43 protein-coding genes and 1 pseudogene (1 of these 44 only partly in view) are annotated in these 57,671 nt (G+C 74.9%); 28 read left to right on the top strand and 16 right to left on the bottom strand.

Going from position 1 to position 57,671, the window contains the following annotated elements; all coding sequences use genetic code 11:
* The 7 genes from J2S46_RS35320 to J2S46_RS35290 all read left to right on the top strand — a co-directional run.
* Nucleotides 1-1,064, top strand: the 3' end of a protein-coding gene (locus tag J2S46_RS35320; protein WP_229913405.1) for a bifunctional polysaccharide deacetylase/glycosyltransferase family 2 protein. 1,231 nt of this gene lie to the left of the window's left edge; only the last 1,064 of its 2,295 coding nucleotides appear in the window; its start codon lies off the left edge, out of view; it ends in the stop codon at nt 1,062-1,064.
* A 186-nt stretch (nt 1,065-1,250) separates the two neighbouring features.
* Nucleotides 1,251-2,576 (top strand): PP2C family protein-serine/threonine phosphatase, encoded by a 1,326-nt coding sequence (locus J2S46_RS35315; RefSeq protein ID WP_191294554.1) that lies wholly within the window; start codon nt 1,251-1,253, stop codon nt 2,574-2,576.
* Nucleotides 2,577-3,126: 550 nt separating this feature from the next.
* Nucleotides 3,127-4,263, top strand: coding sequence for an LLM class flavin-dependent oxidoreductase (locus tag J2S46_RS35310; protein WP_229913406.1), 1,137 nt, complete (start codon nt 3,127-3,129; stop codon nt 4,261-4,263).
* Entirely contained in the window at nt 4,260-5,771 is a 1,512-nt protein-coding gene (locus tag J2S46_RS35305; RefSeq protein ID WP_191294555.1) for an MFS transporter, read from the top strand. The genes J2S46_RS35310 and J2S46_RS35305 overlap by 4 nt, the downstream gene beginning before the upstream one ends.
* Nucleotides 5,761-7,254: a pyridoxal phosphate-dependent decarboxylase family protein gene (locus J2S46_RS35300; protein WP_191294556.1), complete on the top strand. Its 1,494-nt coding sequence runs from the start codon at nt 5,761-5,763 to the stop codon at nt 7,252-7,254. The genes J2S46_RS35305 and J2S46_RS35300 overlap by 11 nt, the downstream gene beginning before the upstream one ends.
* A 368-nt stretch (nt 7,255-7,622) precedes the next feature.
* Complete coding sequence (locus J2S46_RS35295) at nt 7,623-9,953, top strand: glycoside hydrolase family 20 protein (RefSeq protein WP_229913407.1); 2,331 nt, start codon at nt 7,623-7,625, stop codon at nt 9,951-9,953.
* 862 nt (nt 9,954-10,815) lie between these two features.
* Nucleotides 10,816-12,552 (top strand): alpha-galactosidase, encoded by a 1,737-nt coding sequence (locus J2S46_RS35290; RefSeq protein ID WP_229913408.1) that lies wholly within the window; start codon nt 10,816-10,818, stop codon nt 12,550-12,552.
* A 72-nt stretch (nt 12,553-12,624) separates the two neighbouring features.
* Here J2S46_RS35290 and J2S46_RS35285 read toward each other — a convergent pair whose 3' ends face one another.
* On the bottom strand, nt 12,625-15,867 hold the full coding sequence (locus tag J2S46_RS35285; protein WP_191294557.1) for a penicillin acylase family protein: 3,243 nt from the start codon (nt 15,865-15,867) through the stop codon (nt 12,625-12,627).
* Between the two features lie 261 nt (nt 15,868-16,128).
* On the opposite strand from J2S46_RS35285, the gene J2S46_RS35280 reads away from it, so the two are divergent.
* Nucleotides 16,129-16,257 carry a hypothetical protein gene (locus J2S46_RS35280; protein WP_268255748.1) on the top strand — a complete coding sequence of 43 codons (129 nt, stop codon included), beginning with the start codon at nt 16,129-16,131 and terminating at the stop codon, nt 16,255-16,257.
* Between the two features lie 336 nt (nt 16,258-16,593).
* On the opposite strand, the gene J2S46_RS35275 is transcribed toward J2S46_RS35280, so the two are convergent.
* A complete protein-coding gene (locus J2S46_RS35275; protein WP_073923446.1) occupies nt 16,594-16,815 on the bottom strand; it encodes a hypothetical protein in 222 nt (73 codons plus the stop codon).
* Nucleotides 16,816-17,250: 435 nt separating this feature from the next.
* On the opposite strand from J2S46_RS35275, the gene J2S46_RS35270 reads away from it, so the two are divergent.
* The 6 genes from J2S46_RS35270 to J2S46_RS35245 all read left to right on the top strand — a co-directional run bounded on the left by J2S46_RS35270 (nt 17,251) and on the right by J2S46_RS35245 (nt 27,313).
* Entirely contained in the window at nt 17,251-17,454 is a 204-nt protein-coding gene (locus J2S46_RS35270) for a cold-shock protein (protein WP_030918248.1), read from the top strand.
* A 368-nt stretch (nt 17,455-17,822) separates the two neighbouring features.
* The gene (locus J2S46_RS35265; protein WP_191293656.1) at nt 17,823-19,376 is read left to right on the top strand and encodes a DEAD/DEAH box helicase; all 1,554 of its coding nucleotides are present in this window, start codon (nt 17,823-17,825) and stop codon (nt 19,374-19,376) included.
* Nucleotides 19,377-19,577: 201 nt separating this feature from the next.
* Entirely contained in the window at nt 19,578-19,958 is a 381-nt protein-coding gene (locus J2S46_RS35260; RefSeq protein WP_191293655.1) for a CBS domain-containing protein, read from the top strand.
* A gap of 139 nt (nt 19,959-20,097) precedes the next feature.
* A complete protein-coding gene (locus tag J2S46_RS35255; protein ID WP_191293654.1) occupies nt 20,098-22,986 on the top strand; it encodes an ATP-binding protein in 2,889 nt (962 codons plus the stop codon).
* Nucleotides 22,987-23,085: 99 nt separating this feature from the next.
* The gene (locus J2S46_RS35250; RefSeq protein WP_191293653.1) at nt 23,086-25,977 is read left to right on the top strand and encodes an ATP-binding protein; all 2,892 of its coding nucleotides are present in this window, start codon (nt 23,086-23,088) and stop codon (nt 25,975-25,977) included.
* 157 nt (nt 25,978-26,134) lie between these two features.
* Nucleotides 26,135-27,313 carry an acyl-CoA dehydrogenase family protein gene (locus tag J2S46_RS35245; protein WP_229913273.1) on the top strand — a complete coding sequence of 393 codons (1,179 nt, stop codon included), beginning with the start codon at nt 26,135-26,137 and terminating at the stop codon, nt 27,311-27,313.
* A 140-nt stretch (nt 27,314-27,453) separates the two neighbouring features.
* Here J2S46_RS35245 and J2S46_RS35240 read toward each other — a convergent pair whose 3' ends face one another.
* Both J2S46_RS35240 and J2S46_RS35235 read right to left on the bottom strand, forming a co-directional pair.
* Entirely contained in the window at nt 27,454-28,440 is a 987-nt protein-coding gene (locus J2S46_RS35240) for a class I SAM-dependent methyltransferase (RefSeq protein WP_191293652.1), read from the bottom strand.
* A 92-nt stretch (nt 28,441-28,532) separates the two neighbouring features.
* The gene (locus tag J2S46_RS35235) at nt 28,533-29,126 is read right to left on the bottom strand and encodes a helix-turn-helix domain-containing protein (RefSeq protein WP_191293651.1); all 594 of its coding nucleotides are present in this window, start codon (nt 29,124-29,126) and stop codon (nt 28,533-28,535) included.
* A gap of 110 nt (nt 29,127-29,236) precedes the next feature.
* On the opposite strand from J2S46_RS35235, the gene J2S46_RS35230 reads away from it, so the two are divergent.
* Nucleotides 29,237-30,250 (top strand): NAD(P)/FAD-dependent oxidoreductase, encoded by a 1,014-nt coding sequence (locus J2S46_RS35230; protein WP_191293650.1) that lies wholly within the window; start codon nt 29,237-29,239, stop codon nt 30,248-30,250.
* Nucleotides 30,251-30,364: 114 nt separating this feature from the next.
* Nucleotides 30,365-30,643, top strand: a pseudogene (locus tag J2S46_RS35225) (MFS transporter); the annotation flags it as partial.
* A 164-nt stretch (nt 30,644-30,807) separates the two neighbouring features.
* Here J2S46_RS35225 and J2S46_RS35220 read toward each other — a convergent pair.
* Together J2S46_RS35220 and J2S46_RS35215 are read right to left on the bottom strand one after the other, a co-directional pair.
* Nucleotides 30,808-31,815, bottom strand: coding sequence for an Acg family FMN-binding oxidoreductase (locus J2S46_RS35220; RefSeq protein ID WP_191293649.1), 1,008 nt, complete (start codon nt 31,813-31,815; stop codon nt 30,808-30,810).
* A gap of 227 nt (nt 31,816-32,042) precedes the next feature.
* Nucleotides 32,043-32,198, bottom strand: a complete 156-nt coding sequence (locus tag J2S46_RS35215) for a hypothetical protein (protein WP_191293648.1) — start codon at nt 32,196-32,198, stop codon at nt 32,043-32,045.
* A gap of 420 nt (nt 32,199-32,618) precedes the next feature.
* Between J2S46_RS35215 and J2S46_RS35210 the strand changes: the two genes are divergently transcribed.
* Complete coding sequence (locus J2S46_RS35210; protein WP_191293647.1) at nt 32,619-33,044, top strand: BrxA/BrxB family bacilliredoxin; 426 nt, start codon at nt 32,619-32,621, stop codon at nt 33,042-33,044.
* A gap of 341 nt (nt 33,045-33,385) precedes the next feature.
* On the opposite strand, the gene J2S46_RS35205 is transcribed toward J2S46_RS35210, so the two are convergent.
* A complete protein-coding gene (locus J2S46_RS35205) occupies nt 33,386-34,549 on the bottom strand; it encodes a DNA topoisomerase subunit B (RefSeq protein ID WP_229913272.1) in 1,164 nt (387 codons plus the stop codon).
* 524 nt (nt 34,550-35,073) lie between these two features.
* Here J2S46_RS35205 and J2S46_RS35200 point away from each other — a divergent pair.
* The 6 genes from J2S46_RS35200 (at nt 35,074) to lysA (ending at nt 40,318) form a co-directional block, all read left to right on the top strand.
* On the top strand, nt 35,074-36,018 hold the full coding sequence (locus J2S46_RS35200) for a hypothetical protein (RefSeq protein WP_191293646.1): 945 nt from the start codon (nt 35,074-35,076) through the stop codon (nt 36,016-36,018).
* A 535-nt stretch (nt 36,019-36,553) separates the two neighbouring features.
* The gene (locus J2S46_RS35195; RefSeq protein WP_191293645.1) at nt 36,554-36,832 is read left to right on the top strand and encodes a hypothetical protein; all 279 of its coding nucleotides are present in this window, start codon (nt 36,554-36,556) and stop codon (nt 36,830-36,832) included.
* A 286-nt stretch (nt 36,833-37,118) separates the two neighbouring features.
* Nucleotides 37,119-37,910 carry a VOC family protein gene (locus J2S46_RS35190; RefSeq protein ID WP_191293644.1) on the top strand — a complete coding sequence of 264 codons (792 nt, stop codon included), beginning with the start codon at nt 37,119-37,121 and terminating at the stop codon, nt 37,908-37,910.
* 259 nt (nt 37,911-38,169) lie between these two features.
* Nucleotides 38,170-38,535 (top strand): SAV_915 family protein, encoded by a 366-nt coding sequence (locus J2S46_RS35185; RefSeq protein WP_191293643.1) that lies wholly within the window; start codon nt 38,170-38,172, stop codon nt 38,533-38,535.
* A complete protein-coding gene (locus J2S46_RS35180; protein ID WP_191293642.1) occupies nt 38,532-38,987 on the top strand; it encodes a hypothetical protein in 456 nt (151 codons plus the stop codon). Before J2S46_RS35185 ends, J2S46_RS35180 begins: the two co-directional genes overlap by 4 nt.
* Entirely contained in the window at nt 38,984-40,318 is a 1,335-nt protein-coding gene (lysA, locus tag J2S46_RS35175) for a diaminopimelate decarboxylase (RefSeq protein ID WP_191293641.1), read from the top strand. The genes J2S46_RS35180 and lysA overlap by 4 nt, the downstream gene beginning before the upstream one ends.
* Before the next feature lie 649 nt (nt 40,319-40,967).
* Here lysA and J2S46_RS35170 read toward each other — a convergent pair.
* Nucleotides 40,968-41,735, bottom strand: a complete 768-nt coding sequence (locus J2S46_RS35170) for a DUF1775 domain-containing protein (protein WP_229913271.1) — start codon at nt 41,733-41,735, stop codon at nt 40,968-40,970.
* Nucleotides 41,736-41,968: 233 nt separating this feature from the next.
* Here J2S46_RS35170 and J2S46_RS35165 point away from each other — a divergent pair, with 233 nt between their 5' ends.
* Genes J2S46_RS35165 through J2S46_RS35155 form a run of 3 tightly spaced genes read left to right on the top strand, consistent with a single transcriptional unit; the run spans nt 41,969 to nt 44,946 of the window.
* Nucleotides 41,969-43,075, top strand: coding sequence for an ABC transporter substrate-binding protein (locus tag J2S46_RS35165; protein WP_191293639.1), 1,107 nt, complete (start codon nt 41,969-41,971; stop codon nt 43,073-43,075).
* A complete protein-coding gene (locus J2S46_RS35160; protein ID WP_191293638.1) occupies nt 43,076-44,143 on the top strand; it encodes a FecCD family ABC transporter permease in 1,068 nt (355 codons plus the stop codon).
* The gene (locus J2S46_RS35155) at nt 44,140-44,946 is read left to right on the top strand and encodes an ABC transporter ATP-binding protein (RefSeq protein WP_191293637.1); all 807 of its coding nucleotides are present in this window, start codon (nt 44,140-44,142) and stop codon (nt 44,944-44,946) included. The genes J2S46_RS35160 and J2S46_RS35155 overlap by 4 nt, the downstream gene beginning before the upstream one ends.
* Nucleotides 44,947-45,031: 85 nt before the next feature.
* Here the strand turns inward: J2S46_RS35155 and J2S46_RS35150 are convergent, their stop codons facing one another.
* From J2S46_RS35150 to J2S46_RS35115, 8 genes are all read right to left on the bottom strand, one after another.
* A complete protein-coding gene (locus J2S46_RS35150) occupies nt 45,032-45,976 on the bottom strand; it encodes an L-tyrosine/L-tryptophan isonitrile synthase family protein (RefSeq protein WP_229913270.1) in 945 nt (314 codons plus the stop codon).
* 169 nt (nt 45,977-46,145) lie between these two features.
* Nucleotides 46,146-47,432 (bottom strand): cytochrome P450 family protein, encoded by a 1,287-nt coding sequence (locus tag J2S46_RS35145; RefSeq protein ID WP_191293636.1) that lies wholly within the window; start codon nt 47,430-47,432, stop codon nt 46,146-46,148.
* A 30-nt stretch (nt 47,433-47,462) separates the two neighbouring features.
* The gene (gene asnB / locus J2S46_RS35140) at nt 47,463-49,295 is read right to left on the bottom strand and encodes an asparagine synthase (glutamine-hydrolyzing) (protein ID WP_191293635.1); all 1,833 of its coding nucleotides are present in this window, start codon (nt 49,293-49,295) and stop codon (nt 47,463-47,465) included.
* A 188-nt stretch (nt 49,296-49,483) separates the two neighbouring features.
* The gene (locus tag J2S46_RS35135; protein WP_229913269.1) at nt 49,484-50,851 is read right to left on the bottom strand and encodes an MFS transporter; all 1,368 of its coding nucleotides are present in this window, start codon (nt 50,849-50,851) and stop codon (nt 49,484-49,486) included.
* A gap of 200 nt (nt 50,852-51,051) precedes the next feature.
* Entirely contained in the window at nt 51,052-53,310 is a 2,259-nt protein-coding gene (locus J2S46_RS35130; protein ID WP_191293634.1) for a heavy metal translocating P-type ATPase, read from the bottom strand.
* On the bottom strand, nt 53,307-53,543 hold the full coding sequence (locus J2S46_RS35125) for a hypothetical protein (protein ID WP_191293633.1): 237 nt from the start codon (nt 53,541-53,543) through the stop codon (nt 53,307-53,309). Before J2S46_RS35125 ends, J2S46_RS35130 begins: the two co-directional genes overlap by 4 nt.
* A 101-nt stretch (nt 53,544-53,644) precedes the next feature.
* On the bottom strand, nt 53,645-54,343 hold the full coding sequence (locus J2S46_RS35120) for a sigma-70 family RNA polymerase sigma factor (RefSeq protein ID WP_229913268.1): 699 nt from the start codon (nt 54,341-54,343) through the stop codon (nt 53,645-53,647).
* Nucleotides 54,344-54,819: 476 nt separating this feature from the next.
* Entirely contained in the window at nt 54,820-55,611 is a 792-nt protein-coding gene (locus J2S46_RS35115; RefSeq protein ID WP_191293632.1) for a PE-PGRS family protein, read from the bottom strand.
* A gap of 368 nt (nt 55,612-55,979) precedes the next feature.
* Here J2S46_RS35115 and J2S46_RS35110 point away from each other — a divergent pair, with 368 nt between their 5' ends.
* Nucleotides 55,980-56,948, top strand: coding sequence for a DUF8832 domain-containing protein (locus tag J2S46_RS35110; RefSeq protein ID WP_229913267.1), 969 nt, complete (start codon nt 55,980-55,982; stop codon nt 56,946-56,948).
* A gap of 279 nt (nt 56,949-57,227) precedes the next feature.
* Complete coding sequence (locus J2S46_RS35105) at nt 57,228-57,557, top strand: hypothetical protein (protein WP_191293631.1); 330 nt, start codon at nt 57,228-57,230, stop codon at nt 57,555-57,557.
* Nucleotides 57,558-57,671 lie beyond the last annotated feature (114 nt).

The following is a 57,671-nucleotide window of genomic DNA, read 5'->3' as shown; positions in this document are numbered from 1 at the left end:
GGGTCATCCGGCAGCGGAACGCCGGCAAGCCCGCCGCCCTCAACACCGGTATCGCCGCAGCCTCCTACAGCCTGCTCGTCATGGTCGACGGCGACACCGTCTTCGAGCCGGACGCCGTCCGCATGATCGTCCAACCCTTCGCCAACCGTCGGGTCGGCGCCGTCTCCGGCAACGCCAAGGTCGTCAACCGCGGTGGACTGCTGGGCCGTTGGCAGCACATCGAGTACGTCGTCGGATTCAACCTCGACCGCCGGCTCTTCGACCTCGCCGAGTGCATGCCCACTGTCCCGGGCGCGGTGGGTGCGTTCCGGCGGGAGGCCCTGCTGCGCGTCGGCGGAGTCAGCGACACCACCCTCGCCGAGGACACCGACCTGACCATGGCCCTGTGCCGCGACGGCTGGCGCGTGGTCTACGAGGAGCGCGCCAAGGCCTGGACCGAGGCCCCCGCCTCGCTCGGCGCCCTCTGGAAGCAGCGCTACCGCTGGTGCTACGGCACCCTGCAGGCGATGTGGAAGCACCGCGGCGCTCTCACCCAGCGGGGGCAGGCCGGCAAGCTGGGCCGACGCGGGCTGCTCTACCTGCTGATGTTCCAGGTCCTGCTGCCGCTGCTCGCCCCCGTGGTGGACATCTTCGCGGTGTACGGCCTGGTCTTCCTGGACCCGGTGCGCATCCTCGGGCTGTGGGGCGCCTTCCTTCTCCTCCAGGTGCTCATGGGCCTCTACGCCTTCCGGCTGGACAAGGAGCGGGCCGGACCGCTGTGGAGCCTGCCGCTCCAGCAGTTCGTCTACCGCCAGCTGATGTACCTGGTCGTGATCCAGTCGGTGTTCACGGCGATCGCCGGCTCCCGGCTGCGCTGGCAACGGATGGAGCGCTACGGCTCGCTCCGGGTGCCCGCCGGTGCGCCGGCCCTCGGGGGACCGGCCGCCGGGACGGTGCCGCCGGGCCTGGAACTGGCGCAGAGCTGGGTGGAGGCGGCCCACGGCAACGTGCCGGTCCCGCCGCCCTCGGCGTTCCGGTCCGGGTCTCCCGACGCGAGTACCCGGATGCCGGGCCGGAGCACCTGATCACCCGTGACCGGATCCGCACCGTCCGCGCACCGGAACGGACATAAGCGTCCTGCTGAGGACGTGTGCGGGCAATCGACGCGTCCTGCGCCCGGCCGGCCGATAGCCTCGAACGGACGATGCACGCGGGCACGGTGCCACCTGGCCGGGCCGGGCGGCGGTACGGCGGCGGAAAGGCGCGACACGATGGACGAGCGGCCCCGGGGCACGGCACCCCTCCCGTCCCGGCTCCTCACCCTCGACTCCGACCTGAACCGGCTCAGCGAGCAGCTCAAGGAACTCGCCCGTGCCCAGGGGCGGATGGGCGGGCTGCTGGAGGCCGTCCTGGCGATCAGCCGGGAGCTGGAGCTGTCCGTCGTCCTGCGCCGGATCGTCACCACCGCGATGGAGCTGGTCGAGGCCCGGTACGGAGCCCTCGGTGTCCTCAACGAGGACGGCCGGGAGCTGGCCGACTTCATACCCGTCGGCCTCGACAGTCACGAGCTCGCCCAGCTCGGCGGCGTGGAACTACCGCTCGGGCGAGGCCTGCTGGGTCATCTGATCGACCATCCGAAGCCGCTGCGGGTGGACGAGCTCTCCGCCCACCGGGACTCCGCCGGCTTCCCCGCCGGCCACCCCCCGATGCGCACCCTGCTCGGCGTCGCCATCACCGTCCGCGGTCGCGTCTACGGCAACCTGTACCTGACCGACAAGCACGGGGGGAAGCCGTTCGACGCCGACGACGAGGCCGTGGTGACCGCACTGGCCGGCGCGGCCGGGGTGGCGATCGAGAACGCCCGGCTCTACGGCCGGCTCCGGGCGGGGGCGGAGCAGTTCCAGCGGCTGCTGCTCCCCCGGCTGCCCGACCTCGCCCCGCTCTCCGCCTGGGCCGTGTACCAGCCGGCCGCGGAACCCGCCCTGCTCGGGGGTGACTGGTACGACGCGCTGGTCCTCCCCGACGGCGGCCGCGCGATGATCGTCGGCGACGTCGTCGGCCACGACGTGGCGGCCGCTGCCGCCATGTCGCAGGTCCGCAACATGCTGCAGGCGTTGATCTACGACGACGCGGCGCTGCCCAGCGGGGTGCTCGGGCGCCTCGACCGCACGCTGCACGCGCTGCCCGAGGTACCGATGGCCACCGCCTGCCTGGCCCGCTTCGACCGGCAGCAGGACGGCTGGGCGATGCGCTGGAGCAACGCCGGGCACCCGCCGCCCCTGCTGGTCACCCCGGACGGCCGCGCACGGTACCTCGACGAACCGCCCGACGTACCGCTCGGCGTCGACACCGCCGTGCCGCGCTTCGACCACCGGTGCCCGCTGCCCGACGGCGCCACCGTCGTGATGTTCACCGACGGTCTGGTCGAACACCCGCGCGGCGACCTGGACGAGGGCCTGCGGAGCGTCGCCGCGGTCGCGGCCGCCATGGCCGACCGGCCGGTGGAGCAGCTCGGCCGGCGGGTGGCCGAGGCCCGCCCCGGCGACGGGCACGACGACGTCGCGGTGCTCGCCCTGCGCATCCCGTCGGCCCCCTGAGGCCGGTGCGGACACCGGCCCGGCGGGCACCGGCCCGGCAGGCAGGGTGCCACGGCGGGCACGGCGCCACGGCGGGCACGGGTCCCCGACGGGCACGCCTCCGCTCCCCGACGGGCAACGCTCCCGGGCGCCCGCGGCACCTCCGCCGACGCGCTGACAGGCTCCGTCCCCGGCACGACCCGAGGGGCAGGACGCGGTTTCCCGAGGTCGGCTCTTGTGGGCGGGGCGGATGTCGTTCATGATCTGTGCCAGGCCAGGCCCCCACGCACCCGCCGTCCTCCCCGCGCACCGCTCCGGTGACCCGGACGGCTGCCCGGGCGCCTGTCGGCAGCGTTCCTGTCCCACCGCTCGCTGACCTCCCGCCGTCCGGCGCACCGCCTTCGCCACGGACGGCGCGGCGGGCGTTCCGGCCTGGTGGCCGTGCGCCGCGGGCCCCGCACCGGACCGTGCTCCCTGCTCCGCCCTCCCCCCCTGTCCTCCCGCCGGGCCCGCCCGGCCGGGCCCGCGTACCCGGGGGTGCCGCCCGCGCACCGCCCGGTGAGGAGTTCCCGTGCCCGCAGACGTACCGGCCCGCCCGGGGGAGCCGGTGTTCCACTGGTTCCTGCCGACCGGCGGCGACGGCCGCGACCCCGGCGGAGTCACCGCCGTCCAGGGCCGGACGTCCGCCGCGACCCGCCGACGCGCCGACGTCGGCTACCTGACCCAGGTCGCCCGCGCCGCCGAACAGTGCGGCTTCACCGCGTTGCTGGCACCGGTCGGCCTCGGCTGCGTCGACCCGTGGATCATCGCCACCGCCGTCGCCCAGCACACCGAGCGGATCGGCTTCCTGGTCGCCTTCCGTCCCGGGTTCGCCAGCCCCACCCTGCTGGCCCAGCAGGCGGACGCGTTCCGCCGGTTCGCGGGCGGCCGGCTCGCGCTCAACGTGGTGACGGGCGGCGATCCCGTCGAGCAGCGGGCGTACGGCGACCGGCTCGCGCACGACGAGCGCTACGAGCGCACCGACGAGGTGATGGCGGTGCTGCGGGAGCTGCTGGCCGGCCGCAGCGGCGACCTCGCCGGGCGCCACGTCCGGACCGAGGGCGCCACCCTCGTCGACCCGGCCACCGAGCATCCGGTGCCGCTGTACCTCGGGGGCGCCAGCCCGGCCGCCGAGGCGGTGTCGGCCCGCCGTGCCGACGTCCAGCTCTACTGGGGGGAGCCGCCGCGGGAGCTGGCCACCCGGATCGCACGCCTCGACGCCCTGGCCGCGGGGGCCGGCCGGGTGCTGCGGCACGGTCTGCGCATCCATGTGATCGCGCGTGACACGGCGGCCGAGGCCTGGGCGGAGGCCGATCGGATGCTGGCCCGGATGGACCCGGAGGCCGTCCGGGCGACCCAGCGGCGGTTCGCCGCGATGGACTCGACCGGGCAGGCGCGGATGGCGGCCCTGCACGGCGGCCGCGCGGACGCCACCTCGCTGGAGATCGCACCCAACCTGTGGGCCGGGATCGGTCTCGTGCGGGAGGGCGCCGGCACCGCGCTGGTCGGCTCGCACGACGAGGTGGCGCAGCGGCTGGCGGAGTACGCGGCGCTGGGCGTGAGCGAGTTCGTGCTGTCGGGCTACCCGCACCTGGAGGAGGCGTACCGGGTCGGCGAGGAGGTGCTGCCCCGCTTCCGCGCGTCGGCCTCCGTGGGCGGAGCCCGGTGAGCGCCGTCGCGAAGGCCGCGCCGGCGGCCGGCGGCGGAGCCGGCCCGCTGCCCGCCGGGGTCCGGATCGGCTACGGCCTCGGGTCGCTGTGCACCGGCACCTTCGGGACGGTTCCCGGCCTGATCCTGCTGTACTACCTGACCGACGTGCTGGCCGTGCCGGCCGCGGTGGCGGGCGCCGCGGTGTTCCTGCCGAAGGCGTGGGACGTGCTCGTCAACCCGCTGGTCGGCGCCGTCTCGGACCGCAGCACCTGGCGGCAGGGGCCCCGGCGGCCGTTCCTGCTGATCGGTGCCTGCACCCTGCCGCCGCTGTTCGCCCTGCTGTTCGCGGCCCCGCCGGTGCGCGGAGCGGCCGCGGCCGGGTACGTCGCCGTGGTGTTCCTGCTGGCCGCCACGGCCTACGCGGTCTTCCAGGTGCCGTACGTGACGATGCCCGCCGAGATGACCGAGGACGACGCCGAGCGTGGCCGGATGCTGGGCTGGCGCGTCGGGTTCCTCGGGGCCGCGATCCTGTTGTCGGGCGCGGTCGCGCCGGCCCTGGCGCACGCGGGCGGCGACACCCCGGGCGGCTACCGGCTGATGGGCGTCGCGGTGGCCGGGCTGCTGGCCGTGGGCATGTTCGGGGCCTGGCACACGACCCGGCGGGCCCCGGTGGTGGCCCGCAGCCGGGCCGAGCCGTCGCTGCGCGCGCAGCTGGCCGCGGTCCGCGACAACCGCCCGTTCCGGTACCTCGCCGGCATGTGGACGGTGCAGGCGCTGGCGGTCGGCGTCCTGCTCGCGGGGGTGCAGTACTTCGCGACGTACACCCTCGGTTCGCCGGGCGCGGTCACGCCGCTGTTCGCCGCCATGATCGGCCCGCTGGTGCTGGTGATGCCGCTGTGGAACCGGCTCGCCCGGCGCCGGGGCACCGGCTACGCGCAGGGCTGCGCGTCGGTGCTGTTCGTGGCGGGCACGGTGGCGCTGGCCCTGACCGGCGTGGCCGGTCCGTGGCTCGGGTACGCGGCGGCGGCCGTGGTCGGCGTCGCGTACGCGGGCCTGCAACTGCTGCCGCTGACCATGCTGGCGGACACGCTGGCCGCGGACGCCGCGCGCACCGGCAGCCGCCGCGCCGCGACGTTCACCGGGCTCTGGACGGCCGCGGAGACGCTGGCCCTCGCCGTGGGCGCCGGGGTGTTCGCCGCGCTGCTGGCGCTGAGCGGCTTCCACCCGTCGGACGCGGCGCACCGGGGCGTCCAGCCGCAGGCCGCGCTCACCGCCATCACCGCCGGCACCGGTCTGGTCCCCGCCGTGCTGGCGGCGGCGAGCCTGTGGCTGCTGCACCGGTACCGGACGGAGGCCCGGCCCGCCGGTCCGCCGCCGGTACCGGAAGCCTGCGCGGACGCCGCCGGCACCGATCCCGGACCCACGGCGGCCACCACGCCCACGCCCACGCCCGTGACCCTGCCCGCCGCAGCCCCCGCACACACACCCGCACCCGCACCCGAGGACGGAAGCACCCGTGTCACCTGAACCCACCCCGCCCACCGCACTCCCGCCCACCACACTCCCGCCCGGCCGCCCCGCCGAGGACGTCCTGACGGAGCTACGGGCCCTGCGCGGGGGTGACGCGCCGACCCGCGGCGGCCGCACCTTCGCCTACGTGTACGACGCCGGCGTCGACGGCCTGGACGCCCTCGCGGCGCAGGCCTACAGCGCCTACGCGACCGTCAACGGGCTCGACATGACGGTCTTCCCGAGCGTCGCCCGGCTGGAGAACGACATCGTGGCCGCGGTGGCCGCGGTGCTCGGAGCCCCGGGCGTCCAGGGCACCTTCACCAGCGGTGGCACCGAGAGCATCCTGCTGGCCGTCAAGACCGCCCGTGACCACGCCCGGGCGACCCGCGGGGTGACCGAGCCCCGGCTGGTGCTGCCGTCGACCGCGCACGCGGCCTTCCACAAGGCCGCCGCCTACCTGGGCGTCCGGCCGGTCGTGGTACCGGTGGACCCGGTGACCTTCCGGGCCGACGCCGCGGCCGTCGCGGCGGCGATCGACGAGCGGACGGTGCTGGTGGTCGCCTCCGCGCCGTCGTACGCGCACGGCGTCGTCGACCCGGTGGCGGAGATCGCGGCGGCCGCCGCCGAGCGGGGCGTGCTCTGCCACGTCGACGCCTGCATCGGCGGCTGGATCCTGCCGTACCTGCGGCGGACGGGCCGCGAGGTGCCGCCGTTCGACCTGTCGGTGCCGGGCGTCACCTCGCTCTCCGTCGACCTGCACAAGTACGGCTACGCCGACAAGGGCGCCTCCGTGGTGCTGTACCGGGACGCCGAGCTGCGCCGCCACCAGTACTTCGCGCACGCGGGCTGGCCGGGCTACCCCGTCGTCAACCCGACCGTGCAGGGCACCAAGTCCGGCGGGCTGCTCGCCCAGGCCTGGGCCGTGCTGCGACACGTCGGCGAGGACGGCTACACCGCGCTGGCGGGCCGGGTCGCCGACGCGTCCGACCGGCTGCTCGCGGGGCTGCGGGCCACCCCGGGGGTGCGGGTGCTCGGTGACCCCGCGGCGGGCCTGGTCGCGTTCACACTGGACGGCGCGGACGGCGCCCCCGACCTGAGCCTGCTGCTGCACCTCGCCGACGAGATGCGCGAGCGCGGCTGGTACCTCCAGCCGCAGCTGTCGTTCGACGGGTTGCCGCCCAATCTGCACCTGACGCTGACCCCGGCGACGGCCGGCCAGGTGGACGCGCTGCTGGCCGACCTGGCGGACGCGCTCAAGGCCGCCCGGGTCCTGCCGCCGGTCGCGGTGGACCCGGCGCTGGCGGAGCTGGCGGCCGGGCTGGACCCGGCGGCACTCGGCCCGGAGGAGATCGCGGGCGTGCTCGCCTTCGCCGGGCTCGACCCGCAGGGCGGGCTGCCGACCCGGACGGCTCCCGTCCTGGTGCTGCTCGACGCCCTGCCCGGCCCGTTGAAGGAGCGGCTGCTGGCCGAGTTCGTGGGGTCGATCTTCCGGATCTGACCCCTCGGCAGGCTCCGGACCGGGACCCGCACGCCGGCGAGCGAGCGCCGGCCCGGCCCCGGGGACAGCGCCGACAGGAAACCGCCCGTCCGGGTCTCCGGGCGGGCGGTGTCGTGTGCGGGCCGCGGAGAAGCCCGGTCGAGCGCGGCCCGCCCGTGGGCCCGGCCATCAGCTTGGCTCAGACCAAGTGCAGAAAGAGTCCGGAAAGCGGTACCACACGCCCCTTTCACCCCGTATTTCTGCGCACTCTTGACAGCTTGGGCGCCTTTCAGTCTACTTTCGAGCACTGGTATAGACCCAATCTCTTCATAGGTCTATACCAATATCAGCCGACTTCACCAGCATCACTCGCCCTCAAGGAGTCAGCAGTGAAGAAGTCGCACCACCGCCTCGCCGGGCTGCTCGCGATCCTCGGATTAGCCGTGACCGGGCTGGCCGGCACCACCGCACCGCAGGCCCACGCGGCAGCGTCGCCGCCCCGGACGATTCCCGCCCTCCAGCAATGGACGCCGGGCACCGGCACCTCGTACACCTTCGGCCCGGCCTCCCACATCGTCGTGGACAGTGCCTACGCCGCCCAACTCGCCGGCGAGGCTGCGACCTTCGCCCAGGACGTCAAGCAACTGACCGGCGTCAACGCGCCGACGACGACGGGTGCGGCCGGATCCGTCACGGCCGGAGACATCTTCCTGACCCTCGGATCGACGGACACCGCTCTCGGCACCGAGGGCTACTCGCTGTCCGTGGGCACCTCGGTCAAGGTCCAGGCCGCCACCGGAGCCGGGGCCTTCTACGGCACCCGGACGGTCCTGCAACTGCTCAAGCAGTCCGCCACCATCCCGGCCGGCACGGCCCGCGACTGGTCCTCCTACACCGAACGCGGCCTGATGGTCGATGCCGGCCGCAAGTACTTCTCGGTGTCCTGGCTGCAGAACCAGGTCAGGGACATGGCCTACCTGAAGCTCAACTACCTGCACCTCCACCTGTCCGACAACCTCGGCTTTCGGCTGGAGAGTTCGACCCACCCGGAGATCGTCTCCGCCCAGCACTACAGCAAGCGGGAGATCGCCGACCTGATCGCGTTCGCCGCCGGGTACCACGTCACCGTCGTCCCGGAGCTGGACATGCCCGGGCACATGGACACGATCCTGGCGGCCCACCCCGAGCTCAAGCTCAGGACCGCCGACGGCAGCACCCCGGACGGCGGGAACATCGACCTGTCCAACCCGGCTTCGTACGTGCTGATGAAGGACCTCATCACCGAGTACCTGCCGCTCTTCCCGGCCAAGTACTGGCACCTGGGCGCCGACGAGTACGGCGTCGACTACGCCCGCTACCCGCAACTGGCCGCCTACGCCAAGCAGCAGTACGGGGCCTCCGCCAAGCCCAAGGACGTGTTCTACGGGTTCATCCGCTGGGCCGACGCCATCGTGCGCGGCGCCAACCGGACCATGCGGACCTGGAACGACGGCATCGCCTCCGGCGACGGGACCATTCCGGTGGCCGCCGACATCACGGTCGACTACTGGTACACCTACGGCCTGAGCCCCCAGCAGCTCGTGAGCGCCGGCCACCTCGTCCAGAACGGCTCCTGGACGCCCACCTACTACGTGCTCGGCGGGGCGAAGCCGGACACGGCCTACATGTACCAGCAGTGGAATCCCGGCATCTTCCAGGGCGGCGCCACCCTGACCGACCCGTCCAAGAACCTGGGGTCGACGCTGCACGTCTGGTGCGACAACCCCAACGCCGAGACCGAGAGCCAGATCGCGGGCGGCATCATGGAGCCACTGCGCGCGCTGGCCCAGCAGACCTGGGGATCCCCCAAGCAGGTCTCCACGTTCAGCGCCTTCCAGCCGGTGATCGCCGCGATCGGCCACGCCCCCGGCTGGCCCACCGACGTGGCCGCCGGTGACCTGGCCCTGAACAGGCCGACCACCGCGTCCTCGACGGAGACCGCCGACTTCCCCGCCGGCGGCGCCACCGACGGCAGCTACGGCAGGCGCTGGGCCAGCCAGTACTCCGACCCGCAGTGGCTGCAGGTCGACCTCGGTACCACGTCGGCCATCGGAGAGGTGAAGCTGACCTGGGAGAACGCCTACGCCAAGGCCTACCAGATCCAGGTCTCCAACGACGGGACCACCTGGACCACCCTCTACTCCACCACGGCCGGCTCCGGCGGCGTCAACGACCTCACCGGGCTCAACGGCTCGGGCCGGTACATCCGGATGTACGGAACCCAGCGCGGCACCACCTACGGCTACTCCCTGTGGGAGTTCGAGGTCTACGGCCCCTCGCACCCGAATCCGAACCTGGCACTGGGACGGCCGGCCACCACGTCCAGCATCGAGTCGAACATCGCCACGCTGGGCCCGTCCGCCGCCGTGGACGGCAGCAACACCACCCGTTGGGCCAGCAACTACACCGATCCCCAGTGGCTCCAGGTCGACCTCGGTACCACGTCGGCCATCGGAGAGGTGAAGCTGACCTGGGAGAACGCCTACGCCAAGGCCTACCAGATCCAGGTCTCCAACGACGGGACCACCTGGACCACCCTCTACTCCACCACGGCCGGCTCCGGCGGCGTCAACGACCTCACCGGGCTCAACGGCTCGGGCCGGTACATCCGGATGTACGGAACCCAGCGCGGCACCGGCTGGGGCTATTCGCTGTGGGAGTTCGAGGTCTACGGCGGATAGCACCCGGCCCTGCTGGTCCGTCCTGCTCGGCCCGGCCCTTCCTGGAACGGCGGTTGTCACGACCGACGCTCCCGGGAGGGCCTCGGCATGCCCGGCCCTGTCCGGCGAGCCGCGCGCCATGGGTGTCAGGACTGCCACCGACAACGTCAGCTCCCCCGCACCGTCGAACAAGGCCCTGCTGTCCCCTGATTTCGGGTTCGACGCCGAGTTTACACAGAAGCAAACACGATCTAACAACTGCGGCACTCGGGCGTCACCTGCGCGACACCGTCTCCTGCGAGCGGATCTGCGGGCCGGGAAGCACCCACGACCCTTTGACACCGCGCAGCGGGAGCATCCCTTCCCATCTCCCCGCGAAAGGGGGTCTGGCCTCAGGGGCACCGGACCGCAGTCCCATCCCTGCTCAACAGGCCTATGGGGGAAGGATTGTCGAGCGAGCCGACCCCGCCGGGCGGGACACCTGCAGCCCGGGGCCACATCACGGGGCCGTCTCGGATGGCAGCAGATCGTCGAAAACTCTTGACGGTCAGGGCGAACGGGGCGTTTCCTGTGACGCACCAGTTCGATCCTGGTGATTTCGAATCGATTCTGTCGCTTCTTGTTGGAACTTCAGCGTAGTCGACGGGCCCGCGCAGTCAGTCCCGACAAGGAGCGCGCTCGCTACCCACCTGCAGCCGGCTGTCCGCCGTCCGAAGGTCCGCCGTCACCACACACGGCCCTCCTCCGCTCCCGGCCGGGCTCCCCGCCCTGCAGGGCGTCTCCTCCATCGGCAACGAACCCCAAGCCGCCTGCCTCCGGAAGAGCCGCGACCGCCCGACGGGGCACAATCCCACCCCCCACCCACAGCACCCCTAGGACCCCCATGTCCACCATGAATTCCCCCGCCTCCCCCTCCCGTTCCCGCAGAGCCGTCGCGCTGCTGGCCACCGCGCTCGTGCTGGCCGTCGGCCCGCTGACGACCATCGGTGCCCAGCCCGCGTCCGCCCTGGACAACGGCGTGGCCATCACCCCGCCGATGGGCTGGAACACCTGGAACTCGTTCGGCTGCGGGATCAGCGAGCAGCTCATCCGCACCGCTGCGGACAACCTCGTCAGCTCCGGCATGAAGGACGCGGGCTACGACACCGTCATCGTCGACGACTGCTGGTTCGACCCCCAGCGCGACGCCCAGGGCAACATCCACGGCGACCCCGTGCGCTTCCCCGGCGGGATGAAGGCCCTCGGCGACTACATCCACTCGAAGGGCCTGAAGTTCGGCATCTACGAGGTGCCCACCGACAAGACCTGTGCACAGAGACAGACCAAGAACCCCTACCCCGGGGCGACCGGCAGCCAGGGGCACGAGCAGCAGGACGCGGACTCGTTCGCCGCCTGGGGTGTCGACTACCTCAAGTACGACTGGTGCTCCCCGGACAAGACCCTTGACCAGCAGGTCGCCGCCTTCAGCACGATGCGCGACGCCCTGCACAACACCGGCCGCCAGATCGTGTACAGCATCAACCCCAACAGCTTCCACGCGGACAAGACCGGAGCCACCTACGACTGGTCCGCCGTCGCCAACATGTGGCGGACCACCGAGGACATCAGCGCCGACTGGGACCAGGCCAAGACGAGCAACTCGTACAGCATGGGCGTCATGGACATCGTCGGCTACAACGGCCGCCTCGGCAGCCAGGCCGGCCCGGGCCACTGGAACGACCCGGACATGATGGAGGTCGGCGTCGGCAGTTTGAGCGATCCTGTCCTGGCCCGCTCGCACTTCAGCCTCTGGGCCCAGATGGCCTCACCCCTCGTCGCGGGCAACAAGCTCACCACCATGACGTCCGACATCAAGGGCGTCCTCACCAACCACGACGTGATCGCCGTCGACCAGGACAGCCTCGGACGTCAGGCCCGCATCGTCACCGACTCCGACACCCAACTGCTGACGGTCCGTGAACTGGCCGGCGGTGACAGGTCGGTGACCCTCACCAACACCGGTGCGAGCACGGCCACGGTGTCCACCACGGTCGCCGAACTCGGCATCGCCGGGGCCCCCTCCTACACCGTCAAGAACCTGTGGACCGGGGCCTCCAGCAGCACGACCGGTGCCCTCTCCGCCAGCCTGGCCTCCCACGAGACCGCCATGTACCGCATCACCCCCGGCGGCACGATCAGCACCGTCCAGGCGCCGCCCGCCGACGGCACCTACGAGATCGCCTCCGCGACCAGCCCCGCACAGGTGATCGACGACCCCAACAGTTCCCTGGAGAACAGCAAGCAGCTGCTCACCTGGGACCGGAACAACAACGACAACCAGCGCTGGATCCTCACCGCCAACCCCGACGGCACCTACGCCGTGAAGAACAAGGTCTCCGGCAAGTGCTTCGACATCCGCGGCGGCTCCACGGCAGCCGGCGCGGCCGTCATCCAGTACACGTGCGACTCGGCCAAGCCCAACCAGAAGTTCGCCCTCACGCCGGCCGGCAACAACGGATACAAGCTCGTCGCCCAGAGCAGCGGCCTCGCCGTCACTCCGAGCGGTAGCGTCAAGAACTCCGTCCTCACCCAGCAGCCCGTCGCCACCGGGCAGGCCTGGACCCTCATCCGGACCAGCTGACCCTCGTCGGGCGGCCCGGCCCCGTCCTTCGACGGGGCCGGGCCGCCTTCGGCGTGCCGGCGCGGTGCGCAGTCAGCGCGCGTAGAGGCCGATCTCGTCCAGCGAGTACCGGTTGTCCGTCCCCCGTTCGAGCAGGGTGAGGCGGACGTGGCGGGCGTCGACCGGCGGGAAGGAGCGGTTCTCCAGTCCACCGCCGGCGCCGGTCGCGCTGTACACCGTGCGCCAGCCGGCGCCGTCGGTGGAGACCTCGATCCGGTAGGACTTCGCGTACTGGTCGGACCAGTCCAGGACGGTCCGGCCGACCTTGCGCACCGCACCGAGATCCACGCTGATCCAGGCCGTGGCGACCGTCTTGCTGGCCCACCGGGTGCCGGTGTTGCCGTCGACGGCCTGGCGGGGCGGGTAGGCGACCACGACGGCGTCCTGGTAGTCGGAGGCGGTCGCCTCGGCACCCGTCGCCAGGTTGGCCAGGTCGTCGCCGCGGCGGGCCGGGAACTCCACGACCTGCTGGTAGGTGGGGCGGTTCTGCCAGGCGATCCTGGGGACGGTGATGCCGCCCATCGCCCGGTGGACGATCGAGTCGGCGCAGAGCTGCTCGCCGGCGCCGCAGTACTTGTCGGCGGGGTAGGTGGTGGCGGCGGGCGTGGCGGCGGCCGCGGTCAGCGTGTCGAGGAGCACCTGCCGGCAGGCCTGCAGGGAGCCGCTGCCGCAGTAGGACCGGTCCAGCGGCCCCCGGACCGGCCGCCCGAGGACGCTCCGCAGGTCCTTGTCGACGTACGACCACCAGCCGTGCTGGAACGCCGACCCCTTGTGGGCCTCGCCCGCGGCGATGGTGCTGCCGCCGCCGCCCGAACCCTGCTGGCCGCCCGAGGGCGACTCGTTGACCGGGGCGACGGCGGTCAACGCACGGTAGGCGCCGTCGCCGAGCCCGGGCCGGAACTCGCCCTCCACCAGCAGCGGCCACCAGGCGTCGAGGATCCGGACCGCCTCGGCGTCCGCGTACACGCCGTCGCCCTTGTGCGCCTCGCGCCGGTGGGAGCCCGAAGCCTGCCAGGCCCGGAGCTTCGCGACGGCGGCGGCCTGCGCCGGGTCGGTGACCGGCGCGGAGTCGAGGACGGCCAGCAGCTCCGGCAGCACCTGGTCGGCCCGGAGGTCCACGGCGGCGGCGTCCTCCATCGCGGTGACCAGATCCGCACGGGTGACCTTGCCGCGTGCGACGAGGGCGGAGACCCGTTCGTCGAGCAGGTCGGCGCGGTGCACGGCGCCGTTGCCCCAGGCGGAGGTGAAGCCCGGCGCCTGCTTGTTGTTCCAGCTGACGTAGTAGTCCTGGTCGACCGACTGCGGGTGCCGGGCCGGCGGTTCGACGGCCGAGGTGTTCCCGGCGCGGTCCCAGCCCTGCCAGGTGTACCCGGGGCCGGCCAGGATCGGCAGGTCGGGATCCGTACCGGCCGCGCGCACGGGGTCGGTGCCGGAGTTGTAGTAGGCGGTGTGGTCCGCGTCGGCGTAGAACCAGTTGAAGGTGTAGCCGACGTGCTGCGCCGCCTGCTGGAAGGTCGCCGCGGAGGTGACCGCCGACGGGTCGTTGAACTCCTGGAAGCCGATCACCGGGTCCAGGTCGTGCCGGTAGGTGGCACGCAGCGCGGTGAAGGCGACCGGACGGCCGGCGACGGTACCGGTGTGTGTGACCAGGCCGTAGGCGGAGCGCAGCGTCTCCAGGTCGTACGCGCCGACGGCGGTGGAGTCGGCGGTGGTCGGGGCCCAGGCGTTGTGCTGGAGGAGCGACTCGAAGGGGGTGCAGACGCCGTCGAGCAGATAGCTGCGGGAGGCGGTCGTCGCGGCGGACCCGGACGGCTCGCACAGGTCGACGGCGAAGGTGTCGGTGATGTCCTGGTTGGCGGAGGTGGCGCTCCAGGCGTAGTCCGCGCCGCGGCCGATCTCGACGTAGAAGCTCAGGCCGGGGAAGGAGGCGCCGCGACTGCGCAGACCGGGCCCGTCGAGTTCCTGCACCATCAGGATCTGCGGGGCGTAGTAACCGGTCTGCGGGCCGAAGACGGCGACCGGGTGGCCGGAGGCGGTGTGCGCGCCGGAGACCAGCAGGGCGTTGGACATGCCCTTCCTGGCGGTGATGAGGTCGGCGGGGAGCACGCCCTCGGCGGCCGGGTCCGCGGTGGCGGCGGAGGCGGAGACCGTGGCGGCGACGGGGGCCGGCGTCGCACCGGTCCCGGTACCGCTCCGGGCGTGGGCGAAGGCCGCGACCGAGCCCGCGTCGGGGAGCGCGCTGCCCACGGGGTTCGCGGGCGAGGCGGCGTAGGGGAACGTCGTGCCGTCGTGCACGGTGGCGGTCGCCTCGGGGTCGTCGCCGGACCGCCAGGCGGCGTAGGCGCGGTCGCCCTCGGCGGTGCCGAGGCGCTGGCGCAGGGCGATCCGGGCCAGGGTGTTCTCCACCTCGCCGCCACCTCCGCCGCCGAAGATCGCGCCGATCACCGAGGAGACGGCGACCACGTCGGTGGCGGTGAAGGGCTGGATGGTGGAGCCGTGGCCGGTGAGCACGTACTCGCCCGGGTAGGTGTCGGCGGCGACGTCCGCCGTGGCGAAGGCGTTGAGGCCGGCGACGTAGTCCTGGATGTCCTGGTAGGCCTGGGCGCCGCGGGCGCCGGCGGCGCGCACCCGGTCCAGCTGCTGCTGGAGGTCGGCCTCGGTGTACGGGGCGACGGCCCACAGGCTCTGCTCCAGCGCACGGTTGCCGGCCGCGCCGCCGGCGAAGGACGAGAGCCGCCCGCGCCCGACGTGGCGCAGCACGTCGATCAGCCAGAGGCGGTCCTGTCCGGCGGCGTAGCCGGCGCCGAACTCGGTGTCCGCGCGGGTGGTGCCCTTGATGTGCGGGGTGCCGGTGGCCTTGTCGCGGGTGATGGTGACGCCGGGCCGCGGGGCGAGGGTGCTCTCGCTCTGACCGGCCGGCACCCCGAACGAGGCGTCGTTGAAGTACGCGGCGAGCTGGTCGTCCGTCAGCCCGGAGTAGTCGTGCAGCAGGTTGTCGTACCGCTCGACCTGGTCGGCGGAGTGCGCGGGCCGGGTGCCGACGCTCTGGTGCAGCAGGATCCCGGCGAGGGTGGCGTGACCGTTCTCGCCTGCGGTGAGGATGTCCTGGCACTGGCCGAGGCAGGGGTCGCCGGGGGCCGGGGCCGGGCCGGCCGCCGGGGCGGCGGGCGTGGCCGCTGCGGCGCTCAGCAGCAGGGCGGCGGCGGTCAGGGCCGCGACGGCGGCCGAGCGCAGGCGGCGGCGCGGCCGGCGGAGCGGGACAGGAGCTGGGGGCACCTGAGCCTCTTCCTTGGGGCGGGGTGGGGGTGGTCGGCGCATCCCGGGTCGGGGCGCACGCGAACGCTAGTACCGCCGCCGTACCGGCCGGTAGAGCACCCGGTCAACCCGCCATACGACCGTAACGCGGCGTACACAGTGACTTCCTGAGCGATCGTCAGCGATGCCCGTGCGGCGCCTTCCCGCCCGTGGCTGCCCGGTCGCGCAGGCCGGGAGCCGTCGTGGCCGGAGCCTCGGAGCCGGCCGACACCGGGGGCCGCCGTGCCGGGGACAATGCGCAGGCCGGGCGAGCAGGGGCTCGGCGAAGCGACCGGCATCGGCGTGCAACTGCTCTCCGTCCCCGACGTGCGGGCCCTGCTCCGACCGGCAGCCGGCGAGGCGACCGGGTGACCGCACGGCCGGACTGGGGCGCGGTGGCCGATCGGGGCGGCGGTCACCCGATCGGCGCGTGGGCGGTGGAGGGTGCCGGGCCGCGGCGGATCGGCCGGTCCAGCTCATCCGGCAGGCGCACCCGCGCCCGGGCGCGGCGGTGCGCCCCCTCGGGCGTCCCTGCGGCGGGATCGCGGGCCGTGGCGGTCCGGCTGTCGGCCCGTCACCCGGGCGCGACGCGGCTCGCGACGGCGGGCAGGGCGCACGGTCGTGTGAACGCGTGGGTGGATCGAGTCCTGCCACGGGTCCGTCCACCGCGCGGGGCCGGGCACCCCGGGCGGTGGACGGACAGCAGGGTCAGAGCTTGAACATCGCGGTGTACGGCTGGGTGATCCGTTCCTGACGCGATCCGAAGTCGACGAGTACCGCGACGTCGTCCTCGACACCGATGGCCGTGCCGAGGCCGTACCTGTCGTGGGTGACGCGGTCGCCGACGGCGAAGTACTTGCGCGGAGCCTCGATCGGGGCCTTGAAGGGGCTCGTAGGCAGGGGGCGGCGGAGTGCTGCAGATTTCGTCATCCTCCTCAGTATGCGCCAGATTGCACGAGCGCGGCTGCTTCGGAGGCATCACAAAAAAAATCGGACGGGCGCGGGAGCACGGGCGCCGCCCCCTTCCCCGCGCCCACCCTCCCCGGGGCGGCCGACAGCCGAGGGGCGTCCGCTCTGTCCATCAACGTCCGCACGCCCTGGGTGACTTGGGAGTCATGTCGGCTGCGGCCGGCGGTTCGGCGGGAGGCTCCCGCCGAACCGGGGGCGAAATTCTTCACCACGACGGGCCCGGAACTGCTAGAGTCTTCATCAGTTGCAGTAGTGGTTCCCATGAACTTGTGTGCGCCTGCTGATGTGTCGCAGGCGCATTTTTGTTGCCCGGTTTTCCCCGGGTGGGTGCTCATCGCGGCGACTCGAAGGCCGCACGGTGCGGAATTCGGACAGCCCCTTGAAGGAGATTTTTTTATGGCTAATGGCACTGTGAAGTGGTTCAACGCGGAAAAGGGCTTCGGCTTCATCGAGCAGGAGGGCGGCGGTCCTGACGTGTTCGCCCACTACTCGAACATCAACGCCAACGGCTTCCGTGAGCTGCTCGAGGGCCAGAAGGTCGAGTTCGACGTCACGCAGGGCCAGAAGGGCCCGCAGGCCGAGAACATTCGTCCGCTGTAGTTTTTCTGCCTAGGCACCCGCCTGGTAGCGAGGGGCCCGCACCGCGTACATGCCCGGTGCGGGCCCCTCGGCTTTGCGCAACGACGCATCCCCCGGCCGTCAAGGCCCCCTGGCTCCGCCACCGGCGGCCGTCCCCACGCGAGGCGCACCGCGCCGCGTGCGGATCGGCGCCCTGCCGTGACATCGCACGGTTCGAGGCTCTCCGCTCCCGCTCCTCGCGGTGAGCGCCGGCCCGAAGGTGAGCCGCACGGTTCTACCGTCCACGCTCCGCCCGTCGTACTTCCGGCCCGTTCCCTCGTGGTCTCCGCCCGGCGCCCCGCGCCGCGGAGCCTTCCTCGTGACGTGCCGCCCTGAGGAAGGTCTCCCGCATGAATCGCTCCAGTCGCTCGTCGTACCAGAACGCCAATTCCCGCTCCGGCGCCGACGCCCGCGGGTCCCGCTCCGGGGGAGGCACCGGCTCCGGGTCGCGCTCCGGCGGCAGCTCCTTCTACGGCTCCCGGCCCTCCGACGGCCGGCGCTCCTCCGGTCGCGGTGGCCGTCAGGAATCCTCCCTGCAGGGCGAGTTCGCGATGCCGGTGAGCACCACCCCGGCGCTGCCGGCCGTCGAGTCCTTCGACGAGCTGGACATGCCGAAGGCCCTGCTGTCGACGCTGACCCGCCAGGGCGTCACCTCGCCGTTCCCGATCCAGGCCGCGACGCTGCCGAACTCGCTCGCCGGGCGCGACGTCCTCGGCCGGGGCCGCACCGGCTCCGGCAAGACCATCGCGTTCGGTCTCGCCGTACTGGCCCGGACGGCCGGGCGACGGGCCGAGCCCCGGCGCCCGCTCGCCCTGGTCCTCGTCCCCACCCGCGAGCTCGCCCAGCAGGTCACCGAGGCCCTCACCCCCTACGCCCACGCGCTGCGGCTGCGGACGGCCACCGTGGTGGGCGGCATGTCGATCGGACGCCAGGCGCAGGCGCTCAACCGCGGGGCGGAGGTCGTGGTGGCCACCCCCGGCCGGCTCAAGGACCTGATCCAGCGTGGTGACTGCCAGCTGGACGGGGTCGGCGTCACCGTCCTCGACGAGGCCGACCAGATGGCCGACATGGGCTTCCTGCCGCAGGTCACCGAGCTCCTCGAACAGGTCGCCGAAGGCGGCCAGACGATGCTGTTCTCCGCCACCCTGGACCGCAACGTCGACCGCCTGGTGCGGCGCTTCCTCAAGGACCCGGTCACCCACTCGGTGGACCCGTCGGCCGCCGCGGTCAGCACCATGGAGCACCACCTGCTGCACGTGCAGAACACCGACAAGAACGCCACCATCGCCCACATCGCCTCCCGGGACGGCGGGGTGATCATGTTCGTCGACACCAAGCACGGCGCGGACCGGCTGGTGGAGGAGCTGCTCGCCAACGGGGTGAAGGCCGCGGCCCTGCACGGCGGCAAGTCGCAGCCGCAGCGCACCCGGACCCTGGAGCAGTTCCGGTCCGGCCGGGTGACCGCGCTGATCGCGACCAACGTGGCGGCCCGGGGCATCCACGTCGACGGGCTCGACCTGGTCGTCAACCTGGACCCGCCGAACGACCACAAGGACTACCTGCACCGGGGCGGGCGCACCGCCCGGGCCGGCGAGTCCGGCACCGTGGTCACCCTGGTGCTGCCCCACCAGCGCCGCGAGATGGCCCGCATGATGACCACGGCGGGCATCACCCCCACCTCCACCCGGGTCCACTCCGGTGACGAGGAGCTCGCCCGCATCACCGGCGCCCGGGTGCCCACCGGTATCCCCACCGTGATCTCCGACCCCGTCGTCGAGCGTCCGCGCCGCAGCGCGTCGGCCGGCCGTGGCCGCCGCGGCCGCCCCGTCCACGCCGGCCGCGACCAGCAGGCCGGCACCGGCTCCCGCGGCCGGGCGCCGAGGCGGGTCGCGCTCGCCGCGTAGCGGACGACGCGTGGGCCCGGACCACCGCGGTCCGGGCCCACGCGACCCACCGGTGGGCGGCCGCGGCGACGGCCCGCCCCGGCGGGCACCCCGCCGGACGCACGACCCGGACGCACGACCCGGGCGAACGACCCCGGACGCACCACCGCCAGGCCCCGACCACCGCCGGCCCCGGCGGAAGACACGCGAAGGAGTCCGCCCATGACCCTTACTCTCGAACCCCCCGTCATCACCGCCACGGTCGGCGACCGGATGACCGGCCCGGAGCTGCAGATCAGCGACGACATCATGGTCGACACCGCGATGGACATCCTGCTGAGCTCCGGAGCGGACCACCTGCTGGTCCGCGACGAGGACGGCCGCTGCGCCGGACTGCTGACCCGCCTGCACCTCGCACCGTTCCAGGCCAGGTCCTGGTACACCGAGCGCACCCCGATCCGGGACGTCGTCCTCGACCGCGCCCCGTTCGCCACCGCCGACATGCCCGCCGGCGAGGCGGCCGCCGCGATGCGCTCCCGTGGCCTGGAGCTGTGGCCGGTCGTGGACCACGACGGCCACGTCATAGGCCTGCTCGGCCTCTAGGACGCCACGAACTAGGACGCCACGAACGCCGGCGCACCGGCCGGCACCCCGCGGGGCAGGCCGGGCCCGGGACCGGGCCGGTGAGCGGGATAGCATGGAGTTCCGTTTCACCGGATGCTGATTCGTCCCCAAGGTTGCCATGGCAGATCTGTCGGTCGGCGGGACCGGTTCCGGTCGCCGCGCGGGCTTCGCGTTCGTGGGCCGCGAGCCCGAACTGCGCTCGCTGGTGGACGGCCTGCGCGAAGGGCCGGCCGTGGTCCTCGTCGAGGGCGAGGCCGGACTGGGCAAGTCCCGGCTGCTGCGGGAGGCCGCCGCGCGGCTGGAGGACCAGGGACTGGCCGTGCTCCGCGGCTGGTGCCACCCGCTGCGCGAGCCGCTGCCGTTCGGGCCGGTCGTCGACGCGCTGCGCGACGCGCACGCCCTGTTCGGCCCCGGGACGCGGTTCAGCCCCGCGACGGCCCTCCTCGCACCGCACATCCCGGAACTCGCCGGGCGGCTCCCGGCGCCCGGCCCGGAGATCGGCGCCCAGCCACGGCAGCAGCAGCTGATGCGGGCGGTGCACGACCTGCTGGGCGCCCTGGGCCCGGTCGTGCTGATGGTGGAGGACCTGCACTGGGCGGACGACGCGACCAGGGACCTGCTCCTGCTGCTCGCCCGGAACCCGCCCCAGCAGCTGCGGATGGCGCTGACCTACCGCCGGGAGGACCTGCCGGGCGCGCGCAACGTGCTCGGTGTGCCGTACCGGCGGCCGGTGGGGGTCGGCGGCACCGAGATCACCCTCAACCCGCTGGCCGAGGAGCAGGTGCGCGAACTCGCCGCCTCGGCGATCGGGCCGGCCGCCGCCGCCCGGCTCGGCCGGGAACTGTTCGAGCGCAGCGGCGGGCTGCCGCTCGCCGCCGAGGAGGACCTGCTGGTGCTCGCGGACCAGGTCGCCCTCGGCGGTGGCAAGGGTTCGGTGCTGAAGGACGCCGCGGTGCCGCGCGCCCTGCAGGAGGCGGTGAACAGCCGGGTCGCGGTGCTCGACCCCGGGGCGGTGGCGGTCGTCCAGGCGGCCGCCGTGCTGGCCGTGCCCGCCAGCGAGGAACAGTTGGCGCTGCTGACCGGGCTGGAGGAGGAGCAGGCCGAGCAGGCGCTCACGGCGGCCCTGGTGGCCGACGTGCTGGTCGAACGCGGCCCCGGCCGGTACGGGTTCCGCCACGTGCTGGCCCGGCGGGCCGTGTACGAGCGGATCATCGGCCCGCGGCGGCGCAGGCTCCACGTCCGCGCCATCGAGGCGCTCTCCGGGCAGGACACCCCGGCACTGGTGCAGATCGCCCACCACGCCCGCCAGCTCGGCGACGTCACCGCCTGGCTGCCCAGGGCGCTGGCCGCGGCCGACCACGCGGTCGCCGTCGGCGACGACGGCGTCGCCGCCGAACTCCTGCAGCAACTCCTCGCCGAACCCGCGCTCCCCCCGGAGGACCGCGCCCGGACCGCCCTCACCCTGAGCAACGTCGCGTTCTGGAGCGCCGACTCGGTGGCCAGCACGGCGATCCTGAGCCGCATCATCGCCGACCCGGCCCTGCCCACCCCCGTCCGCGGCGAGATCCGCCTCAACCTCGCCCGCACCCTGATGAACACCAGCACCGACCGGGTCCGGCAGATGGAGGAGCTGGAACGCGCGATCACCGAGCTGGAGAGCAGGCCCGGCCTGGCCGCCGGCGCGATGGCCGCCCTCAGCATGGGCCACCGCGCCGACAGCACCCTCGTGCAGGACCGCGAGATGATGGACCGGGCCGTACGGATGGTCGCCCGCAGCGACGACCCGCTGGCCCACGCGACCGTGCTGGCCCTGCGGATCACCCTGCTGGGGATGGCCGGCGACCCGCTGGCCTGGGACCTCCTGCCGGACCTCCCCCGTGACAGCCCGGACCGCGACGTCCTGCGCCAGGTGGCCCGGGCCCTGCACAACCTCTCCTACGCCGCCTTCCTGTTCGGCCAGGACGACCGGGCCCGCACCCCGCTGCACGAGGCCGAGGAGCTGACCCGGTACACCGGCTACAAGCTGATGGCGCACGGCTGCGACGTGGCCCGGCTCAGGCTGGACTTCGGCGCGGGGCGCTGGGAGGGCCTGGACGAGCGGATCGAGTCGATGATCCCCGAGACGTCCGACGGCAGCGGCTTCCAGACCGAGACGGTGATGGTGCGGGCCATGCTGAACGTGGCGCGCGGCCGGTGGGCCCGGGCCCGGGCGGACCTCGCACCGTTCGACACCGGCGACGAGGAGCACACCTACTGGCAGCTCGGGCAGGAGGGCGTCGCCGTCCTCGCCCGCATCGACCTGCTGGAGGACGAGCCCCGCCGGGCCTGGCAGCGGGTGCAGGGGGCGCTCGCGGTCAGGCGCCACAAGGGCGGCTGGGGGTGGGCGACCGAGCTGGTGCCGACCGCGGTACAGGCCGCGCTGGCCAGCGGCCTGCCCGAGCAGGCCGCACGGCTGACCGCCGAGGCCGCCGCCGGGATCGAGGGCCGGGACAGCCCCGGGGCCGAGGCCGAGATCCTCTGGTGCAGGGGGCTGCTGGCCGCCGGCTCCGACCCCGAGGCCGCCGCCGCCCTGCTTGAGCGGGCACGGGTGCGCTACGAGGCCATCGGCCGGGTGTACACCGCGGCCCTCGTCGCCGAACAGGGCGGACGCCTCCAGCTCACCCGCAATCCCGGCCAGGGCGCCCGCGGCCTCCAGCACGCCCTCGACGTCTTCACCCGGCTCGACGCCACCGCGGACGCGGCCCGCTGCCGCCAGGCCCTGCGCGCCGGCGGACAGCTGCGGCCCGAACCGCGCGGCCGCCGTACCTACGGCGCGGACCTCTCCCCCCGGGAGCGGCAGGTCGCCGCCCTGCTCGCCACCGGCGCCGGCAACCAGGAGATCGCCCGCACCCTCGGGCTCTCCCCGCGCACCGTCGAGCACCACGTCGCCAACACCCTCAAGAAACTCGGCGTGACCCGCGCGCGGGTCGGCGAGGCGATCCGCGCCGGCGGCGGCCCCGGCCTCTGAGTCCACCCCGAGGCCTACGTGGAGTGACCGGGCCCGCCGCGACGCAGAGTAGCGTGGAGGGGTCGGTTCCGCCGGTCGGTCAGGTCAAGAGGGTGAGACGTGCCAGGTGAGTGGGTCGGCGGGCCGGGGACGGGCCGCCGCGCGGGTTTCGCGTTCGTCGGACGCGGCGGCGAGTTGCGTGCGCTCACGGACACTCTGCGTGACGGGCCGGCCGTGGTCCTGGTCGAGGGCGAGGCCGGGGTGGGCAAGTCCCGGCTGCTGCGGGAGGCCGCCGCGCGGCTGGACGGCGAAGGACTGGTGGTCCTTCGGGGCTGGTGCCATCCGCTGCGCGAACCGCTGCCGTTCGGGCCGGTCGTCGACGCGCTGCGCGACGCGCACGCCCTGTTCGGCCCCGGGACGGACCTCAGCCCCGCGACCGCGGCGCTCCACCCCTACCTGCCGGAACTCACCGGGCGGCTGCCGGAGCGGACGGAGGAGCCCGGGGCGGGCCCGCAGCAGCAGCTGATGCGGGCGGTCCAGGACCTGCTGGGCTCGCTGGGCCCGGTCGTCCTGATGGTGGAGGACCTGCACTGGGCGGACGACGCGACCAGGGACCTGCTCCTGCTGCTCGCCCGGAACCCGCCGAAGGGCCTGCGCCTGGTGCTCACCTACCGTGCGCACGACCTCTCGGGCGCCCGCAACGTGCTCGGCGTGCCGTACCGGCGGCCGGTCGGGGTCGGCGGCACCGAGATCACCCTCACCCCGCTGACCGAGGAGCAGGTGCGCGAACTCGCCGCCTCGGCGATCGGCCCGGCCGCCGCCGCCCGGCTCGGCCGCAAGCTGTTCGAGCGCAGCGGCGGGCTCCCGCTGGCCGCCGAGGAGGACCTGCTGGTGCTCGCCGACCGGGTGCAGGACGGCGCCTTCACCGGCGTCTCCTCGCTGCTGGAGGAGGCGGGGGTGCCGCGCGCCCTGCAGGAGGCGGTGAACAGCCGGGTGGCGGTGCTCGACCCCGGTGCGGTCGCGGTGGTCGAGGCCGCCGCGGTGCTGGCGGTGCCCACCAGCGAGGAACAACTCGCGCTGCTGGCCGGGCTGGAGGACGAGCAGGCGGAGGAGGCGCTGACCGCGGCCCTGCTGGCCGACGTGCTGGTCGAACGCGGCCCCGGCCGCTACGGGTTCCGCCACGTGCTGGCCCGTCAGGCCGTGTACGAGCGGATACCCGGCCCACGCCGCCGCCGGCTGCACGTCCGCGCCATCGAGGCGCTGACCGGCCGGCAGACGCCCGCACTGGTCCAGATCGCCCACCACACCCGCCGGCTCGGGGACGTCACCGCCTGGCTGCCCACCGCCCGGGCCGCCGCCGACCACGCGGTCGCCGTGGGCGACGACGGCGTCGCCGCCGAACTCCTCCAGCAGCTCCTCGCCGAGGCCGCCCTGCCGTCCGGGGAGCGGGCCCGCACCGCCCTCGAACTCAGCCGGATCGCCATGTACCGCGCCGATTCCTCGACCAGCACGGCGATCCTGGGCCGGATCATCGCCGACCCGGCCCTGCCCACCGTGGTCCGCGGCGAGATCCGCTTCAACCTCAGCCGAGCCCTGGTGGACAGCAGCGCCGACCGGAGCCACAGCGTCGCGCAGATGCAGCAGGCGATCACCGAGCTGGCGGACCGGCCCGGACTGGCCGCCGTCGCCATGTCGGCGCTCAGCATGGTCTCCGGCCGCGGCTCGCGGATCAGCACCACCGCGGAGGACCAGGCCCTGATGGCCGAGGCCGTGCGCACCGTCGCCCGGAGCGAGGACCCGCTGGCCCGGGCGACCGTCCTGACCAACCGGATCACCCTGATGGGCATGACCGGTGACGCCCGGGCCGGCGAACTCCTGGCGGAACTGCCGCGCAGCAGCCCCGACCGCGCCGTCCAGCGCGAGTGCGCCCGGGCGCTCTACAACGCCGCCTACGGGGCGATGCTGCGCGGCAACGACCGGGCCCGCGCCCTGCACGACGAGGCCGAGGAGGCCGCCCGCCGCACCGGCTACCAGGTCATCGAACAGGGCTGTGCGGTGATCCGGCTCCGTCTCGACCTCGCCGAAGGGCAGTGGTCCGGCCTGGACGACCGGCTGGCGGCGGTCCTGCCGCAGACGGCCGAGGGCACCAAGTTCAGGATCGCCGCGCTGATGGTCCGGGCGGCCCTGGAGGTGGCCCGCGGGTACTGGGCCGCCGCCCGGCAGAACCTGGCGACGTTCACCACGACCGACGAGGAGAACGCCAGCTGGGACGTCGGCCAGGCGGGAGTCACCCTGCTGGGCCGGATCGACCTGCTGGAGGGCGACCCGGAGGCGGCCTGGGAGCGGCTGCGGCGGCCGCTGGCGGCCCGCCGGCACAAGGGCGTCTGGGTCAGGGCCCACGACCTGACGCCGACCGCCGTGCAGGCGGCCCTGGCCTGCGGCCTGTCGGCGGAGGCCGAGCGGCTGACCGACGAGGCGGCCACCGGGATCGAGGGCCGCGACGCCCCGGCGGCGGCCGCGGAGGTGCTCTGGTGCCGCGGCATGACCACCGCCGCCACCGACCCCTTGGCCGCCCTCGCCCACCTGACGCGGGCCCAGGCCCGGTACGAGGCGCTGGGCCGGTTGCACACCGCCGCCCGCGTCGCCGAGCAGGCCGGCTGCCTCCGGCTCGCCCACGACCCGGACGAGGCGGGCCACCACCTCCGGCAGGCCCTCGACGTGTTCACCCGGCTCGGCGCCACCGCCGACGCGGCACGCTGCCGGCAGGCGCTGCGCGAGACCGGGGTCCGGAGCCCCGATCCGGGCCGCCGCCACAGCTACGGGCCGGAGCTGTCCCCCCGGGAGCGGCAGGTCGCCGAGCTGCTGGCGACCGGCGCCGGCAACCAGGCGATCGCCCGCGTCCTGGGGCTCTCCACCCGCACCGCCGAGCACCACGTCGCCAACACCCTGAAGAAGCTGGGCCTGCGGCGCGACCAGGTCAGGGACGCGACGGGGGCGGGCGGCTGCACCTGAACCGGCCGGGGGCGGGCGCGCGGGGCGGGGCCCGGGCGGGCCCGGCGGACGGGCGCCCGGCATCCGCGTCTTGGCGGACCCCACGGCGGCGTGGCCCGCACGGCTCCGGGTAGGCGGTCCGCCAGGGTGGAACCACCGCCAACAGGGAGGAGCGGCGATGCCGCAGGACATGCCGGCCGAGGATCTCTACCGGTTCGAGGAACTGCTCTCCCCCGCCGAGAGCGAGGTGCTGGGGCGTCTGCGCGACTTCCTCAGCGCCGAGGTGGCACCGCACGCGGACGCCTGGTGGGGCCGGGCCGCCTTCCCGCACCACCTGATCCCCCGCTACGCCGAACTGGGCATCGCCGGCCTGCCCTACCCGGAGTGCGGCGGTGCGCCCGCCAGCAGCATGCTGAACGGCTTCATCGCCCTGGAGATGGCCCGGGTCGACGCCTCCATGGCCACGTTCTACGGGGTGCACTCCGGCCTGGCCATGGGCAGCATCGCCCGCTGCGGATCACCGGAGCAGCGCAGCCGGTGGCTGCCGGCGATGGGGCGGATGGAGCAGATCGGCGCCTTCGCCCTCACCGAACCGCAGGGCGGCTCCGACGTCGCGGCCGGGCTGCGCACCACGGCCCGCCGCGAGGGCGACACCTGGGTGCTCAACGGCGCCAAGCGGTGGATCGGCAACGCCACCTTCGCCGACCTGGTGGTGGTCTGGGCCCGCGACGAGGAGACGGACCGGGTGCTGGGCTTCGTCGTGGAGGGCGCCAACGAGGGCTTCGCGGCCACCCGGATCGAGAACAAGATCGCCCTGCGTACGGTCGAGAACGCCGACATCGTCCTGACGGACTGCCGGGTCCCGGAGCGCGACCGGCTGCAGCTGGCCGACGGCTTCCGGGACACCGCCGACGTGCTGCGCCGCACCCGCAGCGGGGTGGCCTGGGAGGCCATCGGCGTCATGCTCGGCGCCTACCGGATCGCCCTGGACTACACCCTGGAGCGCCAGCAGTTCGGTGGCCCGATCGCCCGGTTCCAGCTCGTCCAGGACCTCCTGGTGCGGATGCTCGGCAACGCCACCTCGTGCCTGGGCATGGTCACCCGGCTGGCCCAGCTGGAGGACGCCGGCACGTTCCGCGACGAGCACTCGGCGCTGGCCAAGGCCTACTGCACGACCCGGATGCGGGAGACCGTCGGCTGGGGCCGGGAGCTGCTGGCCGGCAACGGGATCGTGCTGGACTACAGCATCGGACGCTTCGTCGCCGACGCCGAGGCGCTCTACTCGTACGAGGGGACCAGGGAGATCAACACCCTGATCGTCGGCCGGGCGGTGACCGGGATCGGTGCCTTCGTCTGACGGTCGCCCCGGGGTCGGCGGCCGGCCGAGGGGCCGGCCGCCGGCCCGGGACCGGTGCGTCCCGGTGCGGTCCCGGTGCGAAGCGGAGTACCGGCCACCGCGGCAGCGCGGAACGGGCCCGCCCGCGGTACCGCTGACGGTCAGGCGCGGCGGGCGGCCCACACGGTGCGCTCGGTCCGCACGCTCAGGTCGTCGCGCCGCAGGATGCTGTGCGGGCCGTCGGTGTCGAGCAGCCGGTCCAGCGCGGCGAGGTCCTCCGGCGACAGCGCGGACTCGATGCCGCCGCGCATCCGGCGCAGGCCGCTGAGGGCGTAGCGGCCGACCGCCTCGGTGCGGGGTGAGTCGATGCCGACGGTGATGTCGACGGTGAGGGTGCGCTCGCCCTCCACGGTGAAGCCCGCCTTGCTCAGCAATGTCCCCCAGTCGGCACCCCGGTGGGGCAACCGCTCGGCATGGTGGCGGTCGAGCGCGGCATGGCAGCGCTCCTCCAGACCTGGGGCGTCCGCCGGGGCGTCCGCGGGCAGGAACCGGGGGAACCCGGCCAGCTCGACGACGGCGAACAGGCCGCCCGGTGCCAACAGGTCGTGGACCTGCCGAAGGGTGCGGTCCGGGTCGGCCATGTGGTGCATGGAGGCGGAGGCCCAGACCAGCTCGGGCCGGCCGAGGTCGGGCCAGGCCGGTGCGTCCAGGTCGGCCTCGACCAGGCGCACCCGGTCGGCCGCGCCGGCCGCGGCCGCCTTCTCCCGCAGGCGCTCCAGGTGGGCGGCCGAGGAGTCGACGGCCGTCAGCTCGGCTGCCGGGAAGTGCTCGGCCAGGGCGAGGGTGCCGGCTCCGGTCCCGCAGCCCAGGTCGACGATCCGGCGGGGGCCGGTCCCGACGGGCAGCCAGGCGATGACCGACGCGGTGTGCTCGGCGAGCACCTCCGCGTCCAGGTCGAGCAGTTCCGCCTGGTCGTGGGCGTCGTCCTCGGGGCCCTGGTGCCCGTGACCGTCGTGCTGGTGACTGCTGTGGGGGTGACCGTCGTGCTGGTGGGCCTGGTGCTGGTGGACGTCGTGCTGGTGACTGCTGTGCTGGTGACCGTCGTGCTGGTGGACGTCGTGCTGCGTGTGCGGCAAGGGGTGGCTCATGCGCCCACGCTAAGCGGGCCGTGCGCCTGAGGCCCGACGAGTCCCGGAATGCGCAAGAAGACGGCCGGCCGGGCGGCGGGACGCGCAAGGGGTCACGGCGCCGGCCGCTTCGCCTTCTCGGCGTCCTCGCCGCGCTGGTGCCCCCGGCGGGCGTCCCGGTCGAAGATGCCCAGGATCTCGCACGGGCCGCCCTCGGCACCGATGGCGTGCGGGAGCATCGTGGGGAACTCGGCCGCCTGGTTGGTCTCGATCCGCAGGCGCCGGTTGCCCAGGAGCAGGATCGCGGTGCCGGAGAGGACGACCATCCATTCGCGGCCGGGGTGGGCGCGCATCCGGGCGGGGTTGTCGGGCGGCGGGGCGGTCAGGCGCTGGCGGATGACGGTCATGCCGGGATCCGCCTTGAGGGGCCAGCGCATCTGACCGTGGGCCGCGTCGATCATCGGGTTGGAGACGACGTCGTCGGTGGCGGTCTCGACGAGCTGGTCGAGCGAGGTGTCCAGGGCGCGGGCGAGGGTGACGAGCTGGTCCAGCGCCAGGCGGCGTTGCCCGTTCTCGATGCGGCTCAGGGTGGACTGGCTGACCTTCGCACGGGTGGCCAGCTCCTCCAGGGACCAGCCCTGGGCCACCCGCAGGGCGCGGATCCTCTTGCGTACCAGGCTGTCCAGCTCGCCACTTTCTTGCGTCATGGGCAACATCGTATGCCCGTACGGCAAGGTGCGCTTAGCGTCGACCGTGTCCGGCCCCGCAACGGGGGCCGCGACGACACAGCGACGACGAGCCACCAGGGGACCACGACATGACGAGGACGAATGCCGCGCAGGCGGCCGAGGAACTGCCGGACGGGACCGTGGACGCCGTGGTGATCGGCGGCGGGGCCGCCGGGTTGAACGGCGCGCTGATGCTCGCCCGGTCCCGCCGCTCGGTGGTGGTGATCGACGGCGGCGGCCCGCGCAACGCGCCCGCCGCCGAGGTGCACGGGCTGCTCGCCCTGGACGGCACTCCCCCGGCGGAGCTGCTGGCACGGGGCCGCGCCGAGGTCCGCCGGTACGGCGGCACGGTACGGACCGGCGAGGTGGTCCGGGCCGCCGCCTCCGAACCCTCCGCCGAGGGCGATCCGCGCTTCACGGTCGCCCTGGCCGACGGCGGCACCCTGCACGCACGCCGCCTCCTGGTCGCCACCGGCCTGCGGGACGTCCTGCCGGATGTCCCCGGGCTCGCCGAGCACTGGGGCCGGAGCGTGGTGCACTGCCCGTACTGCCACGGCTGGGAGGTCCGCGACGAGCCCGTCGGGGTCCTCGCCGTGGGGCCGGCCTCGGTCCACCACGCACTGCTGTTCCGCCAGCTGACCGAGGACCTCGTCTACTTCACCCGGGGCACCGTTCTGGCCCCGGACACCCGGGCCCGCTTCGCCGCCCGTGCCATCCGGATCGTCGACACCCCGGTGGACCGGGTCGTGACCGCCGGGAACGGCTCGATCGCGGGCGTACGCCTGACGGACGGACAGCTCGTCCCGCGGCGCGTGGTCGCCGTCGCGACCTCCATGCGGGCGCGCGGCGAAGGGCTGGAGGCCCTGGGGCTGCCGATGCGGGACCTGCCCGACGGGATGGGGCGGCACTTCGTCACCGGCCCGGCCGGTGCCACCGAGGTGGCGGGCGTGCGGGTGGCCGGCAACGCCACCGACCCGGCCGCCCAGGTCGGCGCCTCGGCGGCGGCCGGCGCCCTGGCCGGTGCCCACCTGAACGCCGAACTGGTCGCCGCCGACACCGACGCGGCCCTCGCCGCCGCCCGGCGCGACACCGTCCGCGGCTGACCGTGCCGGGCCTGCCCGCCCCCGTCACCCCCGGCGCGCCGGCCCGCCCCGGCGCCGCCGTCCGCCTGCCCGCGGCGAGGAACCCATGCGTACCCGGCAGCCCGTCCGGGTGACACCCTCGCCCTGGCGGCCCTCCTGTTGCCGCTCGGGGCGATCGGCGACCGCTTGGGCCGCAAACCCGTGCTGCTCGCCGGCCCGACCGTCCGCGGTCTCGCCGGTGTCGGCGCGGCCCTCGCCCGCTCGGCCGAAGTCATGCCCCTGGCACGCCTGTCCAGCGGTGCGGGCGCAGCGACGATCATGCCGATCACCCTTGCCGTCATCACCCCGACCTTGCCCGAGGAGGAGCGGGACCGGGCGATCGGCGTGTGGACCGGGATCGCCGCCCCGGCCGGCTCCTGCTCCACCTGCTCGCCCGGCCCCGCTCCTCCCGGACCCCGGCGGACGCGCCGGAGCCGGCCGGGCGGGCACTGCGTGACCCCCCGGGTTCCCGCACGTCCGGCCGCTCACCGCCCGGACGGGCCCGCCGGGCGTCACGTCCGCGACGCCCGGGTGGCGCATCACCGTTCGTCGCCCGCCGGTCGGCCGTCCGGCGTGGTGAGGATCTCGGAGACCGGGCGTCGCGGCGTGGCCGGCCCGGGCAGCCCGTAGCCCAGGCGCAGCACCAGCTGGACGTGCCCCGGGCCTTCGGAGGCGTCGCGCAGGCGCCAACGGGTGTCGGGCCACTCGACGGCCTGATGCAGCACCGAGGCGCACAGCCCGTGATCGGTGGCCAGCAGCCAGACCCTCTGCATCGCCTGACCCGCCCTGAGCCAGTCCGCCGGCAGGTCGGTCCGGGTGCTGAGGGTGGCGACCTGCGGCAGGGCCTCGAACCGCTCGGTGTGGACGCCGGGCCCGGGCGGGCTGCCGGTGAAGCTGCGGACGGGCACCCGGGCGTCGTGGTCCAGCGGGCCGAGGACACCCAGCGGGATCCCGTCGGCTGCCGGGGCCTCGGCCCGCAGCCAGCTCCGGGTCTCGCGCAGGCGGGCCAGGTCGACGGCCGTGCGCCGCTCCGCCTCGGCCGTCAGCTCCAGGATCCGGCGCACACCGGCCCCGTCCGGCATCGCCAAGGAGGCGCCCTCCGCCTCTGCGGCCGCCTGCAGTTCGTCGACGACGACCCGGGGCACGGAGCGGTCGGCGAACGGCCGGCGGCTGGAGTGCCGCAGCGTGACCGCCGGGTAGAGGTCCCGGCCGAACGCCGGCGGGCTCCCCGCGGGCCCGGAGAGGTCGACCTCCGCGGCCAGGTCCGGGTCGTCCGGGTCCGGCAGCAGCCGGACCGTCGCCCGCCTGCCGATCCGTCCGGCGGCGACCCGGAGGTTGAGGAGCGCCGCTCCCACCGACACGTGCAGTGCCCGGCCGTCCGGGTCGGTCGTCGGCACGGCCCGGGTCAGGTCGAGTCGCACGGCCAGACCGCGGAGGTCCGGGGTCGGCCGGAACAACCACGGCTGACTGTTGTGCAGGGACGGAGCAGCGCCGGCGGCGGCGGCCAGCAGGTGGAAGTCGTCCGAGGTGAGTGCCGACAGGGTCATCGTGGGATCCTCCTTGCCCGGAGGCGCGCCGACCCGGCGAAGGCCGGCCGGCAGCTGCCTGGGACGGCACCCGAGGTGCCGCCGGAACCGCGTGGACCTGCGTCGACCCGGGTGTTCTCCCTCCAGGATGGGCCGCGGCGCGGGCGGGCGTCGAGGGTCCGCGGACCCTGCCGGGCAGGCCCTACGGCCCCCGCCGTCCGCGCCGCGACCCTGCGGGCGGCAGTTCCTCAGTCGATGCCCCGCCAGATGTGCGGCTCGATGTCGTCCTCGGCCTCGACGCCGGCGAGCAGCGGCACCGGTACCGACAGGGCGGGACCCTCCTCGCCGGGCCGCACGGGCGGGTGCCCGCCGGACGTGATGACACCAACTGCTTCCTCCGACATGCCGGGTTCTCCTTCGCTTCGGTGGGCCGTCGGCGGTCCTCCCGTCCGACGGGGACGGGTCCGCTCCGACGGGATCGTCGGCGGCCGCTCGCCGCGCGCGAGGACGGTCCGGCTCCTCGCACCGGGGCCGCGAGGTCAGTGTGCGAGCATCACTCCCCGGTCGCGAGCGGCCACGCCGCGCAGGCCTCCCCGGAGAACTCCGCCGACGGCGCGCAGCCGACGCCGACGCCCGGTGTCCACCCGCCGGGGACCTCGCGTACGCCTGCTCCGGACCCCGGCGGGCCGACGGTTCCGCGGGGGTGCGCACCGGCGACGGCCCCATCGCGGGGCCCGGGCGTGTCGGGGCGGGTTGCCGTACCCGCCCGCACGCAATCCTTACAGTGGGTAGCTGAACCGTTCCTTTAAGTGAGGAGTCCTGGCATGCCGTACTCGCCGATGCTGGTCAAGCCGATGCGCGAAGAACTGACCGAGGCCGGGTTCACCGAACTGCTCCACCCCGAGGCCGTGGACGCCGCCATGGAGAAGGCGAAGAAGGGCCTGACCCTCGTCGCGGTCAACTCCGTCACGGGCTGCGCCGCCGGAATGGCCCGGCCCGGGGTGCGGATCGCCCTGGAGGAGGCCGCCAAGCGGCCCGACCAGCTGCTGTCGGTCTTCGACGAGCAGGACGTCGAGGCGACCGCCCGGATGCGGTCCTACTTCGCCGACATCCCGCCGTCCCACCCCTCCTTCGCCCTCTTCAAGGACGGCGAGCTGGTCGCCTTCATCCCGCGCCACCGCATCGAGGGCCGCGACGCCCGCGCGGTCGCCGCCGACCTCACCGCCGCGTTCGAGGAGTTCGCCGACTGACCCTCGCACGCCCGACCGACCCGCGCCCGGGAACCCGGCCCCGGCCCACGCCGGCCGTCGCCCCCGTCGGCCCGCAACCGGGCGGACGGGGGCACGGCGTTCCCTGACCCGCCGGGCCGCGCTCCACGCCCGCCGAGCGACGGCGTTGCGACGCCCGCCCCCTGACCAGCCATAATGCCCCGGACATGCCTGACGGGAAGATCATCGGGACAGCGGCCGGACGCCGCCGTTGCCGCAGCGTACGCCCTGTCGCCGTCGCCGTCGCCGTCGGCGTCCTGCCCTGCCCTGGCCTGACCTTCCCGATCCCGAGTCCGGGGACGGGCAGGGCTGTTCGGCGGCGGTCAGTCCCGGCGGCCACCCCGGACGACCCGGCCGACGACGGCTGCGGCCTGCGCCGGATGCTCCGTCAGCCACCTGCCGAGGTGTTCCTGGACGGCCTGTCCGACGCAGGCGCGGACCGGGCCGTTGCCCAGCCTGTCGCGGGTGCAGCCCTCGAACCGGGGGTCGTCCAGCTTCACCGACACGACCGCCGTCAGGCCCTTCCCGATCCGCTCCTCGTCGAGGTCGGGGTCCGCCTCCGTCAGCAGCCGCCGCCCGCGCGCGTACGCGTTGACCGCGGCCACCAGCCCGTCCCGGAGGCCCGTCTCGTGCGAGCCTCCTCCCGGAGTGGGCCGGCTGTTGGCGAAGCCGCGGACCCGCTCCGCGCCGGAGCCGCGCCACCGCAGGGCCACCTCCAGCGTCCCCGCCATCCGCGGGTCCTCCCGCTCGAAGCCGATGACCTCCCCGTGGACGGCCGCCCCGGCCTGCTCGTCGAGGTGGGCGACGAAGTCCCGTGCTCCGCCGGGGAACCGCAGGCGTACCGACCGGGGCTCGTCCGATCGACGACGATCGGTCAGCGAGATGTCCAAGCCCCGGTTCAGGAAGGCCAGTTCCCGGAACCGGTCCGCCAACCCCTGGAAGGAACACTCCACCTCCCCGAAGATCTCGGCGTCGGGCCAGAAGGTGAGGGTGGTCCCGCTGCCGTCCGCCGGACCCGCCTCGGTGAGCGGGGTGACCGCGACACCGCGCGCATACTCCTGGACCCGGCGGACCCCTTCGCGCCGCACCTCCACCAACAGGCGGCGTGACAGGGCGTTGGCGACGAAGAGCCACATCCCGAAACCGGCGGTCACGTCATGGCGGACGTCGGGCCCGACCCAGGGCTCGATACGGGTCAGCAGGGCTTCGAGGTCGGGACCGCCACCACCACCGGCCCCGCCGACGCGCACTCCGGGCCCGTCGTCGGCGACGCACACGCCGCCGTCGGGTGTGAGCGTGATGCGGACGGATCCTGCGCGGCCGGCCAGAACCTCGCTCACCGCCCGGCCGGTGACCTCGAACACCATGTGGTGCAGACCGCGTTCACCGGTCGATCCGATGTACATCCCGGGCCGCTTCCGAACGACCTCCATCCCCTCCAGCACCTGGATCCGGCTGGCGTCGTAGCTGATCGGTTCCTCGCTCACAAGAATCCCCTCCGAAGGTGTGCGGCGGAACTCCAAAGCCTAGGCGATTTTCGGGAAAACACCAGGTCAGAGCCGTTGCGGCGAGGGCATGGGCGGGCTGGTGGGCGCCTGTCCGGAGGGGGTCGCCGTCGGGGTCACGGGCCGCGGCCGGAGGCCGTCCGAGGCCCCGCCGGGGCCCCGCAAGGCACTGTTCCGGGTGCCCCCGAGGCCTGCGATCCGAAAAGGATTCGCCGAATGCCGCACCGGCCCCCGATCTGGACGCCCGCGCGCTTCGACCGACCCGACAGCGCCCGGAATCAGCGCCCCCGGTCGCCCCTGGACCGCCCGGACCGGGCCCGGACCGCCGGAGCAACGCAAGGGACTCCGGTACGACTTGTTCCCCACCCGGGTGAACCGGCGCCCGGAGCGCTTCCCCCGACCGACCCGGGGCCGTTAGGAAGAACCGGCCCACGGGTGCCCGCCGCGCACCGCGCGCGCCGGACCGCCGGACCGCCGGCCGGACGTACCCAGGAAGGAACCGGAGCATGGACCTCGACCAGGTGGCCGACGAACTGTACGGGCTGAACCCGGCGGAGTTCACCGAAGCCCGCGACCAGGCCGCCGACCGCGCGCGCCGGGACGGCGACCGCCCGCTCGCCGAACGGATCCGCGCCCTGCGCCGGCCCACCACCGCGGCCTGGCTCGCCAACCTCCTCGTCCGCACCCACCCCACCGAGACCACGGCACTGCTGGACCTCGGCCGGGCCCTGCGCGCCGCCCAGGACCAGCTCGCCGGGGCCCAACTCCGCGAACTCCTCGGCCGGCGCCGGCAGGTCGTCCTCGCCCTCGTCGCGCAGGCCCTCGACGAGGCGCGGGAAGCCGGCCGGCCGGCGGGGGACGGACCGGCCCAGGAGTTGGCGGAGACCCTCCAGGCCACGCTCGCCGACGAGTCCGCCGCGGCCGAGTTCGCCGCCGGGCGCCTCAGCACCGCACTGAACCCCGGCGCCGAGCCCAGTCTGCCCGCCGGCGGCACAGGCAACGGCACCGGTGGCCGCCCGACCGGTGCGCCGGGCGCCGCAGCCGCTTCGTCACCCGGTGACGGCCGTACGCGCGACGACTCCACGCCCGACGCGCCCCGGCCGGGTGCCGACCACGACCGGCTCGAAGCCGAGGCGGCCGAACTGGCCGACCAGCTGAAGCGGGCCAGGAAGGACGCCAAGCAGGCCGAGAAGCGTGCTGCCGCCGCCCAGGGCGAGGCCGACCGGGCCCAGTACGCAGCGGAGGACAGCGACGAGGCCGTGCAGCGGGCCCGCGCGGCCCTGGAGCAGGCCCGGGCCGCGTACGGGACGACCTCCGCGGCCGCCCGCGCCCGACGCGAGGAGGCGGCCACGGCGGCGACCCGGGCCGGGGAGGCCGCGGCCCACGCCGAGCAGCTGAACCGGCGGTTGGAGGCGCTCCGGAAAAAGATCACGAACCGCGCCAGGCGATAGGAGGCCGCTCCAGCACGGGCCGGGGGACGCGCCAGCCGTGCTCGGGTCGTCCGCGTCGACGGGCAGGCGCTCATCGGGCCGATGGCACCGTCGACCCGGCGGCCGATCTCCCGCAGTTGCTTGTACTGAGCCTTCGCCAGGGCATCGATGAGCCTGGTCGCCCGATCGCCTGGGCGGCCACCGGACTCGCGATCACCATGATCGGCGCGGCCGCCGTGCACCTGCGCCGGGCGAGGCGTCGGCCGTCCCGCCGAGCCAGGCGTAGGCCGTCCCGCCGAGCCTGGTCCTGCTGGTCCTGGCCGCCGTCGTGGCCCGGGGCCGCTTCGGCCCGCAGGCCGGCTCAGGGCCTGGACCTCCTGGGGCAGTCGGCCCCGGAACGGCTGTGGTTCACCCGGGCAGCGGCCGGCCTGCGGGCTGGGCCGTTCGCGGGCACGGGCGGTCCGAACGGGTGAGACCACGGAGCGGTTCGTACGCGGAAAGGGGCGGGTGCTGAAGCATGAGTGCCGTCCCATTTGCCCGCTCCTGGAGGATCTCCATGCGTTCCACCCTCGCCAAGGCCGCCGCCGTCGCCGCGGTCTCCGGCCTCGCCCTGTTCGGCACCGCCACCGCCGCCGTGGCGCACCACCAGCCCCCGCGTACCGCCGTCCAGGCCGAGGAGGCCGCCGAGTGGCCGGCCGGCGCCCTTGCGGTAGGCGGCGACGCCTCCGCCGAGGACGGTTGGGCCCTCGCGGTGGGCGGCAACGCGGCCGCCACCGGTGGCATCGCCCTGGCGGTCGGCGGCGACGCGGGCTCGTTCGAGGACGGCGAGGGCTGACCCACCCGGCGCCCTTCCCGACGCGTCGGCCCCGGCCCCGGTACCCGAGCGGTGCCGGGGCCGACGCACGTCCCACGCCGCGCCGCGCACGCCCGGCACCGGCACCGGCACCGGCACCGGCACACCGACCCACGGCCCGCTCCCCCTACCGCCCGTGCCGCCCCTGCCGCCCGTCGCCGCCGAGCGGGTGAAACCGGCGCCCGGCCGGCACTCGGACGCGGACAGCTCCGGCCGGGGTTGGCATCGTGGCCCTGACCCGATCGCCCCGTCTCCCGGGAGGACCCGCATGCTCGGCACCGACTTCAGTACCGGCTCACCCAACTGGCTCGACCTCGGCAGCCCCGACACCGACGCGGCGGCCGCGTTCTACGCCGCCGTCCTCGGCTGGGAGTTCGTGTCGGCCGGGCCCGACGCGGGTGGGTACGGATTCTTCCAGGCCGGCGGCAGGACCGTCGCCGCGCTCGGGCCGCTCACCGAGGAGGGGGCGACCTCCGCCTGGATGGTGCACTTCAAGACCGAGGACGTGCAGGCCACCGTCACGGCCGTCACGGCCGGCGGCGGAACCGTCCGGATGGAGCCCATGGACGTCATGGGCGAGGGCTGGCTGGCGCAGGCCACCGACCCGCAGGGGGCCGAGTTCGCGCTCTGGCAGCCCGGGAAGACCGTCGGACTGGGGCTGACCTCCGCCCCCGGCACCCTGATCTGGGCGGAGCTGCACGTGCCGGATCCCGTCGCCGACATCGCCTTCTACCAGGGCCTCTTCGGCTGGCGCAGCCAGGAGATGCAGGTGCCAGGCATGACCTACCGGGTGCTCAGCGTCCGGGACGGCGACCTGCAGGAGGCCTCCTTCGGCGGGGTCGCGCCGCTGGGCGACGGTGCGGGCGGCGGGGCCGGGCGGCCCCGCTGGGTGCCCTACTTCCACGCGACGGAGGTGGACGCCACCGTCGCGAAGGCCGAGGGGAAGGGCGGGTCCGTGCTGATGCCGGCCGCGGACGTGCCGGACGTCGGCCGGATCTCCTGGCTCGCGGACCCCTTCGGTGCGGTGTTCGCGCTGCTGAAGCCGGACCCCCGGATGTGAGCCGGAGGCCGGGCCGCGCACGGGGTGCACGGAGGGTCGGAGCGGAGGCCGCAGCGAATCGGGGCGAAGGTACGACGGCCGATCGATCGGCCGTCCGGGTGAGGCGAGCGTCAACGCCCCGTCAGGACCGGGCCGTACGCAGTCAAGGGCGCGTCAGAGCGGCGTTCCGGCGGGGCCGGCCCGGCTAGCGTCGGCCTGGTTCCCGTACGGGTCGACGAGGACCCGGACCCGGCAGAACCACTCCCCCAGGAGCACCACCATGGTCCACACCGAAACCGCCGCTCCGGAGCCTGCCGGCCGTACCGGCTGGCACGTCCCGGTGCGCGTCACCGGGACCGCCCGCGTCCTGCGCTTCTTCCGGCTGCGTGACGGCGGCCGCTGCGCCGTCGGGTTCGGCTCCGCCGAGGCGCTCGCCGCACTGCTCGGTCCCGACCAGGCGTCGGTCGTCCTCAGCGAGTCCGCCTTGCGCGACCTGGCCGCCCCGATGGGCGTCCACACCCTGGTACTGGACCCGCAGCTGGTGGCGCCGCCCGTGCCCGCGCCGCCCGTCACCGCGCCGCCGTTCACCGCGCCGCCGGCCGCACCCTTCAGCGTCCCCGTCGCCCAGCTCCAGCACCAGCGGTGACGCCGGCGCCGCACCCGGTGGCCGGTGAGGAGGCGGCAGGTGAGGAGGCGGCCGGCCCGCCGCTCGTACCGGCCCGTGCGCTGCACCTGGTCGCCTCCGGACGGCCGGGCCCCACGGCTCCGGTCGAGGACCGGCCGCTGCGGGCCCTGGCCCGGATCAGGTCCGGCCCCGTCCCCCTGGACTTCGACCGGCTCACCGCCCGCATCCCGGCCGTGCAGAGCGGCCTCGCGCTGGCCGGCGACGCCGACCTGGAGCTGCAGCTCGCCTGCACCGGCCCGCAGGAGCTGCGTGGCATCACCGCGGAACTGCTGCGCGCCGGGGCCGCCCAGGTCCGGGTGGAGCTCGTCCTGCGCACCCTCACCCGCACCGCCGGCAGCCCTGCCGCCCACGGCACCGTCACCCACGGCACCGTCACCCACGTTCCCGCAGTCGTGAGGAGCAGCACGCCATGACCACCGCCCTTGCCGCACCCCTGACCCGGCAGCCGGCCGGCAGCCCCTGGCCCTCCTCCGCCCGGACGGGCCCGCAGGGCGAGCTGCTGATCGCCGGTGTCGGCCTGGCCGAGGCCGCCGACCGGTTCGGGACACCGCTGTACGTGCTGGACGAACAGGAGGTACGCGACCGTGCCCGGTCCTACCGCGCCGCCCTGCCGGGTGCCGAAGTCCTTTACGCGGCCAAGGCCTTCCTGTGCAGCGCGATGGCGGACTGGGTCGGCCAGGAGGGCCTCGGGCTGGACGTCTGCTCGGCCGGCGAGCTGCGGCTGGCGGTCGCCGCGGGCTTCCCGCCGCAGCGGATCGTGCTGCACGGCAACGCCAAGAGCCCGGAGGAGCTGCGCCTGGCGCTGCGCCTGCGGGTGGGCCGGATCGTCGTCGACGGTCTTGCCGAGATACCGCGGCTGGCGGCGCTGACCGTCGCCGACAGCCCGCAGCCGGTCCTGGTCAGGGTCCTGCCGGAGGTCGCGGCCGGACACCACGCAGGCGTCCGGACGGGTGTCGCCGGGCAGAAGTTCGGCTTCCCGATCGAGGGCGGCGACGCGGCCGAGGCCGTCCGCCGGGTGCTGGGGCAGCCCGGGCTGCACCTGGCGGGCCTGCACTGCCACCTCGGTTCGCAGATCACCGACGTCGAGCCGTACCTCACCGCCGTGGACCGGCTGGCCGGGCTGCTGGCCGCGATCCGTGACCGCCACGGCGTCGAACTGCCCGAACTCGACCTGGGCGGCGGACACGGCGTGCGTTACCGGCCGGGCGACCCGGAGCTCGACCTGGCCGACTTCGCCCGCCGGGTGCCGGCGCGCCTCGCCGCGGCCTGCGGCCGGCACGGGCTGGCCGTGCCGCGGCTGCTGGTGGAGCCGGGCCGGGCGATCGCCGCCCCGGCCGGGGTCGCGGTCTACCGGGTGCTGACCGTCAAGCACGGCTCGGACGGGCGGGTCTTCGCCGCCGTCGACGGCGGGATGAGCGACAACCCGCGCCCGGCCCTGTACGACGCCGAGTACGCCGTCCGGCTGGTCGGCCGCGCCTCGGCGGCCGCTCTTCGCGAGGTGGAGGTGGTCGGCCGGCACTGCGAGGCCGGCGACGTGCTGGTGCGCGGTGCCCGCCTCCCCGGAGATCTGCGCCCGGGCGACCTGCTCGCCGTACCGGCCGCCGGCGCGTACCAGCTGTCCATGGCCTCCGGATACAACCTGGTGGGCCGCCCGGCCGTGGCCGCCGTCGACCGGGGCCGGGCCCGCCTGCTGATCCGGCGCGAGAGCGTGGAGGACTTCCGGGCGCGCGAGGTCGGACGGTGACCGGAACCGGCGGGGCCGGCGGCCGAGGGGCCTTCGTGGACCGGACCACCGCGCCCGGGGCCCAGGTCGCGAGCTGACAGGCCGACCGCCGGGGACGGTCGCGGAGGGACGAGCGCGCCGTCCTGCCGCAGGCCGACCCGCGCCCAGACCCCGATCGGGCCGTCGCCCGGCTCCCCGTCCGGGACCTCCGGCACGATCCCGAACACGTTCTTGTCGGCGCCGAAGTCGTTGCCGGTCCACCGGAACCCGTCGACGATCCCGTCCAGATCCGCGAAGAAGGGGTCGCTGCACAGGCCGGCGGAGAAGCGGGTGCCGCCGCTCTCCAGGACGTTCGGCTCCGCCCCGAAGGCCACCGCGCCGTCGGTGATGACCGCCTGCCCGGGCCGGGCGTGGTCGCGCGCCTCGGCCCCGGTGGCCCGGCGGACGGTGACCGTCTGCCGACCGTCCGCGGGCGCCGAGAAGACGAAGCTGAGCGTGCGAGCCCCCCGGTGCCGTGCGCAGCGGAACCGGGGAACCACACCGCACCTGCCGGCACCCGGCGACCGACGCCTGCCCGGGCCGGGCCGGCCGGGCGCGCGGCCGGTCACCTGACCGGCGGACGGGGCGACCGGGGCGGACGGAGCCGGCCGGGTGACCCGCGCCGAGCCGCTCAGCTCCCCGTGCCGCGGTTCCGGCGGCGCCACCACCAGGTGCCGCCGGCCGCCAGCACCGCGGCGGCCGCGACGGCGATGACGACGGGCACCACCGGGGACGAGGAGTCCCCGCTGCTGCCGGTGGCCGTCGCGGCGGCGGTGGTGGCCGCGGCGCTCGGCGTGACGGCCGGGCCGGGCGCGCCGGCGGAGGCGACGGGGCTGGGGCTGGAACTCGGGCTCGGAGCGGCGGCGGTCGGGCTCGGCACGGCCGGGGCGACCGGGGTGGCGCCGGGGGCGGCGGGCGACAACGCGAGCACGGGTGCGGGGTGCTCGGGGTCGGCGCCGGCCTTCGGGAGTTCGATCCAGCGCTCGATGTGGCCGTCGCTGTACGTCTCCAGGGTCTTGAAGACGAGCTCCTTCGCGTCGGGCAGCTGCCGGACGGTGATCTTGTACGCCGCGTCCTTGCCCGGGGCCAGGGCGGCGCCGCCCACGGTGTAGCCGTCCGGGGTGGCCGCGAAGGTCCACCCGGCCGGGGCCTCGGCGAGGGTGACGTCCGCCGGGGCGATGCCCTCGGGGAGGACGACCTGGAACTTCGCCAGGCCCGCGGTGGTCGACTCGGCCTCGGCGCTGAAGGCCACCGTGGCGTTGGTGGCGAGGGCCTGCGCCGTCTCGGACTCGACCTCGACGTGCGCGAACGCCGCGGTGCCGGCGAGCGCCACGGCAGCGGCGGTGAACGCCAGGACGGTGGCGGCGCGGGCGGCGCGCCGGATCTGCCGGTTGGGCACTTCGGGCTCCCTGCTTCTCCGCCGGCCGGGGCCGGCCGGGGCCGGTGGGCGACGGGCTGACGACGGGCTGACGACGGCGCCCATCATGCACGACCGGGCGCGGCGCCGGGCCCGAACCCAGCCGAAGGAAAGAAATCCGCCGCCCCCGGGAACTCCTTCCCTGACCGGAACGACTACCTGGACCGGGCCGGCACCGGCGGGCCCGGTGCACTCGGATTTCCCAGGAGAGTTCCATGCGTTCTCGCGTGTTGTGCGGCGTCGCTGCCGCAGTCGCCCTGCTCGTCACGGGCTGCGGCAGCGACGGCGGCTCCGGCTCCGGCTCCGGCTCCGGCAACGCGAGCCCGGCTGCCGGGGCCGCCGCGGCGGGCCCGGCCGCGGCCGGCGGGTTCCCGGTCGAGGTCACGGACTGCGCGGGCGCCGGGACGACCTTCACGTCCGCCCCGAGGAGGATCGTCACCAGCAACGCCGCCGGCCTGGAGATGCTGCTGCAACTCGGCGCCGGGGACAGGGTGATCGGCACCGGATTCCCGCCCGGCAAGGGCTCGCTGCCCGCCGCGCTCGCCGAGCAGGGCGCCAAGGTGCCGGTGCTCGGCGACATGGTGATCCCCAAGGAGAAGCTGCTGGGCTCGGGCGCCGACCTGTACGTGGAGACCTTCGCCGACATGAGCGGCATGGGCGGCGCCATGGGCTCCGCCCCGACCGCGCAGGAGTACGCGGCGGCGGGGATCAAGCGGGTCTTCCTGGCCTCCACCGCCTGCGCGGCGACCACCCAGGGGCCGCAGCGGGACCTGGCCGGGGTGGAGGACGACGTCAAGCGGCTGGGCCGGGTCACGGGGACGTCCGCGAAGGCCGAGGAACTGGTGGCCGGCATGGAGCAGAGGATCGGCTCGGTGACGGCGGCCCTGGCCGGCGTGGCCGCCGACCGGCGGCCCACGTACTTCTTCTTCGACTTCGACGCCGGGACGAAGCAGCCGGTCGCGGTCTGCGGCAAGCAGGTCGCCAACGCGGTGATCACCCTGGCCGGCGCACGCAACGTGTTCGCCGACTGCGACGCCGACTTCAGGCCCGTGGCCTGGGAGGAGGTGGTCGGCCGGAACCCCGACTGGATCCAGCTCGGGGTGCGCGACAAGGGCAGCGAGGCGGAGAACGCCAGGGCCTTCGACGAGGCCGAGAGGTTCCTGCGCGAGTTCCCCGCCACCAAGGGGCTGAAGGCCGTCCAGGAGGGGCACTTCCTGCGGATCGGGTCCGAGGTGACGACCATCGCCGGGGTCCGCAACGCCGAGACCGTCCAGCGGATCGCCGCCACCGTCCACCCCGACCTGGTCAAGGGCGGGCAGTAGATGACGGCCCTGTCCGCCGCCACCACCGCCGCCGGGCGGCCGGTACGCGCCGCCCGGGCCGGCCTCGTCGCGACCGCCCTGGCCGCGGCCCTGGTCGCCGCCCTCACCCTGGCGGTCTCGCTGGGCGCCGTGGACATCCCCGTCGGCGAGGTCTGGACGGTGGTCGGCCGGCGGATCGCCGGAGCCACCCCCGAGCCGGGCACCCGGGACCTGATCGTCTGGCAACTTCGAGCCCCCCGGGCCCTGTTGGCGGCCGTCGTCGGCGCCGGACTCGGCCTGGTCGGCACCGCCGTGCAGGCGATGGTCCGCAACCCGCTGGCCGACCCGTACCTGCTCGGGATCTCCTCCGGGGCCTCGCTCGGCGCCGTCGCGGTCATCGTCCTCGGCGCGGGTGTCGGCTCGGGGCTCGGTTTCGGGGTGTCGGCCGCCGCGTTCGCCGGCGCGCTCGCCTCCTTCGCCCTGGTCTGGGCGCTCGCCCGGCGCGGCGGCGGCTTCTCGCCGCTGCGCCTGGTGCTGGCCGGGGTCGGCATCGGCCAGTTCCTGTCCGGGTTCACCAGCTTCCTGGTGCTGCGGGCCGGCGACGAACAGCAGACCCGCGGCGTGCTGTTCTGGCTGATGGGCAGCCTCGGCGGCGCCACCTGGAGCCAACTGGCCGTCCCGGCCGCGGCCGTCTGCCTGGCGCTGCTCGCGCTGCAGGCCCGGGCACGTTCCCTGAACGCCCTGCTGACGGGCGACGAGACGGCGGCCGGCCTCGGCGTGGACGTCACCCGGCTGCGCCGCGAACTCTTCGCCGTCACCAGCCTGCTGACCGGCGTCCTGGTCGCGGTCTCCGGGGCGATCGGCTTCGTCGGACTGCTCGTCCCGCACGTCTGCCGGCTGCTGGTCGGCGGCGACCACCGACGGCTGCTGCCGGTCTCCGCCCTGGCCGGGGCCGTCCTGCTGGTCGTCGTCGACACCCTCGCGCGCACCGCCCTGGACACCCAGGAGGTCCCGATCGGGGTGGTCACCGCGCTGATCGGCGCACCCGTCCTGCTCTTCCTGCTGGACCGACGCCTGGAGCGCGGATGAAGATCTCGATCGACGACGTCACCGTCACCCTGGCCGGCCGCGACCTCGTCTCCGGCGTCACCCTGGTCGCCGCCGAGGGCGAGACCGCCGGTCTGGTCGGGCCGAACGGGAGCGGCAAGTCCACCCTGCTGCGCACGGTGTACCGGCATCTGAAGCCGCACACCGGGCGGGTGCTGCTGGCCGGGCGCGACATCCGCTCGATGAGCACGGTCGAGACGGCCCGGCGGATCGCCGCGCTGCCGCAGGAGCGGGGCGGCGACTTCGAGTTCACCGTGCGTGAGGTGGTGGCGATGGGCCGGTCCCCCTACAAGCGCGCGTTCGCCGGGGACGACGCCGCCGACCACGAGGCGGTGGCCGACGCCCTCGACCAGGTGGGCCTGGCCGGGTACGAGGGCCGCGGCTTCGCGGCGCTGTCCGGCGGTGAGCGCCAACGCGTCCTGCTGGCCCGGGCGTTCGCCCAGCGACCGGAGGTTCTGGTGCTCGACGAGCCCACCAACCACCTCGACGTCCAGCACCAGGTGGAGCTGCTCGCCCTGCTGCGGGCCCGGCGCCGGACCACCCTGATCTCGCTGCACGACCTCAACGCGGCGGCCTCGCTCTGCGACCGGCTGCACGTCCTGCACGAGGGAGCGGTCGTGGCCTCCGGGACGCCGCGCGAGGTGCTCACCCCCGAACTGCTGGCCGAGGTGTTCGGGGTCCGGGCGGTGGTGGTCGAGCACCCGCTCACCGGTGACCCGCTGATCGCCTTCGACCACCGGGAACCGGCCGCCGCGCGGCGGGCCCCCGTGGCCGGACGGACGTGAGGCCCGGGTCCGCCCACCGCCGCCCCCGCGATGCGTAGGTCCCGGCAGCCGCCCCCTCGGTGCGGGTACCGGGACCTACGACCGTCTACACCGCTTCGAAGTGGCTGGGCCGTCCGTCGCGGAGCACCAGGCGGCCGACCCGTTCGGACTCCGAGCGGCGCAACAACTCCCAACTGCCGTCCGGGCGGTGCAGGACGGTGGAGTGCCAGGGGGTGGTCCAGGCGTCCGCCGCGTCGAGCAGGCGGATGCCGAACTTGGCGGCGCCGCGGCGCTGGGGGTGGATGGACAGGCGCACCGAACGCGGGTGGTGTTCGGCGATCAGGTCGCCCCAGGCGCGGCTGCGCTGGATGACGCCGTAGGCGCGCTGCCGGCACTCCCGCTGGAGGGCGGATCTGGTGCCCGTGAAGTCGGCGGTGTCCTCGGTGAGGAAGCGGGTGATGCCGCGGTACAGGGCCAGGGTGCTCTCGTCCGACCGCACCTCGGCCCGCAGTTGCTCGACGGTGGGCGCGTACGCCGCGTGGACCCGGGCGCGCTTCTCCGCGTGCGGGAGGTCGCCGAGGACGTCGCGCAGGTCGAACACCGAGAGGTGGCGCAGGCTCTCGCGGCTGATCATGGCGGCGAGTTCGTCGGCGTAGGCGTCGATGTGGTGGTCGGGGACGCGGATCAGGTCGCCGAAGATGTGCCCGTCCGAGCAGATGGCGATCCGGGCACCCGGCCGGTACACCTCGCCCACCGCGGCGCAGAGGTCGTCGAGGAAGGTGAGCGAGAGGCGTTCACCCTCGTCGGGCCGGTGGCCGAGGACCTTCGCGGGGCTGGGCGACTTGCACGGGAAGCCGGGCAGGGTGAACAGAACCGGATCGCCGGCCGTCACGAACTCGGCCAGTTGGGCGAGTTGTTCGGGGAAGTCGGCGGCTGTCGCCGGGGTGCCCGGGTCGGCGGCGCGGCGGTGCGGCAGGAGCAGCTCCAGGACGCCGGCGCAGGTCTGTTCGACGGACGGCGCGGGCGGCATGACGGTGCCGACGGGCGGCATGTGTTCCTCCACGAGGGCATGGCTGTTCGGCGCCCCGGCAGTGGTCGGTGCCGGGGCGCCCTGGACGGACTGCGGTCAGGGGGTCACTGGTTCAGGAGTCAGAGCTTCAGGGGTCACTGGCTGAGAAGGTCAGGGCTTCCGGGGGTCATGGCTTCAGGGGTGCCGGGTGTCAGCTGCGGCGGTCGTAGGCGACGGGCAGGCTGTTCACCCCGCGGGCCAGCACGGCCGGGATCCAGGCCAGCTGGTTCAGGTCGCCGGCCGGGCGCAGGCCGGGCAGCCGGCCGAGCAGGGTGCCGACGGCGACCTGGAGTTCGGCGCGGGCGAGGGCGGCGCCGGGGCAGAAGTGGATGCCGTGGCCGAAGGCGAGATGGGCGTTGGGCGTGCGGTCGAAGTCGAGGGTGTCGGCGTCGGGGAACTGCTCCGGGTCGCGGTTGGCGGCGCAGAGGGAGACGATCACGGAGTCGCCGGCCGGTACCCGGGTGCCGTGCAGGTCGCCGTCCTCGGCGAGGAATCGCCAGGTGGTGAGCTCGAACGCACTGTCGTGGCGCAGGAGTTCCTCGATCGCGCGGGGCATCAGCCCGGGGTTGTCACGCAGCCGGGCGAGCTGCTCGGGGTGGCGCAGCAGGGTGATCAGCATGGTGCTGATCTGGTTGGTGACGGGCTCCTGGCCGGCGACCAGCAGCTGGAAGATCATCGAATCCAGCTCCTCCTGGCCGAGCGCGCCCCGCTCCCGGGCGGCGACCAGCCGGCTGAGCAGGTCGTCGCCCGGGTGCTCGGTCCGGTGGGCGACGATGTCGGCGATGTAGCCCTGCAGCGCACGCAGCCGGCCCTCGTAGGCGGGCCGGCCGGGGTCGTTGGGACCGACGGGCTGGACGACCTTGCCCCAGTCCCGGTCGAAGCGGCGGGCCAGTTCGGGTGGCAGCCCGATGACCTCGGCGAGCACCTGGAAGGGGTAGTGCGCGGCGAAGCCCTGGACGAGGTCGGCGCCGCCCTCCTCGGGCAACGCGTCCACCAGGGCGTCGGCGAGTTGCTGGAAGCGCGGGCGCAGCGCCTCCATCCGGCGGGGGGCGAAGGCGTCCAGGACGAGGCGGCGCATGTCGGTGTGCTTGGGCGGGTCCTGGTGCAGCAGGTGCACCTGGAGCTGGGAGTGCTGGGGCTCGGGCATGATCGAGGCGAGGGCGCGCCAGTTGTCGTTGCCCAGCGCGTGGTTCTTGCCCAGGCGCGGGTCGTTCAGGGTGCTGTGGGCGGCCTGGTAGCCGGTGACCAGCCAGGCGGCGATGCCGGACGGGAAGCGGACCCGGTGGACGGGGCCGGCTTCGCGCAGCTCACGGTAGAGGTCGTAGGGGTCGCTCTTGTAGGCGCTCCCGTACAGGGGTGTCGGCTCGGCGGCGGTGGCGCCGGTGACGGGGCAGCGTGCGCCGGCGACGGTCGCCGGGGCGTGCTCGGGGGAGGTCATCGGATCGCTCCTTCGGGTGCGGCACGGGTGTCAGAGGGAGAGGGTGGGGCGGTGGTGGTCCAGCCACAGGGCGAGGTCGACGACCCGCTCCAGGCGCAGCCGGTGTCCCCACCCGAGCTGGTCGGCGGGGGTGTCGAGGGTGGCCTTGAGGACGGCCCCGTCGGCGAGGTCGCGGACCTGCGGCACGTCGAGGGCCTCGCGGGCGAGGTGCTGGAGGCCGCGGTTGTAGTCCGCGTGATGGGTGCTGGGGTAGTGGTTCTTGGGCCGCCACAGCACCGACGTCGGGGCGATGCCCTGGCCGGTGGCGCGCAGCAGGCTCTTCTCCCGGCCGTCGTAACTCTTCAACTCCCAGGGGATGGTGAAGGCGTACTCGACCAGGCGGTGGTCGCAGTAGGGCACCCGGACCTCCAGCCCCCGGGCCATCGAGAGGCGGTCCTTGCGGTGCAGGAGCTGCCGCAGCCAGCGGGTCAGCGACAGGTGCTGCATCTCCCGCTGGCGGTGCTCGACCGGGCTCTCGCCGTCCAGGTGCGGCACGGCGGCGAGCGCGTCGCGGTAGGTGTCCGCACGGAACTCCCCCATCCGCAGGGCGGCGGCGAGGTCGGGGTCCAGCGGCATGGCGGCCTCGTCCCCGGTGACCAGCAGCCAGGGGAAGGTCGGCGCGGCGAGCGCCGCGGGGGTGTGGAACCAGGGGTAGCCGCCGAAGACCTCGTCCGCGGCCTCGCCGGAGAGGGCGACGGTCGAGTGCTTGCGGATCTCGCCGAACAGCAGGTAGAGGGAGGTGTCCATGTCGCCGACGCCGATCGGCGAGTCCCGGGCGGCGACGACGGCCCGGCGGTGGTCGAGGTCGAGCAGGGCCCGCGGGTCGAGGACGACGGTGGAGTGGTCGGTGCCGATGTACTCGCCGGCCTCGGCGGCGAACGGGGTGTCGTGGCCGGTGCGCAGCACGTCACCGGTGAACTGCTCGGCCTGGTCGCTGTAGTCGACGGCGTAGGAGCGCAGGCGGGCCCCGGGGCCTTCGGTCCGGCGCAGCTCGTCGGCGGTCAGGGCGGTGAGGACGGTGGAGTCCAGGCCGCCGGAGAGCAGGCTGCAGAGCGGGACGTCGGCCTCCAGCTGCGCGCGGGCGGCGTGGTCGACCAGGGCGCGGACCCGTTCGACGGTGGCGTCCCGGTCGTCGGTGTGCGGGCGGGCCTCCAACTGCCAGTAGCGGCGCTCGGCCTTGCCGGAGCGGTCGAAGACGAGCAGGCCGCCGGGCTGGACCTCGCGGACCCCGGCCCACACCGTCGGGCCGGTGTTGAAGAGCAGGCTGTAGGCCTCGCGCAGGCCGTCGGCGTCGACCCGGGGGCTGATCCCGGGGTGGGCGAACAGGGCCTTGGGTTCGGAGCCGAAGGCGAGCCCGCCGTCCGTCTCGGCCCAGAACAGCGGCTTGACGCCGAGGCGGTCTCGGGCGAGCAGCAGGCGCTCCGCCCGTTCGTCCCAGATCGCGAGGGCGAACATGCCCTCCAGGTGGTCGACCAGGCCGTCGCCCCACTCCAGGTAGCCGCGCAGCACCACCTCGGTGTCGCTGCGGGTGGTGAACCGGTGTCCCCGGCCGCGGAGTTCGGCGCGCAGCCGGTGGTGGTTGTAGATCTCCCCGCTGTAGCTGAGCACCACCTGCGGGTGGTCGGGGCGGTCGGTCATGGGCTGGGCGCCGCCGTCGAGGTCGATCACCGACAGGCGGCGGTGGCCCAGGGCAGCATGGGCGCCGAGCCAGACGCCGCCGGCGTCGGGGCCGCGCCGGGCCATGGTGGCGGTCATCGCCTCGATGACCGGGGCGGTGTCGCGGACGTCCTGGTGGAAGGAGACCCAGCCGGTGATTCCGCACATGCGTGTGCTCTCCCTTGGTGTGGTGACGAAAGGTCGGACGGTGGGCGTGGCGCACGCCGGGGCGTACCGGACACCGGGGCATCACGGATGCCGGGGCGCGTCCGAGGGCGGGACGTGTCAGGGGCAGGTCAGGGGCAGGTCAGGGGCGGGGCAGGTCAGGAGCGGGGCGCGTCAGGGGGCCGGGCCTGTCAGGGGGCCGGGTGATCGGCGGCCGGCCTGCCCGGGCGGGCGATCAGGACGGCGGCGAGGCAGCCGGCGCCCGCGGCGAGGGCGAGTCCGGCACGGATGCCGCCCGTCCCGCCGCCGCCGAGCCCCCAGGCGGCGGTGCCGAGGGCCGGCCCGAGCGTGAAGCCGAGGCTGCGGACGAGCTGGACTGCCGACCCGGCGGTGGCCGTCGCCCCCGGCGGCGCGCCGGTCATCACCAGGGCCTGGACCGGGCCGCCGTACAGGCCCATCCCGGCGCCGGCGAGCGCGAGGCGCCAACCGACCGCCGGCGGTGACCAGTCGGTGCCGAGCGGGACGAGCAGGCAGAGGCCGAGCGCGGTGACTCCCGCACCGGCCGCCGCGACCGTGCGGGCGCCGAAGCGGTCGGCGAGCCGGCCGCCCAGCGGCCCGGCCAGGCCCATCGCGAGGGGGAAGCAGAGCACGGTCAGCCCGGTGGCGGTGGCGCTCCGCGCCTCGTCGCGCTGCAGGTGCAGGGCGACCAGGTAGTACATGGCGGCGAAGCCCGCGGCGAGGCCGAGCACGGCGGCGTGCAGGCCGTGGGTGCCGCCCTCGCGCAGCACCGCCAGGACGGGCCGGCCGCCCGGTCCGCGCAGCCACCGCAGGATGAGCGGCGCGGCGGGCAGGGCCAGCAGCAGCCAGGCCGGCGAGCCCGGCGAGAGGCTGAGCGCCAGCAGGAGCAGCGCGACGGCTCCGCCGACGAGACCCACGTCGGCGAGGGTGGCGGGATCGGGCCGGCGCAGCCGCCCGGCGGGCGGTGCGGTCCGGCGGGCGAGGATCCAGGCGGCGAGGCAGACGGGCAGCTTCACCAGGAAGATCGCCCGCCAGCCGAGGTGATCGAGCAGCAGACCACCGAGCGCCGGTCCGGTCACCGCTCCGAGCGGGCCGAGGGTCGCGGGCACGCTCATCGCCCGGCCGCGCAGCCCGGGCCGGACGGAGCGCATCGCCAGCACCGGCATCAGGACGAACAGGACGGCTCCGAAGGCGCCCTGGACGAGCCTGGCCGCGATCAGCCAGGAGACCCAGGGCGCCGTGGCGGCCGCCGCGCCGGCCAGCGCGAAGCCCCCGATCGCGGTCAGCAGCGCGGAGCGGGTGCCGACCTGGTCGAGCCAGCGGCCGGCCGGCAGCAGCAGGGCGACGAGCGGGAGCTGGTAGCCGAGCACCGCCCACTGCGCGGTCCCGGCGGACGTCCCGAGGTCGCGGGCGATGTCGACGAGGGCGATGTTGACGATGTTCATGTCGAGCATCGCCACGAAGGAGAGCATCCCCGCGACCGCCACCAGGCTCCAGCGGTCCGCCACCGCCGCCGGGGCGGGGTCCACCGTACGGGTCACCGGTTCTCCCCCGGTCCGCGCTGCGGGGACGTCAGCCCTTGCGGCCGCATGAGTTCCTCGTCCTTCTGTCGTGTCGGACCCCACCGGGTGACGGAGTCCGACACAGCAGTCGGCCGCGGGCCCTCAGAAGTTCCCGAACATCCGGATGATTCTCGGGCCGGGTCCGGACGTCGGGTCAGGGACCGGGTCCGGACGTCGGGTCAGGGACCGGGCCGGGTCCGGCCGGTCGGCCGGGTGGCGGGCCGCCAGGCCCGCAGCCGCAGGCTGTTGGCCACCACCAGAACGGAACTCGCCGACATCGCCAGCGCCGCCACCATCGGGTTGAGCAACCCGGCGGCGGCGAGCGGGAGCAGGGCGGCGTTGTAGCCGAACGCCCAGACCAGGTTGGCCCGGATGGTGGCCAGGGTGCGCCGGGCCAGCCGCACCGCGACGACCAGCGACTCGATGTCACCGCTCACCAGGGTGAGGCCGGCGGCACCGATCGCGGTGTCGGTGCCGCCGCCCATCGCGATCCCCAGATCGGCTGCGGCGAGCGCGACCGCGTCGTTCACCCCGTCGCCGACCATCGCCACGCTGCGCCCGGCGGCCTGCAGTTCGACGACGATCGCGGCCTTCCGTTCGGGTGAGGCCGCCGCGTGCACCTCGCTGATGCCCAGCTGTTCGGCGACCGCCCGGGCGGCGCCGGGCCGGTCACCGGTGGCCAGCAGCAGCTCCAGGCCCATCGCCCGCAGCCGGTGGACGGCCCGGTAGGCACCCGGGCGCAGGGTGTCGCCCAGCGCGAGGAGCGCGGCCGGGCCGCCGTCCAGCTCCGCCACCACCGCCGTCCACCCGGCCGCCTCGGCGGCGGCCAGCGCGACCCGCAGCTCCGCCGGCAGGGATGCCGTGTCGGGCCGCACCACCGCCACCCGCCGCCCCTCCACGGTGCCCCGGACGCCCGACCCGGGCACCGCCCGGAAGTCCGTGACCGCGGGCAGTACCGGCCCCGCGGCGGCGGCCAGTGCCCGGCCGACCGGATGCTCGGAGCGCTGCTCGACGGCACCGGCCAGCCGCAGCACCTCGGCGAGCTCGAAGCCCGGGGCGGCCGTGCCGGCGGTCAGTTTCATCCGGCCCGCCGTGAGGGTGCCGGTCTTGTCCAACACCACGGTGTCCACCCGGCGCAGACTCTCCAGCGCCTCCGGCCCCCGGACCAGGACGCCGAGTTCGGCGCCGCGCCCGGTCGCGGCGAGCAGCGCGGTGGGGGTGGCCAGCCCGAGCGCGCACGGACAGGCGACGACCAGGACGGCGACGGCGGCGGTCAGCGCCTCCTGCGCCCCGGCGCCCCGGCCCAGCCAGAAGCCGAGCACGCACGCGGCGATCCCGAGCACGACGGGGACGAACACTCCGGCCACCGTGTCCGCGAGGCGCTGCGCGCGGGCCTTGCCCGCCTGGGCGGCCACCACCAGTGCCGTGACGCGGGCGAGCTGGGTGTCGGCGCCGACCGCCGTGGCCCGTACCAGCAGCGTGCCGCCGACGTTCAGGGTGGCCCCGGTCACCCGGTCGCCGGGGCCGGTCTCCACCGGGGTGCTCTCCCCCGTCAGCAGGCTGGTGTCCAGGGCCGAGACGCCGTCGAGGACGACCCCGTCGGTGGCGATCCTCTCGCCCGGGCGGACCACGAACTCCCGCCCGGGCAACAGGTGTCCGACCGGGATCATCCGCTCCACGCCGTCCTCGCGGACGCACACCTCCTTCGCCCCCAGCTCGGCCAGGGCCCGCAGCGCCGACCCGGTGCGCCGGCGGACCCGGCCCTCCAGGTGGCGGCCGCAGAGCACGAACAGCGGCACGCCGACCGCCGCCTCCAGGTACACGTGCGCACCGCCGCCCGCCCCGGCGGTCAGCGAGAACGGCATCCGCATCCCGAGCTGCCCGGCCCCGCCGAACAGCAGCGCGTACGCGGACCAGCCGAACGAGGCGAGGACGCCGAGGCTCACCAGGGTGTCCATCGTCGCGGTGGCGTGCCGCAGCCCCTGCCAGGCCCGCCGGTGGAAGGTGCGCGACCCGATCGTCACCACGAAGGCCGCCGGTGCGGCGCAGGCCCACTGCCAGCCCGGCACCTGCAGCGCGGGCTCCATCGACAGCAGGATCACCGGTACCGAGGTCAGCGCCACCAGGAGCAGCAGGAGCCGCTCGTCCGGGTCCGCCGGGTCCGCCGGTCCGGCCTCACGTCCGCTGACCTCCTCGGCGGTGTACCCGGCGGCCTCCACCGCGCCCACCAGGTCGGCGACAGTGACGCCGGCCGGGTGCACGACCCGGGCGCGGCCGGTGGCGAGGTTGACGCCCGCGCTGACGCCGGCCAGCCGGCCGAGCTTCCTCTCCACCCGCGACACGCAAGCCGCGCAGGTCATTCCGCCGACGGCGAGGTCGGTGGTGACCAGGCCGGCGGGCCCGCCGTCGGCCGGTGGGCTCAAGGGGCGGGCGGTCATCGCGGCACCCCGCCCTCGGCCGGCGGGCGCAGGCCCTCCACGGGCATGCCGGACATCTCCTCGACCGCCGGCCCCGCCGGTCCTGCCGGGCCGGGCCCGGAGGGTCCGACGAGGGAGCCGGCCGCGTAGCCGGCGCCGAGGAGCGCGGCCAGCAGGAGGACGAAGCCGAGCAGGAGCACGGCCGGGCGGGCCGCTGCCCGGCCCGTCCTGGTCGGTGGTTCCAGCGAGGTCATGGCAACTCCGTGTCGCGGTAGCCGCCGGAGCGCCCGGTGCGGGGCTCCGGCGGGGAAAGGGTCGAGTGGGCCGCGAAGGGCCCGGAGGGGCAGGGGCGCCGTCATCGCGCCGTGGCCAGTCGCGGGGAGCCGGTGGGGACGACGGCTGGGGCGCCCGGAGCCGTGGAAGCGGTGGGGGCAGGGACGGTGGGGGCGGTGGGGCGGCCGTCCGGGGCCACCCGACCGGCGTATCCGGCCCCTGACTCCGGCTCGGCCTCCGGCCCCGCCTCCGCCGCGCGCACCAGGCGGACCAGTTCGTCCCGGGCCCGGGCGACCCGCGACCGGACAGTCCCCACCGGGCACCCCGACATCGCGGCCACCTCGGCGTAGGTCAGCCCGACCACCTGGGTCAGCACGAACGCCTCCCGCCGCTGCGCGGGCAGGAAGGCCAGCAGGTCGTTCAGCACCAGACCGTCCTCGAAGCCGCGCCCCGCCCGGGACGGGTGGTCGGCGACCTCCTCCCAGGCCGCGAGCGCGGCCCGGCGCGGGCGCACGGCCAGGCTGCGGTAGCGGTCGACCACCGTCCGGCGGGCTATCGACAGGAGCCAGGTGCGGGCCGAGGAACGGCCGGCGAAGGAGGGCAGGGCGTTCAGGGCCCGCAGGAATGTTTCCTGCGCGAGGTCGTCCGCGGCCTCGACGTCCGTGAGGTGGGCCACGAACCGCCACACGTCTCGCTGAGTGGCACTCACGAACGCCTCCACGGAGGCCCGGCAGCCCCCGGCGGCGGCCAGGGCGAGGCGGGTCACCTGCTCGTCATCCACGAACGGCCCCCTGCACCCCGGCCCGGCCGGTGTCGGGCGGCACTGCCGGGTGAGAGCGGCGGCGGTGGGCCGCAGGCGTACGGGAAGGGCCGGCCGCCGGGTCGGCGAGCGGGCCGGTGGCGGTGGCGGTGGCGGTGGCGGTGGCGAAGGGAGTTCTTCCGTTGCACATGGCAGATCCTGAGGGAACGTCAAGGGACGGTGGCACCGCACGGGGCACCACCGGAGACGACGGCCCACGCACCGGCCCGGCCGGACGCCGGCAGCCCGAGGCGCGCCACCACGGCCCCCTTAGAAGGGGCGGGCGGCGACGGCGGACGTCGACCGGAATCACTGCTCAGGGGTGCCGAGGGCCCGGCCCCGCACCGTACGCACCGTCAGGAGCGGACGGACAGGGGTGACCGGCCCGACGCGCCGGGGAGCGCCGACCGCGGCCCCAGGGGCTCACGGCAGGCCGGGACCACCGGCGAGCGGGCGAATCAGACGGCCGGGCGGAGCCTCGGGGGGCCGCGCCGGCCCAGCGCCTCCGTGAGGAAGGCCGACCGGAGGACGGGGACGACCGCGCCGGTGGTCGGCCGCAGATCGGACACCGGGCGCCCGATCCAGGCCCCCAGCAGGAGCAGGGCCGGGACGAGGACCCGGGCCAGCGCCTTCAGCAGCTCGAACAGGCCGACGACGGCCGCGTCACCGCGCCACAGCAGCAGCGCGCACAGGAGGGCGGCCAGCAGGTGACCGAGGAGCATCCCGGCCGACAGGTCGTGGACCATCGTGCTGACCGGACCCGACCCGGACGGTCCGGACATGGCGCCCATGTCGTGCCCGTGCGCCGCCCCCGCCGCGCCGGAGTGCCCCGGTGGGGAGGCGATCACCAGGTCGGGATCGAGGCCGGCCGTCCGGGCCAGCTCGGCCGGGTCCATGCCGACCGAAGCAGGGTCCCGGGTGCAGAGCAGCAGGCCGATCCAGTCGGTGGCGGCCGTCGCACGCTGCTGGGCCGCGCCCGCCCCGGCCGAGGCGTACTCGAAGAGCAGGTGCAGCCCGATCTGAGTGGTCGCCATCCACAGGGCGACCACAGCGAATCCGCGCCGCCGGCCCGCCAGCAGCCAGCTGCCGGCGGCCGTCACCAGGAACGCCGGCCCCAGCGCGGCCCACGGCAGCGCGGTCCCGGAGCCGGACATGCTGAAGTGCGCGGTGGCGGACATCGCCACGCACACGGTGGCGAAGACCGCGGCGCGGAGCATCCGGGGCCGCCAGGTCGTCACGATGGCACCCATCGTCGCATCCGCCCGCCCCCGCCGTCCGGCAACCCCCGGAAACCGGCCGCCCCGCCCGGCCAGGGCCGGGAGGCGGAGGCCCGGGAGGAGGTGAAACGGCGTCCGATCAGCGCACGGAAGCTCCCGCACCGCGCATTTCCGTTATCGGGACCGGCCTCCCGGGTCTCCTGAACAAGGGCGTCCCGCACGGCCGGACGGAACGCCGGACCGACGTACCACGCACGAGGCACGGACGTACCACGCACAAGGCACTACAGGCACTACAGGCACTACAGGCACCACAGGCACGACAGGGCGGACCCAGTGGACACAGTGAAGACGCGCACCGAACACGAAGAACCGGCGGGGACCACGGCGGAGGGCCGCCCGTGACGCCGGCCGGACACCGCCTCCTCCAGCTTTGCTCGCTCACCCTGGCGGCCGGCGCCGTCGGCCTGCTGGCACTCGCGGCCTGCGGCTCGACCCCGGCCCCGGCCCCGGCCCCGGAGCAAGCCGCGCACTCCGGCATGCCTGGCATGCCGGACATGCCGGGGATGCCGGGGATGGACCACAGCGGGACGCCGACGCCAGGCACGGCGCCGGCGGGAATCCCGGGCATGCCGGGCACGGCGGGCATGACCACCGACGAGGGCCTCACCTCCGAACGGGACGGCTACCGCCTGGACTCCCCCGCCACCGAGCTTCCGGCCGGCGTGCCCGTGAGCTATCCGTTCACCGTCACCGGGCCGGACGGCCGGCCGGTCACCGACTTCGCCGAGGTCCAGACCGAGAAGCTGCACTTCTACGCGATCCGGGCCGACCTCACCGGCTACCAGCACCTGCACCCGACGATGACCGCCGACGGCACCTGGACCGCCGATCCGTCCGCCCTCACCCCGGGCGACTGGCGGCTGTACGCCTCCTTCACCCCGAACACCGGCCCCCGGCAGGGCAAGGAGTTCGTCCTCGGCCGCACGGTGACCGTGCCCGGCGCGGCCGCCGCGGTGCCGCTCCCGACCGTCGGCGACAGCGCCACCGTCAACGGCTGGACCGCCACCGTCCAGGGCGAACTGACGGCGGGCAAGGCGGGCCCGCTCACCGTCACCATCAGCCGGGACGGCCGGCCGGTCACCGACCTCCAGCCGTACCTCGCCAGCTACGCCCACCTCAGTGCCTTCCACCAGGGCGACCAGGCCCTCGCCCACCTCCACCCCATCACCCCCGTCACCGGGGACCACGGCGGGCCCACCCTCACCTTCTACGCCCTGCTCGGCAGGCCCGGGAACTGGCGGGTCTTCCTGCAGTTCCGGACGGCCGGGCAGGTGCACACGGCGGAGCTCACCCTGCACGTGGCCTGAACCCGGCCTGTCGCCCCGGCCGCCGCCGGACACCTCCCGGCACCGCCGGGCACGGCCGGGCACCGCGCCCCGAGACGGCCGGGCACCGCGCCGCGAGGCGACCGGGGGAATTAATCAGGTATGCCGATGTTCGGCACCCGCATATTCCCTCCACCGGTCCCGCCGTAGGTTGAAGGTCCGCCGGCCGACCGGAGCACCGGGCGGCCCCGGCCCGCCGCGCGAGGCACCCGGGGGCCGCCGCCGGCACCGAGCACCCGCGCGACAGAGGGAGATGGCGTCATGGCCCCGTTCTACTTCCAGGTCAGCGTCCCGACCAGGAACCTCGTCCAGCCGGAGCAGCAGGGCCTGCACGTCCTCACCGGACCGGCCGAGACCGGGGCGGAGGCCGTCCGGATCGCCCGCCGGACCTGCGAGGCGGCACTCGCCGCGCAGGCGGCCGGGGTCGCCGTTCCCCCCAGGGGGCCGGACGGCTGGGGAGCCCGCGGCACCCGCCCCGGCTGGGCCTTCGACTGGGCGAACGCGACGGTGGTGTCCTGGGAGTGCGACAGCTTCCTCAGATCGTACGGGGCGGGGACCCGCCCCCGGGCGGACGGAGCGGTCGCCCGCTGACCGGGCCGTGGCACCGCCCGGCCGAACCGCCGGACCACCGGACTGCTGGTCCGCCGAATCACCGAATCACCGAATCACCGATCCGATGGTCCGCCGAACCGCCGGACCACCGGA

It is taken from the genome of Kitasatospora herbaricolor (assembly GCF_030813695.1).
Lineage (GTDB): Bacteria > Actinomycetota > Actinomycetes > Streptomycetales > Streptomycetaceae > Kitasatospora > Kitasatospora herbaricolor.
The sequence above is the reverse complement of the archived record's forward strand: the minus strand, read 5'-3'. Positions and strand labels throughout refer to the sequence as shown.

Excerpts from the sequence above, each read along its gene's own strand:
- J2S46_RS35260 (WP_191293655.1), top strand. The coding sequence starts at position 19,578 with ATGACCCTTACTCTCGAACCCCCCGTCATCACCGCCACGGTCGGCGAC.
- J2S46_RS35275 (WP_073923446.1), bottom strand. The coding sequence starts at position 16,815 with ATGACGAAATCTGCAGCACTCCGCCGCCCCCTGCCTACGAGCCCCTTC.
- J2S46_RS35290 (WP_229913408.1), top strand. The coding sequence starts at position 10,816 with ATGTCCACCATGAATTCCCCCGCCTCCCCCTCCCGTTCCCGCAGAGCC.
- J2S46_RS35130 (WP_191293634.1), bottom strand. The coding sequence starts at position 53,310 with ATGACCGCCCGCCCCTTGAGCCCACCGGCCGACGGCGGGCCCGCCGGC.
- J2S46_RS35240 (WP_191293652.1), bottom strand. The coding sequence starts at position 28,440 with ATGAGCCACCCCTTGCCGCACACGCAGCACGACGTCCACCAGCACGAC.
- J2S46_RS35185 (WP_191293643.1), top strand. The coding sequence starts at position 38,170 with ATGGTCCACACCGAAACCGCCGCTCCGGAGCCTGCCGGCCGTACCGGC.
- J2S46_RS35235 (WP_191293651.1), bottom strand. The coding sequence starts at position 29,126 with ATGACGCAAGAAAGTGGCGAGCTGGACAGCCTGGTACGCAAGAGGATC.
- J2S46_RS35200 (WP_191293646.1), top strand. The coding sequence starts at position 35,074 with ATGGACCTCGACCAGGTGGCCGACGAACTGTACGGGCTGAACCCGGCG.
- J2S46_RS35215 (WP_191293648.1), bottom strand. The coding sequence starts at position 32,198 with ATGTCGGAGGAAGCAGTTGGTGTCATCACGTCCGGCGGGCACCCGCCC.
- J2S46_RS35245 (WP_229913273.1), top strand. The coding sequence starts at position 26,135 with ATGCCGCAGGACATGCCGGCCGAGGATCTCTACCGGTTCGAGGAACTG.
- J2S46_RS35155 (WP_191293637.1), top strand. The coding sequence starts at position 44,140 with ATGAAGATCTCGATCGACGACGTCACCGTCACCCTGGCCGGCCGCGAC.
- J2S46_RS35230 (WP_191293650.1), top strand. The coding sequence starts at position 29,237 with ATGACGAGGACGAATGCCGCGCAGGCGGCCGAGGAACTGCCGGACGGG.
- lysA (WP_191293641.1), top strand. The coding sequence starts at position 38,984 with ATGACCACCGCCCTTGCCGCACCCCTGACCCGGCAGCCGGCCGGCAGC.
- J2S46_RS35160 (WP_191293638.1), top strand. The coding sequence starts at position 43,076 with ATGACGGCCCTGTCCGCCGCCACCACCGCCGCCGGGCGGCCGGTACGC.
- J2S46_RS35265 (WP_191293656.1), top strand. The coding sequence starts at position 17,823 with ATGAATCGCTCCAGTCGCTCGTCGTACCAGAACGCCAATTCCCGCTCC.
- J2S46_RS35270 (WP_030918248.1), top strand. The coding sequence starts at position 17,251 with ATGGCTAATGGCACTGTGAAGTGGTTCAACGCGGAAAAGGGCTTCGGC.
- J2S46_RS35150 (WP_229913270.1), bottom strand. The coding sequence starts at position 45,976 with ATGCCGCCCGTCGGCACCGTCATGCCGCCCGCGCCGTCCGTCGAACAG.
- J2S46_RS35105 (WP_191293631.1), top strand. The coding sequence starts at position 57,228 with ATGGCCCCGTTCTACTTCCAGGTCAGCGTCCCGACCAGGAACCTCGTC.
- J2S46_RS35145 (WP_191293636.1), bottom strand. The coding sequence starts at position 47,432 with ATGACCTCCCCCGAGCACGCCCCGGCGACCGTCGCCGGCGCACGCTGC.
- J2S46_RS35220 (WP_191293649.1), bottom strand. The coding sequence starts at position 31,815 with ATGACCCTGTCGGCACTCACCTCGGACGACTTCCACCTGCTGGCCGCC.
- J2S46_RS35115 (WP_191293632.1), bottom strand. The coding sequence starts at position 55,611 with ATGGGTGCCATCGTGACGACCTGGCGGCCCCGGATGCTCCGCGCCGCG.
- asnB (WP_191293635.1), bottom strand. The coding sequence starts at position 49,295 with ATGTGCGGAATCACCGGCTGGGTCTCCTTCCACCAGGACGTCCGCGAC.
- J2S46_RS35190 (WP_191293644.1), top strand. The coding sequence starts at position 37,119 with ATGCTCGGCACCGACTTCAGTACCGGCTCACCCAACTGGCTCGACCTC.
- J2S46_RS35195 (WP_191293645.1), top strand. The coding sequence starts at position 36,554 with ATGCGTTCCACCCTCGCCAAGGCCGCCGCCGTCGCCGCGGTCTCCGGC.
- J2S46_RS35210 (WP_191293647.1), top strand. The coding sequence starts at position 32,619 with ATGCCGTACTCGCCGATGCTGGTCAAGCCGATGCGCGAAGAACTGACC.
- J2S46_RS35315 (WP_191294554.1), top strand. The coding sequence starts at position 1,251 with ATGGACGAGCGGCCCCGGGGCACGGCACCCCTCCCGTCCCGGCTCCTC.
- J2S46_RS35165 (WP_191293639.1), top strand. The coding sequence starts at position 41,969 with ATGCGTTCTCGCGTGTTGTGCGGCGTCGCTGCCGCAGTCGCCCTGCTC.
- J2S46_RS35255 (WP_191293654.1), top strand. The coding sequence starts at position 20,098 with ATGGCAGATCTGTCGGTCGGCGGGACCGGTTCCGGTCGCCGCGCGGGC.
- J2S46_RS35125 (WP_191293633.1), bottom strand. The coding sequence starts at position 53,543 with ATGACCTCGCTGGAACCACCGACCAGGACGGGCCGGGCAGCGGCCCGC.